We start from the raw sequence: 56,408 nt of genomic DNA on the forward strand, positions 1-56,408 counted from the left end.
CCCGGCGCTGAGGCCGACGTCTTCAACTGCCAGGGTATTGAGCGGAACGACCGCGATCTGCGGTTCGCGAGGGGGTGGCGTGGAGGTGGGACCGGTCATGAGGTGAGCTCATCCTGAGGCAGATTGCGGGCGGGTTTGACGTTTGTGATACCCGTTGAGAGTCCATTGGCAGTAAGGGGCAACACCCCATCAATGAACGGTTTGAGCACACCGTTCTCCAGTGTTGGCAGTACCGGATCGAGCAGCCCCTGTACATCCGTCAACAACGACTCGAGTTCCGGTAGCGCCTGCGTCCACTGCGGCTTTTCAACAATGCTGGGGTCTAACCAACTGCTCGACGGGTCTGGGCCGAACCGCACGCCTCCGGGACCTGCAGACGCTCCCGAAGCACCCATGAACCCCATCTCATCAAGGCATCCCTTCAGCGGTTTACCCATCGCATCGGCCACCTCGAACCCGCCTGCCTTGATGCCTTGAAGGCTGGCATAGCGGTTGAAAAGCTCGAGGCTGCCTGGAGCCGATACGGGCGCCCCAGGGAACGCAGCAACATTGGTTTTGGGGCTGATGAGGGCAAAGTTGCTGGCATGAGCGGCGTACTGGCCGTTGGTGGTATGGGTGATACCCGCAGCGCTATAGGTGGTGGCACTGCCTCCCCCCTGAATCACCAGCTCAGTCTTGGCCTTCAGGGTGATGCGCTCAGCGGTTGCAGTGACATTGAGCTTTGCCAACAGGTTGATGCTGTCCTTCAGGGCTCGTACATCGATATCACCGGAGGCAGCAACCAGGCGCCAACCGAGGCTTTGCACGAACAGGCGCATACCTCGACTGGCACTGACCAGCAGGCGCTTGCCGATCGCCAGACTGGTGTGCTCCGTACTGCTGAGTGCCAGGTGCTCGCCTGCGGCCAAGTGCATGGAGCCCGGTGTGGTCAGCGCGATGCCGGCAGGGCTGGCCAGCACCAGGTGCGGCTCGACAAACTCTGGAAATAGCTCACTGCCCTGAGTGGCTGCACCTCGCCCGGATACGCCTTGGTGCTGCCGCTGCAACGCCTTGGCGACTTCGTCCTGATCGCCATGTTCCTGCGCCTGCACATCGCGGGCTTGATCGGCAAAGCCATCCTGCTGGTCGCTGGCGGTGACCAGGCGCTCTACCGTCTCCGGCAGGTCGTTGTGGTGTTTGCTTTCATGTGGTCGCGGCTCCGTGGTCAGCAACAAGCCTGCGGCGGCGCGGACGGCACCGTGGCGATCAGTACGCAGCTCAAAGCCTTCCCCCCGCGGCTTACCGCCCGAGGGCCGGGGATGGGTGAGGTAGCCCAGGTTCAGCGCACTGGCACCGTGGTCACTGCGCAGCGCAATACTGATTTCTCGGGTAGTGTCATCAATACGCAGCTCGTTGCTGCGGCTCCCCTTGTGCTCCTTGCTCTTGACCGTTGCGACGGTCTTGAAGTCAGGCAGCCGGTAAGGCGGCAGATGAACACCATGAAACAGACAACCGGTAACCAGCGGCCGATCAGGATCCCCCTCCTGGAAGCTGATCAATACTTCCATGCCAATGCGTGGCAACGAGATAGCCCCGAAACTCTGGCTGGCCCAGTTGGAGGCCACACGCATCCAGCAACTGGTGCGCTCGTTGGCCTGGCCTTCACGGTCCCAGAAAAACTGCACCTTCACTCGGCCATAAGCATCGCAATAGATCTCTTCACCTTCGGGACCGGTAACGACTGCGCTCTGCGTACCGAGCAACCTCGGTTTGGGATGTTCAAGCGGTGGACGGAACGGGGCTTCCCAAGGCGTGGCGACGAAGTGATTACGGTAGCCCTGATGAAAACCGTCGGGCTCGGCCTCAAAATCACTGGCGATGGCTTCTTCAAGCACCTGAGGCTGACGGCCTTCATGGGTGACTTCGGTCAACAGCCATAAGTCGTTCCAGGCCGGATTGCCATGCTTAGCCAGGCGCAGAAAGTGCCCGCAGGCCAACGAGGGCTGATCACTGTCGCCGTGCGCTTGCTGGTAATCACTGCGATGACGCTCCAGGGCACGCTTGGCCAACAGGGCGCCCTGCTTGTCCTGGTCGAACCGCCCTGGGTAGCCGTAGTCCTCGAGGTCCGGTCTGGCCTCGCTTTCGGCCTTGCCCCCACGTTCAAGGCGCGGTGTCTTGAAGTCGTAGTCACGCCGTGTGACGCGGCTGGTACGGGTTTCTACCTGCAGGCCAAAGTGTTTGATGACGGGTTCGGCTGCAACCATGCCTGTATCAGGCTGGTAGGCCACAGGTGCAATAACCGGAAATACGGTCTGATCATCACCAAACACCAGCATGTGCGCCTCGACGCTGTGCTGGAAGTGATAGTGCAAGCCAACCTCTTCACTCAAACGCTGGATGAAATGCAGGTCAGACTCGGCGTACTGAACGCAGTACTCGCGCTCGGGGTACACCGCACTCAGGTGAAACCGATAGGTGTTGCTGAAGATACCGTGCTCTTCAAGCACCTGGGCAATGATTTGCGGCACCGTCAGGTGCTGAAAAATGCGTTGGTTGATGCGGTGTGCCAAATAGGACAGTCGCGGTCGGAGGGTGATCTGATAGCGAGTCAGACGCTTGCCAGCATCACCCACGGCAACACGATAGATCTGCCCATGTATGCCATGCCCACTGGGTGAGTACTGCAAAAAGGCAAGTTTGTGCAACAGGCCCTCCAGATCGAGCGAGGGTCGTTCACTGACCAGTTCAAGCTCGAATTGGAAGGGCCGACTGATAGCCTCCTGCCCCTTGAAGGACAGCACCTGAAGGTCATGTTCCAGGCCCTCGATGGTCAGGCGGAAATGCGTTTGATTGGCCGGTGCGAACATCCAATGTTCCTCCGTCAGCGGTATCGGCAGCGCCAGGCAGTGCGCAACGAACGGCCTGGGGGCCGCCCGCTGCGCAGTAAGATCAATCAGCCTTAGCCAGCAACCGGCACGCGCCAATCATCAGAACCGGAGGTACCCGAAACCTCATGCGTCCAAGTGATCTTGCGGTAGGTGAAATGCACGTCTTGCAGATGCGTGAAATGCGCGTTGCCCGGGTCCTGGCAGTTGTGCATGTAGTCCTTGATGTCGACGATGATCGCGTCTTCCAGGGTGGTGGTGTAGTAGTGCTCCTGGGTGCCGGCCGCCGAGGTGCGGTACCACTTGACCTCGACCTTTCTGAGCACTTCGCCGGACGTCAGAGCGGCCAGCAGCAGCGGCGAAGCCTTATCGAACACTTTGGTGACGACCGCCGGCTTGTGCACGCGCTGACCTGTAGGTTGGCCAGATTGCGGGTCACGGGGAATGATCACTTCGTGCTGGAAGCCCTGAACCATGACCTCATGCTCATGACCTTCCTGGTAGGTGTTGCCGACGGAGTCTGCGGTAAAGGCACTGTCAGTGATCAAGCCTTGTTTGGTGCCCACGACGGACATGTATGCAGGAGTAGCCATTGGTATTTTCCTTGCTAAAAAGTCATTAAAACCGGGAGCAAAATCCGCCCCGCGGCGAAATAACTACTGACAAGGATCGTGCCAATTATTTTAAGTTATTCAAAATCAAACACTTACAGCTCAACCAACTAAAAACGATCATTTTTTATACAGGAAAACAGGAAAAAGTGCGCAAGAAGTTGCGCAGTGCTGCGCAACTTCTTGCGCACTCCTCTGTACACCAAGAAATACGTGGCTCATATAAATATATACACAGGGTTATCCACATTTCAGTGCGCAACTTCTTGCGCACAATAGCCTAAAGCCATCACGCAAAAAATGGGATTAACAGGTCGTCATCTATCCGAGAAAAACATCGCCTGATGACCACACGGTTTGCAGCAATCAGGTCGTAGGAATTAACCCCGGCCACGCACGGAACGCGTAAAATGCCCGGCATCTTTGACACCGTGCCAAAGCGTCACCCGTAGGAACCCGCAATGAAAATCGACAAGACCACCGCTATTGCCCGCCGCAACCAGCAATTGGGCACACCGGTGCTGAGCGCCGACAACTGCCTGTTTGCCGTGCTCGATCACAAGCGCAACATCTGGTGGTTTGATGTACCGGTGAAGCGCCTGCACACCGGCCTGGGTGACTGGATCAACCTGTTGCTGCACACCCCGGAAAGCGATCAGCTGCAGCACCTGAAAGTGCCCACCAGCTTCCTGCGCACACGCCTGGAGGAAATGGAGGTGCGCAATGCGCACAAGCGCCGCACGACTATCAGCCTGGCACTGAGCGCGGACCGCGATGCGTGGCTGCAGGATCAGCGTCCGGGCGGCAACAATGTCAGTTTCGCCCGGTTCCTGCAGAGCTGATCAGACCCGTTCGATACGGTCGGCGTGAATCACGATCAGGCCGTCCTTGTACAAGGCACCAATGGCCTTCTTGAAGTTGCCTTTGCTGACCCCGAACAGATCACTGATGAGTTGCGGGTCGCTCTTGTCGCTGACCGGCAACACGCCATTGGCCGCCTTGAGCTTGTCGAGGATCAGGTCGTGCAGGCTGTTAACAGCCTGCTGACCTATTGGCTGCAGGCTGAGGGCGATCTTGCCGTCGCTGCGCAGTTCCTTGATGTAGCCCTTCTCCTGCTTGCCGGAACGCAGGAACTTGAACACTTCGTTCTTGTGGATAAGGCCCCAGTGCTTGTTGTCGATGATCGCCTTGAAGCCCATGGGCGTCTCGCCGGCGACCAACAGATCGACCTGCTGCCCCACCTTGTAGTTGGCCGGCACCTTGTCCAGGTAACGGTCCAGGCGTGAAGTCGCTGTAATACGGCGGGTGCGTTTATCCAAGTAGACATGCACCACGCAGTAATCGCCGGCGCGTAGCGGATGCTTTTCCTCGGAGTACGGCATCAACAGGTCCTTGGGCAGGCCCCAGTCGAGGAAAATGCCAATGCTGTTGATCTCGACCACCTTCAGGCTGGCGAACTCGCCAACCTGTACCTTGGGCTTCTCGGTGGTGGCGATCAGCTTGTCTTCACTGTCCAGATAGACGAAGACGTTGAGCCAATCTTCAACTTCAGTGGGCGTGTCCTTGGGGATGTAGCGATTGGGCAAGAGGATCTCGCCGTCTGCTCCACCGTCCAGGTACAGACCGAAGTCCGTATGCTTTACCACTTGCAAACTGTTGTAACGCCCAACTAAAGCCATGTCCGAAAATCCTCGTTGCGAGGCCGGTATTCTACACCTGAACCAGAGGCTCCGCCCGGTCACTGAAGGCCTCTTTCAACCGTTCGTACCCGCGAGCTCCGCAAGAGGGCCTGCCTGTTCTATAAAGAAATGGCACGCCCTTGCAAGGATCTGCTCATGTACGCCCATTTGTCCAAGTACCTGCGCGCGCTCCTGCTGCCAGTACTCTGTGGTGTGTTGCTGGTAGCCTGCAACCGTATTGATCTGGCCTACCGCAACCTCGATATCCTCGTGCCCTGGTCGCTGAACGACTACCTGGACATGAGCCGTGAACAGAAAGCCTGGCTTAAACAGCGCCTCAAGACTCACTTGAGCTGGCACTGCCGCACTCAGTTGCCGGGTTACCTTGAATGGCTTGATCGAGTAAAGACGATGGTGGCCAGCAATCAGGTGTCCGAGGTGCAATTGCAGGCTCGGACCAATGAAATCAAGCATGCCATCAACGATGTGGCCAAGCAGATTACGCCCTCGGCCGTAGAGTTGCTGCGCGCACTGGATGATGAACAGGTACGCGCCATGCGTGAGACGTTCGCCGAAGATATCCGCGAAAAACAGCAAATCTATGCCAGCACGCCATTCGATAAACAGGTCGCTCAACGGACCCGACGCATGGAAAAGCGCCTGACGCCCTGGCTGGGTGAACTCAACTCACAACAGCAGTTGCGGGTCATGCAGTGGGCGAATTCACTGGGCGCACGAGGTAACGCCTGGATCACCAACCGCGCGCAATGGCAGGCGCAATTCAGTGCAGCCGTGGAACAACGCCGGTCAGCAACCTTTCCAGAGCACCTGGAGCGCTTGCTGATCGACCGGGAAAGCGTCTGGACACCCGAGTACCGCCAGGCCTACCAACAGAACGAAGCCGCGACCCGCAGCCTGTTGGTCGACCTGATGGCTCAAAGCAGCCCCTATCAGCGGCAGCACCTGGAGAAAAAGCTGGCGCAGGTGCAACAGGATTTCAGCCAGCTCAAATGCCTGAAAGCAGGCGCCTGACTCACGCTTCGCGGCATTTGCGGCGGTACGGGAAGACGTCGATCACTTTGCCCGCACGGATCGCTTCCTGCAGGCCTTTCCAGTAATCGGCATCATAGAGTTCGCCATGCAGTTGGCTGAACAGGCGACGCTGGGCACTGTCGGCAAACAGGAACGGCGGAAACTCTTCAGGGAATACATCCAGCGGACCAATGGAATACCAGGGCTCAGAGGCCATCTCATCCTCAGGGAAGCGCGGCGGCGGGATGTAACGGAAATTGACCTCGGTCAGAAAGCAGATTTCATCGTAGTCGTAGAACACCACCCGGCCATGACGCGTCACGCCAAAGTTTTTCAGCAGCATGTCACCCGGAAAAATGTTCGCCGCCGCCAACTGCTTGATGGCCAGACCGTAATCCTCCAACGCTTCACGCACCTGGGCATCGTTGGCATTTTCCAGGTAGAGGTTGAGCGGGGTCATGCGTCGCTCAGTCCAGCAGTGGCGAATCAGTACGGTATCCCCATGCACCTCGACGGTAGACGGCGCCACCTCCAGCAGTTCAGCCAGGCACTCGGGCTCGAATTTACTCAGTGGGAAGCGAAAATCGGCAAACTCCTGGGTGTCGGCCATGCGCCCGACACGATCGACACTCTTCACCAGGCGGTACTTCTCGATCACCGTGGCCCGATCGACACTCTTGGAGGGCGAGAATCGGTCCTTGATGATCTTGAACACCGTATTGAAGCCCGGCAGGGTAAACACGCTCATCACCATGCCACGCACCCCTGGCGCCATGATAAAGCGGTCGTCGGTGCTGGCCAGATGGTTGATCAGTGCCCGGTAGAACTCCGACTTTCCATGCTTGTAAAAGCCAATCGAGGTGTACAACTCAGCGATGTGCTTGCCCGGAAGAATACGTTTGAGAAAGCCCACGAACTCGGCGGGTACCGGTACATCCACCATGAAATATGAACGGGTAAAGGAGAAGATGATCGAAACGTCTGCCTCATCGGTGATCAATGCATCGATCTCGATACCATGACCTTCACGGTGCAGCAGCGGGATCACCAAGGGCCATTGCTCATCCTGGGTAAAAATCCGTCCAACCAGATAAGCGCCCTTGTTGCGGTAGAGCACCGAGGAAAACAGCTCGACCTGAAGCTGCGGGTCCTTGCACACCCAATCCGGCAGGTTTTCACGCAGTTGCGCTTCAAGCCGCGCCAGATCGCCCCCCAGGTCTGCATAGGGCACGTCAAACGAGTACTCGGCAAAGATACGCGCAAGCATGTCCGCCAAATGCCCCTCAGGGCGGTAGATACGCGTTTGCGCTGCCCGCTCGTGACTACGCAGCGACGGTCGGGTGGTATGGATGAACATGCAACCATCGCTGATCAGGTCGTGGCTGAACAAGCTGCAGAAGATCGAGTTGTACCAGGTTTCGGAGAGCTCATCGTCCAATCGTGGGTCAATCAGGTTGATGTAGGCACTTTTGACCAATGGCCAATAGCCGACATCCAGTAGCACCTCATCGGTAAACGCCTGGTGCAGGCGCTGGCTGACCTCACTGACCTTGTCTTCGTAAAGGTTGATCCGTGCCGCCGAAGCGCTTTGCGTTTGCTGCCACTGGGCCTGTTCAAAACGACTGCGGGCACCGTCGGTAATACAACGGAAATGCTCACGGTAGTCGTCGAAACCTTCGAGGATCATCCGGGCAATATCAGCGGCCGGCCATGGCTGGGGCATACAAGAACCTCGGTGTGATGGATAAAGCCTGAGCTTAGGTCAGTCTCCTGCAGGACGAAAAGACTCCTCGCCCCGATACTTCGGCCAAAAGGTAGCAAATAGACCTGAAGCGGTACGCCTGTGTACGGCCTATGCCAACGCATTACCACGTGGCGGACCACGCTACTGCACCCGGCACGCGCGAACGACATGATCCGTTCCGAAATACAGCGCAAGAAACAGAGCGAGACCATTGACCATTTACCGTAAACTCGCGGCCCGCACCAAGGACCGGAGACCCTCGTGAGCCCTATCGCCCTGACCCGCCTGCTGACCCTCGCTGCCGTGTGGGGGGCCAGCTTTCTGTTCATGCGCATTATCGCGCCAGTACTGGGCACTGTGCCCACGGCGTTCCTCCGTGTTTCGATTGCCTGTGCCGGCCTGCTGATGATCCTTGCAGTGCTGCGGGTGGACTGGAACTTTCACGGCAAGTTCAAGGCTTGCCTTGTGTTGGGCATGGTGAACTCAGGCATTCCGGCAACCCTGTACTCCATCGCGGCGCAGGCGCTGCCAGCTGGATATTCGGCCATATTCAATGCCACCACGCCCCTGATGGGCGTATTGATCGGTGCATTGTTCTTTCGCGAGCCCATGACACCGAGCAAACTCGCCGGTATTTTTCTGGGCCTGTTCGGCGTAGGCGTTCTCAGTGGCGCCGGACCGGTAGCCTTCGATCTGAACCTGCTGCAAGGTGCCCTCTCCTGCCTGGCGGCAACCACCTGCTACGGCTTCGCGGGTTTTCTCGCCCGACGCTGGCTCGATCAACAAGGCGGGTTGGACAGCCGCCTTTCAGCGCTGGGCAGCATGCTCGGCGCCACGCTGCTGCTGTTGCCCCTGTTCGGCTACAGCGTCATGACCCAGCCACCGGCCAACTGGGGCGGCTGGGAGGTCTGGTTATCGCTGCTGGGCCTGGGGCTGGTCTGCACCGCCTTTGCCTACATCGTGTACTTCCGCCTGCTCAGCGAGATCGGCCCAGTCAAGTCGTCAACCGTGACCTTCATGATTCCCGCGTTTGGCGTACTCTGGGGAGCCTGGTTACTGGACGAACCATTGTCTGCCGCACACCTGTATGGTGGCGCATTGATTGCGCTGGCCTTGTGGCTGGTGCTCAAGCCCAGCGTGATCAGGTAAAGACCTGTACCCAGTCGTTGAGTGCATTGCCAAGCGCGGCGTACTGCTGCTGCCTGTACGCCGCGCCAAACATCAGTTGCCGCTAGGCCTCTTCAACCCTGCCTGACTGAGGCGCATGGGCCGGTTTGCGGAAGACGAACAGCAAGCCGATAACGATCAGTCCCATGCCCAGTACGCTCAGCAATGCCAGTCGGTTACCAAAGATCAGGTAATCCATGATGGCGGTCACCGCCGGTACCAGATAGAACAAACTGGTGACATTCACCAGATTCCCCCCGGCGATCAACCGGTAGAGCAGCAAGGTGGCAAACACCGAAACCACTAATCCCATCCACAGCACCGACAGCAACAAGTCACTGCCCGGATCGATATGCAGCGGCTGGAAGGGGGCGAACACCGCGCACAGCAGCAACCCCGCCAGGTACTGCAGCGGCAATGTCCCCAATGGATTAGCGGTGATACGTTTTTGCATGATCGTTCCCAAGGTCATGCTCGCCAGCGCCAGCAGCGCAAAACACATGCCGGCAAGCGACACGCCTCCCAGGCCTATGCCCTGATAAACCACCATTACCAGCCCGACCAAGCCCAGGCACAGGCCGAACAGCCGGTTCCAGGAGCGCTGACGCTCCATCAGCACGATGGTGAGAATCGGCTGTACGCCCATGACAGTGGCCATGACACCGGGCGTAACGTGACCGTCCAGGGCCAACAGGTAGAAAATCTGATAAGCGCCAAGCAGCACGCAACCCGTTGCAATCGCCTGCAACCATGCGCGCCGGCCTTGCGGCCAACGTAATTTCAACAAAGGACCAAGCAGCAGTAAGCCTGCCAGGGCGATGACAAAACGGATCAGCAGAAAGGCAAAGGGGCTTGCGTGGGCCAGCCCCCACTTGGAAACAATCGCGCCACTGCTCCAGAGCAGGACGAACAGGCTGGTAGTGGCCGCCGCGGCCACGGATTCTTTCGAGATAACAGACATGAATTGCCACCTGTATTCGGGCAAGTAAGCCGAACGGTGCCGCCGCAAAGGGACAGCTAACCGGTTTCAGTAGTGTTCAGGCGTAATCGGGGATGTCGCAGCACGCGCTGCTCAGCCCACTACGACAACCACGCCTGGAGGTGCTACGAGGCACCCTGGAACGCCACTGACAGGTGGTGGGTAATGACTGATCATGGCCGGCTGCTGCACGCCACGCACGACAACTACCGCGTCGTGCGCGGCAGCGTATGCAATGGCTGGACAAGAAGTGGGCATGATCAGTTCTTCAATAGGGGGATAAAGGAAGACACACGGCCTTACCGGGCCTGACTATAGTCAGCACCCGGTGACCGCGCAAGGGGTCAGAACAACCAGCGGTACAACAGGTAGGCAACGACTACCGCCAGCACCGGGCGCATGACCCGATAGGCTTTTGGATTGGCCCGCTTGAACTGCTTGACCTTGCCGCTGATGACGTTACTGAAACGCTTGCTCCAGGCATAGGCCTGGTTGATACCGCCCACACGCTCGTCATCGGTGTTCTGCGGGGCAGTCGCACGGCCCAGAAACGCGCTGACACTGCGATTGATACGGGTCATCAATGGGCTGCTGAGCGGCCGCTCGATATCACAGAACAGGATCACTCGCGTGGTATCGGTTTCGTTTTTCACCCAGTGCACATAGGTCTCATCGAACATCACGTCTTCACCGTCGCGCCAGGCATATGCCTGACCATCGACGTAGATCCGGCAGTCGTCCGAATTGGGCGTCGACAGGCCCAGGTGATAACGCAGGGAACCGGCAAAGGGGTCACGGTGCGGGTTCAGGTGGCTGCCACCGGGCAGCAGGGCAAACATGGCGCCCTTGACGTTGGGAATGCTGCTGACCAGTTCAACGGTCTTCGGGCACAGTGCATTGGCTGACGGCAGCGGCTTGTCGTACCACTTCAGGTAGAAACGCTTCCAGCCTTTCTTGAAGAACGAGCCGAAACCAGCGTCGTTGTCTTTCTCGGCTGCGCGAATGTACCCCTCGTCGAAGAGGTGCATGGCCTCCTCGCGGATCACTTCCCAGTTGTCCTTGAGCACATCCAGCTCCGGGAAACGGTTGCGGTCCAGGTAGGGCTTGGACGGCACCCCGGAAAACAGGTACATCAAGGCGTTATAAGGGGCGAACAACGCCGAATGGTTAACGAACTGACGCAACAGCGGCAAACGCGCCTTGCCACGCAAATGTACATAGAGCGTGCTGCCGAAAAACAGCAGCAGTACACCTGCCTTGGCAACAAAGGAAAAGGTCATGCAACACTCCTTGGAATTTCGATCAGGCCATCGCTGCCGATTAATCGGCCATGATAAACCGATCCGGCCCTGGTAAAAACAACCAGAGCCGGACAATCACTGTTAAGGATTGTGCAACAAAGCGCGACAGCGAATATTGCCGCGGATCAGGCAAACCGGTACTGACAGCCGTATTACTGCTGGTTTTCCTGATCGGTGAACAGGTCACTGAAGAGCATGCTCGACAGGTAACGCTCACCGGAGTCAGGCAGGATGACTACGATGGTCTTGCCCTGCATTTCCGGCTTTTCGGCCAGGCGCACCGCCGCCGCCATCGCGGCACCACAGGAAATACCGCACAGGATCCCCTCCTCCTGCATCAAGCGCCGGGCCATGGTCTTGGACTCTTCATCACTGACCAGCTCAACCTGGTCGACCATCGACAGATCAAGGTTCTTCGGCACGAAGCCTGCGCCTATACCCTGGATTTTATGCGGGCTGGGCTTGATCTCTTCACCGGCCAGCGCCTGAGTGATGACCGGCGACACGATGGGCTCCACCGCCACCGACAGAATCGCCTTGCCCTTGGTTTTCTTGATGTACCTCGACACGCCGGTGATCGTACCGCCCGTACCGACACCTGCTACCAGGACATCCACGGCGCCATCGGTATCGTTCCAGATCTCCGGACCGGTGGTCTTCTCGTGGATCGCCGGGTTTGCCGGGTTATCGAACTGCTGTGGCATAAAGTACAGGGCAGGATCGCTGGCAACAATTTCGTTGGCCTTCTCAATGGCGCCTTTCATGCCCTTGGCAGGTTCGGTCAACACCAGCTCGGCACCCAATGCCTTAAGCACCTTGCGACGCTCGATGCTCATCGATGCCGGCATGGTCAGCACCAGTTTGTAGCCACGGGCCGCGGCAACAAAGGCCAGGCCGATACCGGTGTTACCGGAGGTCGGCTCTACAATGGTCATGCCTGGCTTGAGCTTTCCGCTGCCTTCAGCATCCCAAATCATGTTCGCGCCAATTCGGCATTTGACCGAATAGCCAGGGTTACGCCCTTCGATCTTGGCCAGAACGGTCACTCCGCGTGGGGCGATGCGATTGATCTGCACCAACGGTGTATTACCGATGGAATGCGCGTTGTCAGCAAAAATGCGGCTCATGGCGGGGTCCTTTTGGCACCGTGCGAAAACTTCAAGGGTAAGCCTGCCCCTGATGGGCGTCCAGCCCCACACACGCCCTGCGCAAGACAAATTCCCCTGGGCAAGTCACCAGCTGACGGAGCATTCAGAGACTGAATGCTCCGTCTGCGTTCCCAGCCACGCGGGCAGCGCGTTATAGTCGGGGATAACCATTTTTCCACCAGGGGCCATGCACCTCTGGGGCTACGTTAGAGGATCGCTACATGAAGTTCGAAGGCACCAGCGCTTATGTCGCCACAGACGACCTGAAACTGGCGGTCAACGCGGCGATTACCCTGGAACGCCCGTTGTTGGTAAAGGGTGAGCCCGGCACCGGCAAGACCATGCTCGCCGAACAACTGGCCCAGTCCTTTGGCGCCAAACTGATCACCTGGCACATCAAGTCCACCACCAAAGCCCATCAGGGGCTGTATGAGTACGATGCGGTCAGCCGTCTGCGCGACTCGCAACTGGGTGTGGACAAGGTCCACGACGTTCGCAACTACCTGAAGAAGGGCAAGCTCTGGGAGGCTTTCGAGTCTGAAGAGCGGGTGATTCTGCTGATCGACGAAATCGACAAGGCTGACATCGAGTTCCCCAACGACCTGTTGCAGGAACTCGACAAGATGGAGTTCTACGTTTACGAGACCGACGAGACGATCAAGGCCAAGCAGCGCCCGATCATCATCATTACCTCGAACAACGAGAAGGAGCTGCCTGATGCCTTCCTGCGTCGCTGCTTCTTCCACTACATCGCCTTCCCTGATCGCGACACCCTGCAACAGATCGTCGATGTGCACTACCCCAACATCAAGAAGGACCTGGTCAGTGAAGCACTCGATGTATTTTTCGACGTGCGCAAGGTACCAGGCCTGAAGAAAAAACCGTCTACGTCTGAACTGGTCGACTGGCTCAAGCTGCTGATGGCCGACAACATCGGTGAAGCGGTGCTGCGCGAGCGCGATCCGACCAAGGCCATTCCGCCGCTGGCAGGCGCCCTGGTCAAGAACGAGCAGGACGTGCAACTGCTGGAGCGCCTGGCGTTCATGAGCCGTCGCGGCAATCGCTGATCTGCCACAGACCAATCAGGGGCGACCGCCATGCTGCTCAACCTGTTCAATGAAATGCGCGCGGCAAAGGTACCGGTATCGGTACGCGAGCTGCTTGATTTGCTCAACGCACTCAAGCAGGGCGTGACCTTTGCCGACATGGACGAGTTCTACTACCTGTCACGGGCGATACTGGTCAAGGATGAACGCCACTTCGACAAGTTCGACCGCGCCTTCTCGGCCTACTTCAAGGGCCTGGAAAACCTCGATCAGCACCTGGAAGCGCTGATTCCGGAAGACTGGCTGCGCAAGGAATTCGAGCGCTCGCTCAGCGACGAAGAACGCGCTCAGATCCAGTCCCTTGGCGGGCTGGACAAGCTGATCGAGGAATTCAAGAAGCGCCTGGAAGAACAGAAGGAACGCCATGCCGGCGGCAACAAATGGATTGGCACAGGCGGCACCAGCCCATTCGGCTCCGGTGGCTTCAACCCCGAAGGCATCCGCATTGGCGACGCAGGCAAACGTCAGGGCAAAGCGGTCAAGGTCTGGGACCAGCGCGAATACAGGAACCTCGACGACCAGGTCGAACTGGGCACGCGCAACATCAAGCTGGCCCTGCGCCGGCTGCGCAAGTTCGCTCGCCAGGGGGCAGCCGACGAACTGGACATCGACGGCACCATCGACCATACCGCTCGTGATGCCGGCCTGCTGAACATCCAGATGCGCCCAGAACGCCGCAACAGCGTAAAACTGCTGTTGCTGTTCGATATTGGCGGCTCCATGGACGCCCATGTGAAGATCTGCGAGGAACTGTTCTCGGCCTGCAAGACCGAGTTCAAACACCTTGAGTATTACTACTTCCACAACTTCATCTACGAATCCGTGTGGAAGAACAACCTGCGCCGTACCTCCGAACGCACTGCCACCATGGACCTGCTGCACAAGTACGGTGCCGACTACAAGGTGGTGTTCGTCGGTGACGCGGCCATGGCTCCTTACGAGATCACCCAGCCCGGTGGCAGCGTCGAGCACTGGAACGAAGAAGCGGGCTACGTCTGGATGCAACGCTTCATGGAAAAGTACAAGAAGCTCATCTGGATCAACCCATACCCCAAGAACACCTGGGGCTATACGGCCTCGACCAACATTGTGCGTGAGTTGATCGAGGACCGCATGTTTCCACTGACCTTGCGCGGGCTTGAGGAAGGGATGCGGTTTCTGTCCAAGTAAGTCAGGGCTGCCCGGCCCCGCACCTGGCGACGGGCATTGACTCGAACTGACGCAGAAACGCCACCTGCTGCTCGTATGCCTGTACCTGCAGCACCGGCCTGAAGGTGACGACGTTTCCCGGCACGCACTGTGCCAGTCGCGCCAACGCCAAGGGCGTCAGCGCCCCCAGGCGCGGATAGCCGCCAATGGTCTGCCGATCATTGAGCAGCACAATGGGCTGACCGTCCGGCGGTACCTGCACCGCGCCCAAGGGAATGCCCTCGGAAATCATTGGTTCGCCCTGGTACTGCAAGGCGGGGCCAAGCAGACGAATGCCCATCCGGTCTGCACGACGGTCAAGAACCCACGCCGCATTGAATGCATCGAACAGGCTCTGGCCACTGAAACTGCCGATCTGTGCGCCCAGCACCATATCCAGCGGTGCATTGCTGCGCAGGTCCGGGCGTTGTTGAACAGAAACTTCCCGCAGGCCTGGCGCCACGCCTGTATAGGTCAGGTACTCGCCCTCGACCAAGGGAGTCCCAAAACCGTCCAGGCCACCCAACCCTTCACGTACCACGCAAGCACAGCTTCCCAACACCAATGGCGCGACAAAGCCGGCTGGTGCTGCCAGGTAAGCCCGCGCCCCCGACAATGGCTGGTTAAAGCGTAAGCGCTGCCCCTTTCTCATCATGAAGCTGCGCCATGGCGTCAGCGGTTGGCCGTCCAGCCGCGCATCCAGGTCAGCCCCCGCCAACGCCAGGCAAGCGTCCTGTTCAGCAATCAGGCTGAACCCACCCAAGGTGATTTCAACCACCGGGGCATCAACGGCATTACCCAGTAGCCAGTTGGCCCAGCGCATCGAGACCCAATCCAGCGCACCGCCCTGAGTGACGCCCAAATGGCGCATGCCAAAGCGCCCGGCATCCTGCAATAGACACAACGGCGTGCTGGCCTCAATGATCAATCGGCTCATACCTGCGCCTCCAATGGCGTGTCGTCACCACCCAGGCGCATGAATGTCCCATGGTCGACAGGCACAAAACGCACCCGATCCCCAGGCTGCAACAGGCTGTAGCCATCGCGATCACGGTCAAACAGCGCGCTTGGCGTACGCCCGATCAGGTTCCAGCCACCTGGCGATACGGCCGGATAGGCCGCAGTCTGGCGCTCGGCGATCCCCACACTGCCGGCGGCCACGCGCTTGCGCGGGGTTGCCAGACGCGGGGCCGCCAGGCACTCATCGACCAACCCCATAAACGCAAAACCCGGTGCAAAGCCCAACGCGAACACCTGATACTCACGCTCGCTGTGAAGGCGAATCACCTCGGCCAGTGACTTGCCACTGCGCTGCGCCAGCAATGCCAACTCCGGACCGACACTGGGGTCATACCACACCGGTATTTCATGGCGCCGACCAGCGCCGCCATTGTCAGGCTGTACATCCGCCAGTGCCTGCTCAATACAGCTACGCGCCTCAGTGGGGGACATTTGCAGCAGGTCAAATTGCACCATCAACGTGGTATAGGACGGCACCAGATCGACAAGACGCCCGCCAAAGGCGGCCTGCAATCGCTGGCGTGCTGCCAGCATCCAGGGCATGTTGGCTTCGTCAATGACATCGAACAACCGCACCATCAGACTGTCGACTGCGACCACTTCGACCCGCAGTTTCATGCCACCACCAGCGCATCGAGGGCCTGACGGATCTGCCGTACGGCCGCCACCGAGCTGTCATTATCCCCATGCACGCAAAGGGTCTGGGCCTTGAGCAGCACCTGGCTGCCATCACTGGCCGTCAGTGCCTCGCCACGCGCCAGGCGCAACGCCTGCTCGACAATCCGCGCAGGATCATGATGCACAGCACCCGGCAAACGCCGCGACACCAGTCGACCGCTTGGGTCGTAAGCCCGGTCAGCAAATGCCTCGAACCACACCGTCACACCACACTCGCGGCCCAACGCCTGGGCCTCGCTGTCATCGGCAGTGGCCATCAGCATCAGGGGCAATTGCCGATCGTAGGCCGCGACAGCCTCCAGCACCGCACGCAACGTCAGCGGATCGGCCATCATGTCGTTGTAGAGCGCCCCATGGGGCTTGACGTAAGCCACCCGGGTGCCCTGCGCCCGGCAAATCCCCTCCAGCGCACCGATCTGGTAGTGCAACAGATCGCGAACTTCCTCGGCACTGCATGCCATAGAGCGGCGACCGAAACCGACCAGATCCGGATACGCCGGGTGGGCACCGATGGTCACGCCATGGGCTACGGCCAAGGCTACAGTCTTGCGCATGATTCCTGGGTCGCCGGCGTGAAAACCACAGGCAATGTTGGCGCAGTCGATAAAGGGCATGACCTCGGCATCCAGGCCCATGGTCCAGCTACCAAAGCTTTCACCCATGTCGCAATTGAGTAACAGGCGGCTCACACGCGTTGCTCCTTCGTCCATCTCTTCTGGCCCCTACCTTGACGCGCTTCAGGCTCTTTGCCGCGCGTTTCTGGCAGGCTCAATGCTGCCAGGATCACTACGCCATGAGACATTGCGGCAAATGCGCGACGGGTGGATGAAGTCATCGCCCTGTGCCGCAACGTACTGGAGCGTTACGCAAGCCACGCCGGAGCGCTGCACACCGTGAGGGTTTAACGCCAGCTTGGCTGCACCGGCTTGCGCCGACCACCCAACAACACCCAGCCGAGCAACAACAGGAAACTCTCCAGCAGCAATGCTGGCAACAACGCGCAACCCAGGCCCCAGGCAATCGCCTCGGGTACCAGCAAGACCTGATAGCTGTAGCCCTTCAGGGTTTCGTCACGTAATTGAGCATCGGCAGCCACCAGCACATGCCAGGTACGGGTCAGCCACGGCCCCTGCAGGATCTGCCATTCGCCCTCAAGCAGGCGGTTGCGACCGAGCAGACTGTCGATACTGTCTGCATCACTGTGGAAAACCGGGTCGTCACTGGCCCGGTAATGCCGCACCAAGGCCTGCAGATCGCCATTGAAGAAACGCTGTGCGGTCTGTTCAAAGCCCTTTAGCCCTTCACGCGACTCCAACAGGTGCGCCTGCACCCGCTGGCTGTAGTCATTGATCAAACCGGGTACCTGTACACCCAGCAGCAAACCACAGGTAAACAACAATAGCCGCAAGTAGCTCCTGAGCATGATGATCCTTATTCCGTCCGGCCTTGAGCGATACATTCTCCACGCCGCCAGAGCCCCCACTGCCCGGGTTCGTAACGGTGCCAGGTTTCATTCTCGGTGAGCGCTTCGGTGGCGATGACCGTAACAACGTCATTGGGCGTCGTTTCAGCCTGAAAATCGACAATCATGTCGACATCTTTCAACCGAGCGGGACCAAAAGGTGCGCGCCGGGTGATGTGCACCAGTTTGGTCGAGCAATAGCAGAACAGCCAGTCACCATCACTGAGCAAGCCATTGAAAACGCCTTTGCTGCGGTACTCGTCGCAGGCGGCCACCAGCACCGGCAGCAGTTGCTCGACCTCGACCGGCTCGGGGAACGCCTCGCGCACGCGGTTCAGCACATCGCAGAACGCCGCCTCGCTGTCAGTATCACCCACCGGGCGGTAGAAGGTGGTCAAGGCCTGGAAACCCGCCAACTGGCCGTTGTGGGCAAAACACCAGTTGCGCCCCCACAACTCACGAACGAACGGGTGGGTATTGGACAGGCAGACCTTACCGACGTTGGCCTGGCGAATATGCCCGATGACCACTTCGCTCTTGATCGGGTAGCGCTGCACGAGGTTGGCCACTTCCGACTCACAACTTGCCGCAGGGTCCTGAAACAGGCGCAAGCCACGCCCCTCGTAAAAGCCGATACCCCAGCCATCGCGGTGAGGGCCAGTGCGGCCACCGCGCTGCATCAGCCCGGTGAAGCTGAAAACGATATCAGTCGGCACATTGGCGCTCATGCCCAACAATTCACACATGCTCGGTTCTCGCTTCTGAGGCAGGCGTTAGAGGCGTGGTTCAACCCGGAGCGGGCCACTGCTGGCAGGTGGGTCGTTGCGGTAACGGCCTGGGTCGGGGCTGGCGAACGGTTCGTCCTGCTCTTCAAGTGCCTTGGCACGCTGCTGGGCAGCCGCTTCGGCAGCTTCACGGCGAGCACGGGCGCTGCGCTCAAGCGGCCAGCGCACCAGTACGAACAGCAGATAGGCGACAAAGGCAAACATGCCGTACATGGCCAGGTCAGACGCGGCGCGCAGCACATTGCTGCCGACCTTGAAAGCCAGGTCCAGGGCACTGATGGCAATTGCCGGGGCGAACAGGTCGCGCCCTGGGTCGACAATGGTCGGGGTGAACAGCAACACCGCGACGACCACCCGCAGTGGCTCGCGCAACCAGCGCCACATCCAGCGGGTCAGGCGAAACCAAACCAACAGGCAGCCCAAGGCAGCGAAGGCATAAAGGCCCCAGGCGAGCAGATAATCGTTCTCGGTCATGGCGTCCGTGGCAAGCTAGGCAAATAGACGCTTATGATAACGATTTTTCCGCGTGCCGGCGCCCCCTGTCTAAACCGGCCTCGCTGCCGATCTGCCAAGAGAACTCCCGATGCCCACCGTTTCCCCTGTTTCCAACGCCCCCGTGGCTCACAAAGCTGTCGGCAGCGACCCTTACGCCTGGCTGCAGGAACGTGACACGCCCGAGGTCATGGCCTACCTGGAAGCCGAGAATACCTACCAGCAAGCACAACTCGCTGACCAGGCTGAACTGCGCGAGCAACTGTTCCTGGAGATCAAGGGCCGGATCAAGGAAACCGATCTGTCGCTGGCCTCACCTTGGGGGCCGTACCTTTACTACACCCGTACCACCGCCGGCGACGAGTACCCACGCCACTATCGCTGCCCACGCCCGGCTGACGACTCGCCGACCGTAGACGAAAGCCGCGAAGAACTCCTGCTCGACCCCAACAGCCTGGCCAATGGCGGCTTCCTGTCACTGGGTGCGTTCAATGTCAGCCCCGACCACCAGCGCCTGGCCTACAGCCTGGATACCAGCGGCGATGAGGTTTATACCCTGTACGTCAAAGAGCTGAGCAATGGCGCAGTCCAGGCGCTGCCGTTCGACGACTGCGACGGCAGCATGACCTGGGCCAACGACAGTCAGACGCTGTTCTTTGCCGAACTGGACGAGACCCACCGCCCCTACAAACTGCTGCGTCATCGCCTGGGCAGCAATCAGGCCGAAACGGTGTTCGAGGAAGCTGACGGGCGCTTCTTTCTGAACTGCTACCGTTCAAGCTCCGAACGCCAACTGGTCCTGCTGCTCAACAGCAAGACCACCAGCGAAGCCTGGGTGCTGGATGCCGAACATCCTGAAGCGAGCTTCACATGCCTGGCGCCACGCGTCGAAAACCATGAGTACTACCCTGACCACGGCCAACTCGACGGCGAATGGCACTGGTTTATCCGCAGTAACCAGCACGGCATCAACTTTGCGTTGTTCCACGCAGCGGCCGACAGCATACCCACACGCGACCAGTGGCAAGTGCTGATCCCTCATCGCGACCACGTGATGCTTGAAGGCTTTACCCTCAATGCCAGCGCCCTCACCCTGAGCCTGCGTGAAGGCGGCCTGCCCATCATCGAAGTACAGCCGCAAGGGCTTGCCACCTACCGCGTCGAATTGCCCGATGCCGCCTACAGCCTGTATGTGCAGGACAGCCTGGAGTTCACCAGCACACGCATCCGCCTGCGCTACGAGGCACTCAATCGGCCGGCACAGGTCAGACAGCTGGAACTGGCAAACGGTGCGCAGCAGGTTCTCAAGCAAACCCCCGTACTGGGCCCGTTCGATGCCGACGACTATGTCAGCCAGCGCCTGTGGGCCACTGCCGCCGACGGCACGCGCGTGCCGATCAGCCTGGTTCAACGCCGCCAGGACGTCGGCAAACCCGTACCGTTGTATCTGTATGGTTATGGCGCCTACGGTGAAAGCCTCGACCCCTGGTTCTCTCACGCTCGCCTGAGCCTGCTTGAACGCGGCGTGGCTTTTGCCATTGCCCATGTACGCGGCGGCGGCGAGTTGGGCGAAGCCTGGTACCGTGCGGGCAAGCAGGAACACAAAGGCAATACGTTCAGTGATTTCATCGCCTGCGCCGAACACCTGATTGCCAGCAACGTCACGCACGCCGAGCAACTGGTCATCAGCGGTGGTAGTGCTGGCGGCCTGCTGATCGGGGCGGTGCTCAACCAGCGCCCGGACCTGTTCAAGGCCGCCATTGCCGAAGTGCCGTTCGTCGATGTGCTCAACACCATGCTTGACCCGGATCTGCCATTGACCGTTACCGAGTACGACGAGTGGGGCAACCCTGAAGACCCCGATGTCTACGCGCGAATCAAGGCCTACGCCCCCTATGAGAACATCAAGGCTCAGGCCTACCCCGCCCTGCTGGTGATTGCCGGCTACAACGACAGTCGCGTGCAGTACTGGGAAGCCGCCAAATGGGTGGCGAAGCTGCGGGCGACCAAGACCGACGACAACCTGCTGCTGCTCAAGACGGAGTTGGGCGCAGGCCATGGCGGCATGAGTGGTCGCTACCAAGGGCTGCGCGATGTAGCGCTGGAGTACGGTTTTGTCTTCAAGGTACTAGGCCTGGCGTAAGGCCGCTTTTACTGACGCCCCCGCGAATAGAGCCGCCCAGGACCTAATCCTGAGGCGGCTTGTCGGCATCCGGCGCTGGGGTCAGCCCCGGTAACGGTTGATCTTTCGGCGGGTTCGGCAATGGCATCGGTGGCAACAAGGGCGAACCGCTACGGCTATCGCCAGCCTTGGGAATACTCGGTGGCGCCACCTGCGGGTACGGGGTCGGCGTGGGCGTTCCCGGCGCCCCCGGAACGGGTGCAATGGGCCGTGGTTGCAGGTCCTGGGCCGAAACTGATCCCAGGGAAGCCAGGACCATTACTGCTGCAATCAGATAGCGCATCTCAGTGCTCCTTCGGGCCGTTTGTCTAAAGGCTACGCCTAAGACAGCAAATGCGCCTGCCCGATTCCCTTGGCAAACAGCTAAACTCAGGGCATAACCGTAACAAGCCCGATAAAAAGGTACCTCCATGAGCTCGGCAACACCCTCCTCCGCCACCGCACGCCTGGACCGCATCCTCGCCGATGCCAAACGCGACCGTGAAATGGGCTATCGCGACAAGGCCCTGAAGATGTACCCGCACGTCTGCGGGCGCTGTGCCCGTGAGTTCTCCGGCAAGCGCTTGAGCGAGCTAACCGTGCATCACCGCGACCATAACCATGACAACAACCCCCAGGACGGCTCGAACTGGGAGCTGCTGTGCCTGTTCTGCCACGACAACGAACACGCACGCTATACCGACCAGCAATACTTCAGCGAGGGCTCGACCAGCAGCCCGACAATCGCCAAGGCGACCCACAACCCGTTCGCCGGGCTTGCGAGCTTGCTGAAAAAAGACTGATCGTCCCCGCCTGTGCCGGCAAGCCCGTATAATCGTGTTTTTTCTCAAGGGCCCCGGCACGTGGCGAACAAACGGTACAGCTGCATAGGACTGTTCAACCCCAAATCCGCAGAGAACGTCGGCTCGGTCATGCGTGCGGCGGGCTGCTATGGCGTCAATTCGGTGTTTTACACCGGCAAGCGCTATGAGCGTGCGCGCGACTTTGTCACTGACACCAAGCGCGTGCATTACGACATTCCACTGATCGGTATCGACGATCTGCAGAAAATCATTCCCCTGGGCTGCACCCCCGTTGCGGTGGAACTGGTCGAAGGTGCGCGCCCGCTGCCGACCTACACCCACCCGGACCGGGCAATCTACATTTTCGGCCCTGAAGACGGCTCGCTCGACCAAAGCGTGCGCGACTGGTGCGAAGAAACCATCTACATACCGACCGAGGGCTGCATGAACCTGGCAGCCACCGTGAACGTGGTGCTTTACGACCGCATGGCCAAAGGCAACAACACCCGTTCCGGGCCGAAATTCAAATAGCCACTATTCCAGCAATTTGGTTTGCAGCACCTTCGACGAGCCGCCCAGTACGCTTTCGCTGAGCTGAACGAACTCCTGGGTGCTGACGCTGTTCAAGCGCATCATGGCTCGGGTCACGTCATCCAGCGAACGCTGGTTGTGGGTTTGCAAACGAATTTCCCGGTCCAGTGCCTGCAACAGCAGCACCGCGCGCGCAATGGTCGGCCCATCGACCTGGGTACCGCGCAGGCTGGTGACCTTGGCTGAGGCCTTGGTCAAGCTGTCCTGCAGCACTTGATAACGGTCATCGGCCACCCCGCCGGAGCGGCGCAGCAATTCAATGCTGTAGTACTCGGCCAGCCCCTCGCCTATCCAGTCACTGTTCTGGGTATCGTTGATCTGCGCAAAGGCTCGCACCAGCTCGCGCAACAAGGGGCTGCTGCCGTTCTCGCCCACCAATGGCCGACTGCTGTGTGTATAGATCGAATCATTTGCCGCTCGCGTACCTCGCCAGAGCTGGTCATGACCACCGACGATCAGCAGTTTTGGCGGATTACGCGGAAACACCGCCTGCAACTGCGGCCACACGAACGTCAGCAACGTCAGGGTATCAAGGCGACGCATACCCTGCCCCTTCGGCGCTGCTACTGTGATCTCAGTGTCTCCAAGACGGCTGCGACGACTACCGATGTTGCCCGCCAGCATCCAACCCGTAGGGCGGTCGAACAACCGGGACACGTTGTCGATGCGGAAGCGATTCTTGCCAATCCGCGGCCAGGCGGTTTCGACACTCTTCCAGCCAGCGGGCAGCTCGAAGGTCAGGCGCGCCACCAATTCGGTACCGTCCTGTTGATCCAGACGCGCGGAAGGCACCAGATCATCGCCACGAAACAGCGCCCAGTTCGGGGTAATTCGACTGTCATACATGCCGCCCTTGAGCCGGTGATCCAACTGCACCTTGTAGGTCAGGCTGGATTTGCCCGCAGCAGGCTGCCACAGGCCGCGCCGGCCGTTATCCTTGAGCTGCCACTGACCGTCGCCCTTGAACTCGCTGTAGTTACCCTGCGTGCCCAGGTCAAAATCCAGGCTACGCACTGCAGCACCATCGGCCAAGCTCAAGCTGACCAGCGCCAGACCACTCTGCGGCAACAACTGCACGTGATAATCCAGATCGACTTTCTTGGCCCAGACGGGCGCACTCGACAGCAACAGAACCACGACCCACAGGTAACGCACACGCATAACGACTCCTTGCAACGACACCATGCCACGCCCCAGCGTTTGTGCGCCTTAACTGGCGCGAAAGATCAGATAGTCTTCCCAATCATCCTCAGCCACCGTCGTTTCGCTGAGCATCCGGCCGGATTGGGAAATGCGCTGCGTGTGCACCTGTTCACGATCACCACACACCAGGTAGTGCCACGACGGCAAGTCCTGGCCCTCACTGACCAAGCGATACGCACAGGTGGGCGGTAACCATCTGAACTGATCAGCCTTGCCCGGTGTGAGTTGAATGCAATCCGGCACGTGCTCAAAGCGATTCGGATAGTCGCGGCACTGGCAGCTCTTCAGGTCCAGCAGTTTGCAGGCAATGCGCGTGTAGTAGACGCTATTGTCGTCTTCATCCTCGAGCTTTTGCAGGCAACACAGGCCACACCCGTCACACAGCGATTCCCACTCCTGCTGATCAAGTTGCTCGAGAGTTTTGCGCATCCAGAAGGGGTCGGCGTTAACAGCCATCGTGTCAGGTTCCTGTTTCAATTCATGTGCAGCGGCGCGGCGGCGCCAGTCTAGGTCGTGTCATCGTTCATTGCCAGACCGCTTGTCAGCGCTGACTCGGCACAGTAGTTTGAGCCAACTTGTCGTTTCTCAATCCCGTCAGGAACTCCACCATGAGCGCCAATCCCCGTGTTGCCGACTACGCCATCAACGATCAGTTCATCCAGCGCTGGTCGCCACGCGCCTTCACCGCCGAGCCAATCAGCGAAGAAACCCTGCTGAGCTTCCTTGAAGCGGCTCGCTGGGCGCCGTCGGCCTACAACTCACAACCCTGGCGGTTCCTTTACGCGCGTCGTGATACGCCAAACTGGGAGCGCTACCTGGGCCTGCTCAACGAATTCAACCGCAGCTGGGCGCAACACGCGTCGGCCTTGGTAATCATTGCCTCCAAGACCACCTTCACCGCCCCTGGCGCCAGCGAAGAAACCCCGGCGCTGTGGCATACCTTCGACACAGGCTCGGCCTGGGGCCACCTGGCACTGCAAGCCAGCTTGAGCGGCTGGTACACCCATGGCATGGCCGGTTTTGACCAGGCCCTGACCCGCAAAGAGCTTAAAATCCCTGAAGGCTATGACCTGCATGCCGCCGTGGCGATCGGCAAGCTGGGCGACAAGGCCAGCCTGGCCGAGGGCCTGCAAGCCCGTGAAGTACCCAGCCCGCGCCGCCCATTGAGCGAGCTGGCTGCCGAAGGCGACTTCAACCTGTAAACACCGCTCTTGCAGGGTGCTGGGTGAGCCTTCGGCCCAGCACCTGCGGGACGATCCGTCAGTAGCCGCGGTTGAAATCCACCTCACCGCGCAACGCATCACCGGCTCGATAAGCCATCAGGTTCTCGACGAACAACCGCACCATTGCTTCAGGTGAAGTAGGCGCCGAGCTGTGCCCTGTCAGCAGCAAACCCAGCGCGGTCCAGAAGGGATGACGTTGCGGCAGTGGCTCCTGGCGACAGACATCAATGACCGCCCCCGCCAGATGCCCATTCTCCAACGCCTTGACCAGATCGGCATCCACCACTGCCACACCACGCCCGGCATTGATGAACAATGCGTCCGGATTGAACCGGGCAAACAACGCGGCATCGTACACGTCATGGGTAGCCGGCGTATCTGGCAACAGGTTGATCACATAGTCAGCCTCACCGACCAGGCGACCAAGATCAGCCAACCCCGCCACCTCGATAAACGGCGCCTGTTCACGTGCCTGGCTGGCGATGCCATACAGCTTGACGCCAAAGGGCGACAGAAACGCCGCAACCTGTTGACCGATATCGCCAGTACCGACGATCAATACCCGCCGACCTTCCAGCGTACGCCCCGGGCGACCATCCCATTTACGCTCTACCTGGCTGACCAGCCGAGCCAACACCTCACGTTCATGGACGAGCATGTAAGTCAGCACATACTCCGCCATGACCTGACCGAAAATCCCGACCGCCCGCGTCAGGCGGTAATGGCGAGGAAGCTCCTTGGCCAACAGCGGCGTGATACCCGCCCAGGTCGACTGCAGCCATTGAGGCCGGTGCCCTTGGCGTAGCAGGCTCGCGAGCAAGTCAGGTTGCCCCAGCCACACGGGGCAATCTGCAGCCTGACAGGCCAGCTCGGCGGAATCACCACTGGTCAGAACCTCCAGGTCCGGGGCCCTCTCGCGCAACAGACGAGCGTAAAGGGCATGATCCTGTTCGGCGATCAGAACGCGCATGTTTTATACAACCTTGCAGAAGCGGTGAATGCGGCCTCGCACGATAGCGCAGGCCGCATTCAGGGGATATTCAGGGGCGTAATCAGACAGGGTCGTTGCGACGCAACAACTCTTCAGGCAGGTGCTCGATGTACTCATCCTCTGCGGGCGGCATTTGCAGGTGATAACCCTGTTGATCGAGGTTCTCCAGCACCTTGGTGATGTCCTCACGGGCCAACTTGCGCTCAGGTGTCAGCACCAGATCGAAGGCATGCAAGGGTGTTCCAAAAAACGGCAACAAGCCTTCAGGCACACGCTCAAGGCCATCAGCCTTGAGTACGTAGAGATACATTTCGTTCTTGCGTGGGCTTTTGTAGATCGAACAGATTCGTTTCATCGTTGTTCTCCGGCGCCAGCAAGGCAGTCAAGCAGCGCCTGGCCCATCCGCTCGCGGCGCCAGCCGCGCAGGGAGTCAGGCAGTTGATAAGGACCATTGGGGAAGCCACTCTTGAGCAGCGCTTCCAGGGTTTTCTTGCGCAACATCAGCTCAGGGGCAATGCCCAAGCGCTCAGCCTCGGCTTGGCCGATGGCACGCAGTTGCTTAAGCACTCCCGAGGCTTCGATCGGCAACGGCTCAGGCAAGACCGGTGGCCAATCGGCGGGCGCAGTGCTCGCAGCCTGCTTGATCAGGCCGAGCAGGAACTCACCATCCTGACGAATGGTCCGGGGGTGCATATCCTCGATTTTCGCCAACGCCGAAAGGTTATCAGGCTGGGTCCGGGCAAGCGGCCACAGAGAGGCCTCGCGCAGAATGCGGTTGCGCGGCAAATCACGCGCTCGCGCCTCACGTTCTCGCCAGGCACACAGCTCACGCATAACCGCCAGTTGCTGGCGGGACAGCTTCCAGGCCAGCTTGGCTTCGCGGTACAACTCGTACGGGTCGGTTTCGCGACGCATCTGCGCAACCAGCTCCGCACCATCGTCCAGGACCCAGGCGTATTTGTCATCCGATAGCCGCGGACGCAGGCGCTCGTAAAGTTCGGCGAGGTGCACGGCATCTTCAGCGGCATAGCTGACCTGGGTTTCCGACAATGGGCGCTGCAGCCAGTCGGAGCGGGTTTCACCCTTGGGCAGGTCAATGCCCAGCACCTCCTGAACCAACCGCGAATAGCCCATGGAGAACCCCAGGTTCAGATAACCTGCAGCCAACTGGGTGTCGAACAAGGGGGCGGGCAGGCTGCCCGTCAGGCGCAGCAACACTTCAAGGTCTTCGCTGCAGGCGTGCAGCACCTTGGTCACCTGCGGGTTCTCAAGCAGGCGAGCCAGTGGTTGCCAGTCACCAATATGCAGGGGGTCGATCAAGAAAGCCCGCGCCCCATCACCAACCTGGATCAAACCGGCTTTGGGATAAAAGGTATCAACCCGCATGAACTCGGTATCGAGTGCCACAAAGGGCAGTTGCTGCCACTGCAGGCAGTGCTCGGCCAGGCTGCGGTCGTCGCAAATCCAGTGAATATCGATGGCCACAAGGCTCTCCCACAAACAATGGCCCGCAGTATATACAACGCGGGCCACCGTCGGGAAACGGTACGACCGTCAGCGGCTCGTCACCTGACGGCAACCGGCAAACAGATCAAGATCAGGCTTGTACACGCCACTTTGAACCTGCAGCAAACCAAGCATCGAATGGAACAGGTTGTCCTGGCTCAGCGGCTGGCTGCTGTTCTTGGCCAGGCATGCGCTATCGACGGCAAAACTCTGTTGATAACCCTCGGAGAACCACGCCAGCATCGGCACATGTTTCTGTTGCTCCGGCGCCAGCATGTAAGGGGTGCCATGCAGGAACAGGTTGTACTCACCCAGCGATTCACCATGATCGGACAGATAAATCATGGCGGTATCCACTTTGTCTGACTTGCTGCGCAGGATATCGATCAGCGACGCCAGGACATGGTCGGTGTAGACCAACGTGTTGTCATAGGCATTGGTGATGCTTTCACGGCTGCAGGTGTTCAGGGCATTGCTCTGGCACACAGGCGTAAAGCGCTCATAGGCCTTTGGATAACGCTTGTAGTACTCAGGACCGTGGCTGCCCATCTGGTGCAGCACCAGTACGGTGTCCTGCTGCAGGTTGTCGAGGGAAGCTTCCAGCCCCTTGAGCAGGATCTCGTCATGGCATTCGCTGTCGGCACACAACGCCGGGTCCTGGAAGTTGCTGACATCCTCGAACACCACCCGATCACAGGTGCCTTTACACCCTGACTGGTTGTCACGCCAGTGCACGGCAAGCCCGGCACGCTGAAGCACATCCAGCAGCCCTTCACGGCTCTTGGCCTCACTGGCCGAGTAATCCTTGCGGGTCATTCCCGAGAACATGCAGGGCACCGACACCGCGGTCTCGGTACCACAAGAGGTTACATTGTTGAATGCAATCAGGCCGGCCTCACGGCTCAACTGCGGGGTAGTGTCGCGCCCATAGCCCAAAAGACCGAAGTCTTCTGCTCGCGCACTCTCCCCCACCACCAGTACGGTCAACGACTTGCGTGGATGCTGCTGCCAGGACGATGCCAGATGCGCATCTTCACCATACTTCTGGAATGGCTTGACCGCAGAACCGGCGCGCTCACTCAGCAAACCGACCGACGCCCCCACGTAATTGCTGGGCACAATCATCAGGCGCAGCTCATGGTGATTTCGGAACAGCGAGGCAAGGCCCTGATAATTGAGCAACGCAACACCACCCAGCGCGGCAACACAGCCCACACTGACGACCAGCTTGCTGAGTAGCTCACGGTGCCAGGCACGGTACTGAATCGGCGTCTTGAGCAGCAGGAAGGACGGTACTCCACCCAACAGCAGGACATACGCAAGCCACTTCAGCGACAGCAGATCGCGCACCTCTGTTGCATTGGTCTCAACGGCATTGCGCAGCATGCCCACGTCGATCAGCACGCCGTACTGATTCATGAAGTAAGCAACGCTGGCGCTGATCATGAACAAGGTGATCAGCACAGGCTTCAACACGGCCTTGAAGGCCAGAAACGTCAGGATCAGGTTGAACGCACACAGCAGCATCAATGCGAAGGCCATGCGCAACAGCATGCCTTGTCCGCCGCCCTGAATGATCGTGAACAAATGCTGCCAGAGGGTAAAGTTGAATCCACACAGCAGATACAAACTAGCGATCAGTGTGACCCATTCTGGACGCAGCGGCTTTACCTTAAACATTAGACTTCGCTTGAAAAATAATTCGGAGGGAGATTTGGCACAGCATGAAAATTGCCGGAACTTTAGGCGTCGCCACATAAAACTTTTGTGAAAACGATGGTAACAATGGTCTTGATGCCGCTTTGCCACCCTGCATGCGGTGCGCTGCCCCCCTGCCAAGACAGCACATTACGGGGCTCCAGCATTGCGAACGGTAGCGACAGACCACCCCAGCCACAGAACCTGGCAAAGACGACTATCCTCATAGCTCAAGCCCTTACTCAGTAGCCCGCAGAGGTGGAGACATGCCGGTTAAGCACGATTTGCTCGCAGACCTTAATCTGACCAAGGAAGCGTTCGAAGCCCTCAAGAAAACCGACTCACAGCTCGGCCTGCTGCATGAAAGGTACAATGCCAAGGACGCCGAAGTCGTCGTGGCGGAGGGCAATGGCGCCTCGGATGACCAGGTTACCAAGCTTCGCAAGGAGCGCCTGAAACTCAAGGACGACATTGTCGCCCACGTGCACAGAGGCAAATCCAGCTGAGCGCACAAACACGGCTGACTGCACGCCAGAACAACAGAAAGCCCCACTGCCGAACGGTGGGGCTTTCTATTGGATCAGGTCCAACGCCCCCGGACCACCAGGCCCAACAACTCCCGATGCCCACTGACACCCACTTTCCGATAGAGCCGCTTGAGGTAGGTCGCTGCGCTTGAAACCTGAATCCCCATCAGCGGCGCGATGTCTTCAGCGCGCAAGCCACTCAATACATGCCGGAGCAATTCACGGTCGCGGCGCGTCAGCTCCGGGTAGAGTTGCTCAACGCGCTGGCTCAACAAGACCGCCATCTGGTTGGCTTCGATGAAAGCACGGTAATGCAATCGCGTCACTTGGATCAGCAAGGGGGCAATTGACTCAATGAATGCGATCTCCTCTCGATTGAAATCGCCATGTTCACGACCTCGATAGAAATTGATCGACAGCCAGCCACCCCCTTCGTGCTGATGGTTGAGTAACGCCATGCGCTGCGAAATCTGTGGCTGTTCATAGCAGATTCGCCGGTAATCGCGGTGAGTGATGTCTCCAGCCGACTGCAGTTGCGCCAGGGTTCGCGCGCCGCCCTGTTTTGGCTTATGACCAAGCATCACCTGGCGGTTGCCATCCAGACTGTAAAAACGCTCGATGTAATCCCGGGAGATACGCGATATCTGCACCAGCCGAGACTGATCGGAGCACGACAGCACGTGCGGCCCCTGATCGTCGGGGTAAGCAAAAATGGTGCACTGGGCCAATGGCATGGCACCCCGTACCAGCGTCAGTAACTCGGTGGCCAGCCAGGTACGGCAATCCTCGCCAACCCGTGCCAACAGATGGGCAATCTGCCCGGTTGTCACGGGTGGCTGTCCATGCGGGGTGTTCAGCGGCCAATAGTTCATAACGGAATCAGCTCGCACGAAGAAGACCTGAGAGTAACGGGCTGGCGCAAGGTTTTACAGATCCTGCAAGGCACACTCGATCAGTTCATCGAAGCGCCCGCTATCATTCAGTGCGTCAGCTGCCAACAGCGCCAGCTTGACCAGGAACAACTGACTTCGCTCAGGACCGCAGGCGTCTATTGCCTCAGCAAGTCGATCATAGGCCTGTTCCAGATCGGCCACGTTTATCGTCTGATTCATGCGTCATGACTCCCGTTATACCCACAGGCTCGATTCAACCCTGCGCGCAGGCGCAAGGCACTCAGGTGCAGCCAGCGAGCGCAGACGTGTTGATCCGGGCGCGCCAGATAGGCCGCGCCTGCCTGCGGTACGCCATAACGCGCACTGAACAGGCCATCGACATCGGTCAAGGTCAGGTCTGCCCCGACCACTTGATCGGCGCCCGGCAGGGCAACCGCAATCACCTGGACCGGCAGTCCTTGGCTACGCACGGCCTGAACCTCGTCAAGAAGAGCGGCATCCAGCCCACCGACACCGGTAAAGCAGATCAAGTGATAGGCCGCCTCAAGATCGTCGAACAGGTAATGCTGTGCCGCCAGGCGAACATTGAGCAGAGGCGCACCGTTACTCGGCCCCGTGTGGAACAGCATGTTGTCGTCATCCTCTGCGTTAAGGCACGAGTCGGCGTAGTTGTGAGGCCTTGAGGTTCGCCAGTGATACAACGGGCGCACGAACGCCTGGCTCAATGACAATGACAGTACGGCATCGCGCAGCAGGCGATAGCCACGACTGGGTGGCGCCATGAAGCGGGTACTCTTGCCCGCCTCCTCGATGATTTCCCAGGCTGCCTTGACCCGTTCTTCACTGTAACTGGCCAACACCTTCTCACCCACAACGCCCTTGAGGTGCAGTGCCAGCTTCCAGCCCAAATCATGACAGTCCTGAAAGCCCGTATTAGCACCACGCACACCGAAAATTGGCAGTAGATGTGCGGCATCACCGGCAAAGATCACCCGACCGTGAACATACTCCGCCAAGGTCAGTGCCCGCGCCGAGTACACCGAACTCCAATCCAGCTCCCAGGTCAGGTGTTCGAGCCCCAGCATCGCCAGTTGCGCATCGATACGCGGGTACAGTGAATCCGGGTGCAACGCCTGTTCAGGTGTCTCATGGGCAGGCAACTGATAGTCGATACGCCAGATATCACCGGGTTCGCGGTGCATCAACACGGTGTTCCCCGGATTCCACGGTGGATCGAAAAATGCCAGGCGCTCTGTTGGCAAGTCGAGCGTGATACGGATGTCGGCAATGACAAACTTCCCCTCATAGGAGGCCCCATCCAGCTTTAGCCCAAGCATTGAGCGCAGCCCCGAACGGGCGCCATCGGCAGCGACCACCCAATCAGCCTCAAGGGCATAGGGCCCGACCGGGGTATCGACCTGCAAACAGGCACCCTCGACGCCCTGCTCAATGTCGATGACCTTGTTCCCCCAACGCAGCTCGATCAATGGCTGCGCCTGTGCGGCCTCAACCAGATACTGCTCGAGAAACTGTTGCTGCAGGTTGGTCATCGGCGCAAAACGGTCGTGCTCATCGACCGGTGCCTCCATGCGAAAAACGCGCTGACCGCGGTAATACGAATTGCCGAAACGCCACGGCAAGCCCCGCTCGGTCACCGCATCGGACACCCCGACCTGCTGGAGTATCTCCATGGAGCGGCGCGTGAACACAATCGCACGACTGCCTTCACACACCTGTTGCTGCGACGCCAGAACAGTACTTCTGACGCCGTAACGCGCCAACTCAAGGGCCAGCGTCAGGCCAATCGGGCCGGCGCCAACGATAACGACAGGCGAACGCGTGAGCGCCGCCGAAGAAGGCAGGTACGCCGGATAAACCTGATAAGGGAAGTACAACGATCGATGAGGAACAGCGAGGGCTTGATGCATGGTCCGGTGGCTCCCGGTTTATTGTTATCGGGTTGAACCACTCTAAGGCCATGCGCGGTCAGCGATGTCCCCTGACGGGGACATCTTGCGAGCGCATGGTGGACACTACTGACAATGAACAGGCACCCTGAACCCTCTTAACTACAGAGGTGCTGCAGCACCACCTCCAAAGGATGTCGCAGGGTACGATCGGCCATGCGTTTGACCTGGCTCCGGCAGGAATAGCCCGTCGCCAACGCCTCACCCTGCTTGTCCAGCTTACCGGCCCAGGACTGCTCAAAGATGGTTCGTGACGTTTCCTGGTTACGTGCTTCGTGTCCGTAAGTACCCGACATGCCGCAGCAACCCGTCGCCTCGGTAACCAGCTTCAGCCCCAGACGAGCAAACACCTGCTCCCACTGCCGGGTACTGGCCGGAACGTTGGTCTTTTCAGTGCAGTGAGCCATCAAGCGGAAAGTCTCTGGGTTGGAAACGGCACGTTCGGGCAGCACGTCAATCAACCATTCCTGTGGCAGCGCAACTTTCGGGCATTCACTCAAGCCCGGTACTTTCTGATATTCCTGCCGATAAACCAGCGTCATGGCCGGGTCCAGACCGATCAAAGGCACGCCGCAGTCGGCCAGAACCTTGAGTTGGCTGGCATTGCGAATCGCCGCCTTGGCGAACGCGCCGAGAAAGCCCTGGACGTGCAATGGCTTGCCATTGGCACTGTAAGGAGCCAGGAATACCCGGTAACCCAGCCGATGAGCCAGCTCGATGAACGACGCCAGCAACGGCGTTTCAAAGTAACGGGTGAAGGCATCCTGCACCAGGACGATGCTGCGCTCACGTTGTGCCGGCGTCAGCTCGCGCAGCGCCGGAACGCTGGCCGACTGGACATTGCAGCGGGTCAATGTCGACTGCAGGTTGTAGCGGCTGATCAGCGGGCTGTCGAGCATGCCGACATGACGTTCCAACAGGCGGCTGACCCACTGCGAACCCATCACCCGGTTGTACAGCCCCGGCGCATAGGCCATGTACGGAATCGTGAACTCCAATGAGCCAATCAGATAATCACGCAGTGGCCGCTGGTAGCGACCATGGTAAAGCTCAAGGAAACGCGAGCGAAACTCTGGCACGTTGACCTTGACCGGGCACTGCCCCGCGCAGGATTTGCACGCCAGGCAACCGGCCATGGCGTCGTAGACCTCATGAGAGAAGTCCGCCTCGCCTCGCTGGCGCGCCCGGTTGTTGCGCAGCCGTGCGGGCAGCGCCTTGAGCCAGGAGGTTTTTTCTTTCGCCGCCGCCAACACATCGATGTTGGCCGCGCCCTGCAGGCGCAACCACTCACGGATCAGCGAAGCACGGCCCTTGGGCGAGTGCTGACGCTCGCGAGTGGCCTTCCAGGACGGGCACATGGCGTCGTTGGGGTCAAAGTTGTAGCAGGCGCCATTGCCGTTGCAGTGCATGGCGCTGTCGAAGCTCTGCCAGACCCGTTCGTCAATCTGTCGATCCAGGTCACCGCGCAGCGTCACCTCGTTGACCTTGAGCAAGCCCTCATCGCTGTCAGGCGGCGTGCAGATCTTGCCGGGGTTGAGTTGGTTGTAAGGGTCAAATGCGCCTTTGAGCGCCTGAAGCGCCGGGTACAACTCGCCAAAGAAGCTCGGCACGTACTCCGAGCGCAAGCCCTTGCCGTGCTCTCCCCAAAGCAAGCCGCCATAACGCTGGGTCAGCGCCGCCACGGCATCGGAAATCGGCTTGACCAACGCTGCCTGAGCGGGGTCTTTCATGTCCAGCGCCGGTCGAACGTGCAGCACGCCAGCATCGACATGCCCGAACATGCCATAGGCCAGACCGTAGCTGTCCAGCAAGGCACGGAACTCGGCGATGTAATCGGCCAATTGCTCTGGCGGCACTGCGGTGTCTTCGACAAACGGCTGCGGGCGGACTTCGCCTTCAACGTTGCCCAGCAAGCCCACTGAGCGCTTGCGCATGGTGTAGACACGGGTCACCGCTTCGGCACCTTCAGCCAGGGTATGACCCAAACGCTCGATACCGGTGTCAGCCTGCAGATGTTTGACGAATGCCTGCACCCTGGCGTTCACTTCGGCCGGTTCATCGCCACTGAACTCCACCAGGTTGATCCCCAGCGTCGGGCGCTCAGGGTCAGCAGGAAAGTACTCGGCAACGCTGTGCCAGACGATATCTTTCATCGCCAACAGCAACACCTTCGAGTCAACCGTCTCGATGGACAACGGTTTGTGGCTCAGCAACGCATTAGCGTCGCGCAAGGCGTCCATGAAGCTGCTGTAACGCACGTTGACCAACACCGAATACTTGGGAATCGGCAACACGTTCAGCTTGGCCTCGACCACGTAGCCCAAGGAGCCTTCGGCGCCGCAGAGCACGCTGTTGAGGTTGAAACGTCCCTGCTCGTCGCGCAGGTGCGCCAGGTCGTAGCCCGTCAGGCAACGATTGAGCTTGGGGAAGATCGACTCGATCAGTTCAGCCTGGGTTTCTTGGATCTGTCGGGCCATACGGTAAACCTCACCGCTGCGCCCGGCCTGCGCACAGGCCTGATCCAACGCCTCATCATCAATGGGCCTGGTGTGCAAGGGCTCGCCGCCCAATAGCACGCTGTGCAGCTCAAGCACGTGATCGCGGGTCTTGCCATAGGTACAACTGCCCTGCCCGCTGGCATCCGTGTTGATCATGCCGCCAACGGTGGCGCGGTTGGAGGTGGACAGCTCTGGCGCGAAAAACAGCCCGTGTGGCTTCAGGGCGGCATTGAGCTGGTCCTTGACCACACCGGCCTGAACCCGCACCCAACGCTCCTCGACATTGATTTCGAGAATGTTGTTCATATGCCGCGATACGTCGACAACGATGCCGTCGGTCAGCGACTGGCCGTTGGTGCCGGTGCCACCACCGCGTGGCGTCAGCTTGACCTGCCGAAAGCGCGACTCGGCCATCAACGCAGCGATGCGCGTCACGTCCTCGGCATCCTGCGGGAACACCGCCGCCTGGGGCAGACGCTGATAGATCGAGTTGTCGGTTGCCAGTACCGTACGGGTGGCGTAGTCCGCACTGATCTGGCCACGGAAGCCGGCAGCGCGCAACGCATCAAGGAAATCGGTATACAGAGTGGCCGGCGTGACACCAGTCAATTGGGCGATCATTGGGGATGGCCTCATTTATATCGGTTTAATCATGAATACCTGCTAAAACGGTATGGCTGGCACACCATCAGGTAGGGGATGATGACCATGATCCCTGAGCTTTGGGCCAGGCACAAACAGATACTCACGCAGCCTTCGATGACTTTTACGAATGAATTACCGCAACCTCACCCCTTCCATGTCCTTGCTGCTGGCCTTTGAGGCTGCTGCACGGCATGAGAGCTACACCCGCGCAGCCGCAGAACTGTCCCTGACCCAGAGTGCCGTCAGCCGTCAGGTCCAGATCCTGGAACGTCAACTGGGGGTGACGCTGTTCCGTCGAGAGGGCCGCGCCGTCCAACTCACCGATGTCGGACGCCTGTACCAGCGAGAGATCAGCGAAGCATTGGGCCGCGTGCGCAGCGCCACCTTGCACGCCATTGCCCATCAGGCAGGCGGCGGCAGCCTGCGCCTGGCGACCCTGCCGACCTTTGGCTCCAAATGGCTGCTTCCGCGCCTGCATGAGTTCTACCGCAGCCACCCCGAGGTACTGGTGCACATCAATTCACGGATCGAACCGATCGACTTCGCGACCAGCGGCATCGACGCCGCCATCGTAGTCGCGGCCAGCGACCTGCCGGGGCTGATCTGCCACCGCCTGCATGCCGAAGAGCTGATGGTCATCCTTTCACCAAGCCTGGCCGCCTCACGGCCCTGCTGGACGCCCGAGGACATCAGCAAACAGGTGCTGCTCAGCGTCGCAAACAATCTCAACGCCTGGGGCGAATGGTTCATCCACCACGGCCTGACCCACCAGGCCATGCGCCTGGGACCGAGCTTCGAACTGACCTCGCACCTTATCCAGGCCGTGCGGGCCGACATCGGTATTGGCCTGGTACCCAGGATCCTGATCACCGACGAACTGGCCCGTGGCGAGCTGAGCAGCCCTGCCCTGCCCTATGCCAGTCCGCGCAGCTACTACCTGGTATACCCACCCCGCAACAAGGCCTTGCCAGCACTGCAGGCATTTCGGGATTGGTTGCTGGATAACGCTGACATGCAGGTTCAATAGAGCGCGGGCAACTCGTCACCCAGAGCCTTGTTAGCTTCAGCTATTTGGACACTCATCGCCTGCAACGGGTGACTCGGGCGTATATCAACCTGTCCCAAGAACAGCAGTAGATTGACCATTGCTGACGAATGAGGACGCGAAGGGCGCGAGGCTCAGGTGAACGAGCAGATCCTGACACAAACACTGGCCACCTTCGTCATCGGCATCATCGAAAGCGCCAAGAACAATTCCAATATGGCTTGAACGACATGCACCCGCAAAGAAAGACCCTGCACAATGAGTTGCACGCCCGCCCCTCCCTGTATTTCGACGCGCCGGCGAATGTCTATCACTTGGCATTCCTCACCCACGAGGTTCCGTGCAACACCCTCCTGAGCAGCTTCTGCCACGACCCCATCGATCCCGATACCGTTCAGGGCATCACCCAGCTGGATGGCCACGCATTGAAATGGGAGCGGCATGCAGAGTTCCTGACCCTTACCGTGGTGGTCACGTCGTCCAACCCCGAGCCTGGCTGGAGCCCACCTCCAAAAGCCCTCATGGACCGGGTTGCGCCTTATTTGCAGCACATGATCAACGCCGTACAGATTGTGGTACGCGCCGATACGTCCTTTAACGGCGACCTTTCCAGCTTCGGATTCAAAGACCCCTGCGGCTCTTGCATAGGTGGAGGCGATGCGGTGGTGTGGAGCGATTTCCGCTTGAGCGAAGACGGCACCAATCGCTTTCTATTCGTAAACAAGCGCCTGAATGCCTACCGCCAAGGACGCATGATCCGGCGCCTGCTGGAAATCGAAACCTACCGCATGATGGCCTCGCTTTCGCTCACCACCGCGAAAACCTTGAGCACTCAGCTCAATACCTTCGACAGAACGCTGGTCAACCTCTCGGAGCGCAACGCCGGCGCCGAGACCGGCGATGCCAAGGCACTACTGGCCGACATCGCCAACCTGTCGGCACAAGTGGTCAGCAGTACCGCGAAAACCCGACACCGCTTCAGCGCGACACAAGCCTATGCCCAACTGGTATTTGAACGCCTGAGCGAACTACGGGAAAGCCACGTCGGGGACTGCCAGCGGCTCGGTATTTTCATCGAAAGACGATTCAAGCCCACCGTCAGGTATTGCGCCGTCACCGAACAACGCCTGGATCAGTTGGCCAAAAGCGTAGCCAACCTTGGCGACCTGCTGCAGGCACGCGTACAAGTCGAAATGGAGGAACAGAACGCGGAAATCCTCAAGAGCCTGAGCAATCGGGCTGATACCCAAATAAAAATCCAACGCGCAGTAGAAGGCCTGTCGATTATCGCCATTACCTACTACCTGCTGAATCTGCTCAAGCTGCTCTACTCAGGCGCACACACCCTGGGGCTGGAGATGTCGCCGAAAGAAGCAATGCTGGCCATGAGCCCGCTGGCCATCAGCATTCTCATGCTTATCCTGATCAGGATAAAAAGAGCGAAGAGCGAGCATTGAAACCGCAGAAGGCCGCTGCACTGTAGCGGCCTGAAAAGCCAACACCCCAAAGCACAAAACCCCTGAAAGCGTTAACACTTTCAGGGGTTTCGCGTACTTCATGTATGGCGGAGAGATAGGGATTTGAACCCTAGGTACTGTTGCCAGTACAACGGATTTCGAATCCGTCCCGTTCGGCCACTCCGGCATCTCTCCAGTGGCGCGCATGATACCAGCAGATTGCCAAAAGGCAAAGCGCCTTGCGAAAAAAATTCGCGTGGTATCAGGCGCTTGCGTTAAAACGCCAGCTTACAGCGGTACGCCCAGGCGCTTGGCCACTTCTTCGTAGGCTTCGATGACGTCACCGAGGCCCTGACGGAAGCGGTCCTTGTCCATCTTCTTGCGGGTTTCCTTGTCCCACAGGCGGCAACCATCCGGGCTGAACTCGTCGCCCAGCACGATTTCGCCGTGGAATACACCGAACTCCAGCTTGAAGTCCACCAGCAGCAGGCCAGCGTCGTCGAAGAGCTTGGTCAGCACTTCATTGACCTTCAGCGACAGCGCTTTCATCTTCGCCAGTTGCTCGGAAGTACCCCAGCCGAACGCAACAACGTGGGATTCGTTGATGAACGGATCGCCCTTCTCGTCGTTTTTCAGGAACAGTTCGAAGGTCGAAGGCTCCAGCTTGATGCCTTCCTCAACGCCCAGACGCTTGACCAGGCTGCCAGCAGCATAGTTGCGCACGACGCACTCGACCGGAATCATGTCGAGCTTCTTGACCAGGCACTCGTTGTCACCCAGCAGTTTGTCGAATTGAGTCGGGATGCCCGCCTCTTCGAGTTTCTGCATGATGAAGGCGTTGAACTTGTTGTTCACCATGCCTTTGCGGTCGAGCTGTTCGATACGCTTGCCGTCGAACGCCGAAGTGTCGTTGCGAAACAGCAGGATCAAGCGGTCAGCGTCATCGGTCTTGTAAACCGACTTGGCTTTGCCGCGGTAGAGTTCTTCACGTTTTTCCATGATGGGCTCCGCTTGCTAAGTTAGATGGGCCGGGCGATTTCGCGCCAGTCGAGCCCTGAATCCTGATTGGCCACCTGTAGCCAGCCCGGGTCGCACCCCAAGGCGTCGACAAAACACTGCCGGGCCAGCTGTGGCTGGTTGTTCTTGCTACTGAGGTGGGCCAGCACCAGATGCTGCAGCTTGTGCCAACCCAACTCGGCCACCAGGCGCGCGGCCTGATGGTTGTTCAAATGTCCTAGATCACCCCCCACCCGCTGCTTGAGGAAATAGGGGTAATGCCCTCTCGCCAGCAGATCACGGCAGTGATTGGCCTCGATCAACAAGGCGTCCAGATCCTGATAGTGAGCCAACAGCCGATCATCATACGAACCCAGGTCGGTCAGTACACCCAACCGCCGATGACCGTCACTGAACACATACTGCAGCGGCTCCTGCGCATCGTGCGCAACAGCAACCGCGGTAATACTCAAGCTTCCCACCTGCAACCGTTCGTCACCTGCCAGGAAGCCTGCGGCCTCGACAGGCTTGCGCATCCCGCGCAGCGTCCCGCGACTGAGGTAGACCGGTAGATTGTAGCGCCGCGCCAGCAAACCAACCCCATGAACATGATCCGCATGCTCATGGGTAACGACGATGGCGTTCAATTGACCTGGCGCTACACCAAGCAGCGCCAGGCGCCGCTCGGTTTCCCGCAGGGAAAAGCCACAATCGACCAGCACACAGGTATCGTCACTGGCGATCAGCGTACCATTGCCCTGGCTACCGCTTCCTAGTACGGCGAAGCGCACTTAACCCAGGTTGTCCTGAATGACACTCAACACACGGCGAGCGACATCGGCTGGCGCGACGGTGTTGATGTTTTTCTCGACCGTTACCTGGACACTGTCACCCACCTTGCTCAGGCGAACCTGATAACGCTCGGCACGGGCTTCGCGCTCTTCCTTGCTCGGTTCACTGCCGAACAGCTTGCCGAAGAAGCCAGGCTCCTGGTCATGCTTTTCAGCCTTCTCGGCCAGGTTGATGTAGTAAAGACCCAGGCTGCGGTTGATGTCCTCGACACGCCACTCGCCGTGCTCCAAGGCACGACCTACGCTGGACCAGGCGCGATCGAGATCGGCACCCAGGTTCAACACCGGGTTGCCGCTGCCATCTTCGCTCAGGCTGACACGGCTAGGTGCATCGAAGTCACGAGCAGCAAGCAACGAGACGGAACCGCCCTTCTCGGCGCTACGGGTCATGCTGGCGAGCATTTCATCGACCAGCAGGGCATCGGCGGCGGTATTGACGGAACGCGCCGGGAAATCAACCTCGGCGGTGCTGCCGGCCGGACGCTCAGCAGTCACCACATAGACTTCACTGGTGCCCCGCTGTACACCCGGCTCGATGCGGACACGCGCACGCATTTCACTGTCACTGCTGGTGGCGGTGCTTGCCAGGCGCTTGGCCATTGAGGCCGACAGCTCGTCGGAACGCTGCCAGGTGGTCGTGAACTCACCGGTTTGCGGACGCTCTTCGGCAATACGGAAACCGTTGTCTTCAAAGAACTGACGAGCCACTGGCCAGACTTCAGCCGGTGCACGCTGGGCCAGTACCCAACGCGAGTTGCCACTCTTCTGCAGGCTGAAATCGCTGGCTTCACCCGCCGTCGACAACGGCAGCGGACGCGGCACTTCGAACTCGCCCTTGGCACTGCCGTCCGCGACATTACGCGGGATCGGCAGCAGCGGGTCGAGACGCTTGGCACTGCTGATATCCGGTGGCAGTTGCATCGGCGGCTTCTGGGTAGCCTCCAGATAATCGCTGCCACGGTCACGGAAGTAACCGTCTTCGCCCCACAGCCAGCCGCACCCGCTGGTACTGGAGATAATCAAGGCAAGGGCGGAAAGACCAGCCAATCGCTTCATGCGGTGTACTTCCTCAGTTAAACCAGTACGCCGGACTGGCGCATGGCCTGCCGCAGCGTTTCATGACAAGGTTCGCTCAGCCAGGTCAGCGGCAGGCGAATGCCTTTGTGCATCAGGCCCATTTCCACCAACGCCCACTTCACCGGGATCGGGTTGGCTTCGATGAACAGGTCTCTGTGCAGCGGCATCAGTTTTTCGTTGATGGCACGGGCCGTTTCGGCATCGCCTTTGAGGGCGGCTTCACACAGGTCGGCCATTTCGCGCGGTGCAACGTTGGCGGTTACCGAAATATTGCCTTTGCCGCCCATCAGGATCAGCTCAACGGCCGTTGGATCATCGCCGGACAGGACGATGAAGTCCTTGCTGACGCCATCCAGGATGGCCTTGGCGCGCTTCAGGTCGCCTGTGGCTTCCTTGATGCCGATGATGTTCGGTACGGTCGACAGGCGAATGACGGTCTCGGCCTGCATGTCGCAGGACGTGCGGCCTGGCACGTTGTAGAGAATCTGCGGGATGTCTACGGCTTCAGCGATATGCTTGAAGTGCTGGTACAAGCCTTCCTGGGTCGGCTTGTTGTAGTACGGCACCACCAGCAGGCAGGCATCAGCGCCTGCGTTCTTGGCGTTGCGTGTCAGCTCGACCGCTTCACGCGTCGAGTTGGCGCCGGTGCCAGCGATCACCGGGATACGCCCGTTGACCTGTTTGACCACAGCCTCAATCACTTTGATGTGTTCTTCGACATCAAGGGTCGCAGACTCGCCGGTGGTACCGACGGCAACGATGGCATGAGTACCGTTTTTCAGGTGAAAGTCCACGAGTTTGCTGAGGCTGTCCCAGTCAAGACGCCCTTGTGCATCCATGGGTGTGACCAATGCCACCATACTGCCCGCAATCATGAAACTGCTCCTGCCGGAAAAAGAGAGCGGTAATGGTACTGGCGCCATCGGGCTTGCACAAGCGAAGCAGGTAGGCGGAGCATTCCCCTCGGCAGCAGTTTTCGCTACCCTTCCCTCTTTGATCGGTACGCAGCAGCCCCCTGGCTTGCTGATGATGCACCTCGGCTGCGCCCTGACCCTCGATTCTGAGCGGTGGAACTGTAATAAAGCACAGCCTCTTGCCACGTCACGTACCGACCGCTCATCGCTTTAGGAATGCTGCATGTCCACCCCCACTGTTCGCGAACAATTCCTTGTCATCAGCGCCCTGGGCCCAAATCCCATGGAACTGACCAACATCCTGTGCCGTACCAGCAACGACAACCGTTGCTCCGTCGTAACCTCGCGCCTGACACGCCACGGGGAATGCAGCGCACTGGTGCTCCAGGTATCGGGCAGCTGGGACGCGCTGGCGCGACTCGAGGCTGCACTTCCAAGCCTGGCCAAGAAGCACAGCTTCACGGTCAATGTCGTGCGCAGCGCGGGCCTGGAGGTTCGTCCACTGTCCCTGCCGTATGTCGCCTACATCAGTGCCGCCTATCGCCCCGATATCATCAATGAGCTGTGCCAGTTCTTCATCGACCACCGGGTCGAACTGGAGAACCTGACCTGCGATACCTATCAGGCACCGCAAACCGGCGGCACCATGCTCAACGCCACGTTCACCGTGACGCTGCCTGCCGGTACACAGATCAGCTGGCTGCGCGATCAGTTCCTGGACTTCGCCGACGCACTCAACCTGGATGCGCTGATCGAACCCTGGCGCCCACAAAACCCCATGTAAGGAATGCACCATGGCTGTTGAACTCGATCAATCGGTCCCCGCTTTCCAGGCCGAGGCCACCAGCGGCAAGCAGATCAGCCTGGAAGCCCTCAAAGGCCGCCAGGTCGTGCTGTACTTCTACCCCAAGGACAGCACCCCTGGCTGCACCACCGAAGGCCAGGGTTTTCGGGATCACTATGCGGCCTTCCAGGCGACCGACACCGAGGTGTTTGGCGTTTCCCGCGACAGCTTGAAATCGCACGAGAACTTCAAGTGCAAGCAGGCGTTCCCGTTTGAGCTGATCAGCGACAAGGACGAGGCGTTGTGCCAACTGTTCGACGTGATCAAGCTGAAAAAGCTCTATGGCAAGGAATACCTGGGCGTAGACCGCAGTACCTTCCTGATCGACAAGGACGGTGTACTGCGCCAGGCGTGGCGTGGCGTGAAAGTACCGGGCCACGTTGAAGCCGTGTTGGCCCAAGCGCAGGCGTTGAGCAAGGCCTGACCGCTATCGTCGGCAAGGGCGGCTCCTGGTGGAGCTCGCCTTGCCGGTGATCACCCCGCCGGACGCTACAGCAATGGCGCCACAGGCGGTTCCCGACGAGGCCAGGCATCCAGTACTGCCTTGAACAGGGTCGCCAACGGAATGGCAAAGAAGATCCCCCAGAACCCCCACAGGCCACCGAACAGCAGCACGGCGCAGATGATTGCCACCGGGTGCAGGCTGACCGCTTCGGAGAACAGCAACGGCACCAACACGTTGCCGTCCAGCGCCTGAATGATCGCGTACACCGCCATCAGGTAAATGAACTGGTCTCCCCAGCCCCACTGGAACAAGGCGATCAAGGTCACCGGTACGGTTACCACCACCGCCCCGACATAGGGCACTACCACCGATAGACCGACCAGCAGCGCCAACAGCGCCGCATAGTTCAGCCCAAGGGCGACAAACGCGATGTAGGTCGCGACACCACAAATCAGGATCTCGATACCTTTACCGCGAATGTAGTTGGCGATCTGCCGATTCATGTCCTCCGCCACCCGAGTCATCAGGGCGCGCTCACGCGGCAGGTAGCCACTGACCCAGCGCGCAATCAGCTCACGGTCCTTGAGGAAAAAGAACACCAGGATTGGCACCAGCACCAGGTAGATCATGATATTGACCAGCAACGGCAGGCTGGACAACGAGAAGGTCAGCGCCCACTGACCGAACTTGCCGATCTCGCCACGCATGACTTCAATGGCCTGCAGCACCTGCTCGTCCGAGACCAGGTGCGGATAACGCTCTGGCAGCAGCAGCAACAACGACTGCCATTTGCCAAGCATGCCGGGCAGTTCGTTGAACAAGGTGATCAACTGATGCCACAGCAACGGCACCAGCACCAGCAGGAACACCGCCAGCGCCCCCATGAACAACGTAAACACCAGCGCCACGGCAATCTTGCTGGGGACCTTGAAGCGCTCCAGGGCATTGACCAGGCCCTGCATGAGAAACGCCAGGACCATGCCAGCCAACACGGGCGCGAGCATCCCGCCAAGGGTCAATATCGCGGCAAACGCCAGGAACAGCAGCACCGCCAGCACCACTGCCTCCTCATCGGAGAAATAGCGCTGCATCCAGTCGCGAAGCACTTTGAACATCGACAATCCTTAAATACGGGGAAAACTCAGGCTTTCTTCAACCAGTAGCTGAAAACCCCGGCCTCGGCCTTTTCGAGTAGCAGTGTGTGACCCGCCAATTGCGCAAAAGTGCGAAAATCACGTTGCGACCCCGCATCGGTGGCAATCACCTTGAGTACTTCGCCACTGGCCAGCCGATTCAGCTCCAGCTTGGCCTTGAGCAGCGGCAGCGGGCAGTTCAGGCCGCTGGCATCGAGCTCGGCATCACAGGGCAGGCTATCGGTCATCGGTTCTCTCCAGGCGGGTGCCCGGCAAAGGGCAACGATACAAACAAGCCCGGTAGAATACCGCCTCTGGTCGCAGACGTGCGAGCGGGCTACAGTAAGGTCTTTGTCGACCAGAGCTTAGTGCATGAATTTTTTGCGCCCTACCTTGCTGACGTTGGCCTGCCTGTTGGCGCTGCCGAGCCATGCTGACGACCTTCCGTCACTCGGCGACGCCAGCTCGGCCATCGTCTCACCGCAACAGGAACACCAACTGGGCCGCGCCTGGCTCAGCCTGCTGCGAGGCAATGTCGGCCAACTGTCCGACCCTCAGCTCAAGGACTACGTCGAAACCAGCGTCTACCGACTAGCCGAAACCAGCCAACTGCAGGACCGGCGCCTGGAGTTCATCCTGATCGACAGCAAGGAACTGAACGCCTTTGCTGCACCCGGCGGCATTGTCGGGGTCAACGGAGGCTTGTTCCTCAACGCCCAGAACGAAGGCGAATATGCCTCGGTACTTGCCCACGAACTGGCGCACTTGTCGCAGCGCCACTTTGCCCGTGGTGTTGAAGCCCAACAACGCATGCAACTGCCCATGATGGCCGCACTGCTGGCCGGGATCGTGGTTGCCGCTTCCGGTGCCGGGGACGCCGGTATTGCCGCCATCGCCGGTTCCCAGGCCGCAGCGATCCAGGAGCAGCGGCGCTTCTCCCGGCAGAACGAGCAAGAAGCTGACCGTATCGGCATCATCAACCTGGAAAAGGCTGGTTACGACCCACGGAACATGCCGAGCATGTTCGAGCGCCTGATGCGCCAGTACCGTTTCGACGCCAAGCCACCCGAGTTCCTGCTGACTCACCCGGTGACCGAGTCGCGTATTGCCGACACCCGAAACCGTGCCGAACAGGCACCTGCCGGCGGTACCGAGGACAGCCTGCGCTACCAACTGATGCGTTCCCGGGTGCAACTGACCTACGAGGGCACCCCAGGCCTTGCCGCCAAGCGCTTTCGCGCCATGCTTGAGGAAAACCCCAAGCTCGATGCCGCACGCTATGGCCTGGCCATCGCCCAGACCAAGGGTGGCCAACTGAACGAAGCCCGAGAAAACCTCAAGCCTCTGCTGGCCAAGGCGCCAAACGACATCACCTATAACCTGGCGCAAATCGACCTGGACATCACCAACAACCGACTGGCCGATGCAGAACAACGGGTGACGAAAATGCTCACCCTCTACCCTGGCAGCTACCCACTGCAGCAGGCACGGGCCGATGTACTGCTCAAGCTGAATCGTCCTGCCGACGCGGAAAAAGCGCTGGATGGCTTGCTGAAGAACCGTCCGGACGACCCGGATGTCTGGTATGAAGTGGCTGAAGCTCGGGGCCTGTCAGGCAACACGATTGGCCTGCACCAGGCCCGCGCAGAGTACTTTGCCCTGGTCGGTGACTACGACCAGGCTATCCAGCAGCTGGATTACGCCAAACGCCGTGCCGGCAATAACTTCCAGCTGGCATCGCGCCTCGATGCCCGGCAACGGGAAATGCTTGAGCAGCAACGGATGGTCAAGGAAATGATGCGCTAACCCGTGCTCGCCAGTAACAGGCGCCTACACCAGGTAGGCGCCGAGGTTACTGGCGATCAGCTCAAGCGCGTATCAGGCGTTGCCGGACAGTTTCATCCGTGCCGCCTGGGTGAAGTCCAGCATGCGCTTGAGCGGGCGAATGGCCTGCGGTATCAACGCGGCATCGACAAAAACCTCGTTAGTACCCTCACGCAAACACTGCAAGGTACGCTCCAGTGTGTTCATGGCCATCCATGGGCAGTGAGCGCAACTACGGCATGCCGCGCCATTACCGGCAGTAGGCGCCTCGATAAAGACCTTGTCCGGGCACAACTGCTGCATCTTGTAGAAGATGCCGCGATCGGTGGCGACGATAAAGGTTTTATTCGGCATGGACTGCGCGGCGGCGATCAGTTGGCTGGTGGAGCCAACTGCATCGGCGAGCTCGATCACAGCCTCAGGGGATTCAGGGTGAACCAGAATCGCTGCATCGGGGTACAGCGCTTTCATGTCCGCCAGTTGCCGCGACTTGAACTCTTCGTGAACGATGCAGGCACCGTCCCAGAGCAACATGTCGGCGCCGGTTTGCTTCTGGATGTAACGGCCTAGATGCTTGTCCGGGCCCCAGATGATGGTCTCGCCGTTATCCATGAGGCTTTCGACGATTTCCAGCGCACAACTGGACGTCACCACCCAGTCGGCCCGCGCCTTGACCGCAGCCGACGTATTGGCATAAACCACTACGGTACGTTCAGGGTGCTTGTCACAGAAGGCCGAGAACTCATCCACCGGGCAACCCAGATCAAGCGAACAGGTCGCTTCGAGGGTTGGCATCAGCACACGTTTCTCAGGGTTGAGAATCTTGGCCGTTTCGCCCATGAAGCGAACACCGGCAACGACGACCGTCTTGGCCGGGTGCTTGGTACCAAAGCGGGCCATTTCCAGCGAGTCAGAGACACAACCGCCCGTTTCTTCGGCGAGCGCCTGGATGACCGGGTCACAGTAGTAGTGAGCGACCAGGACCGCATCCTGTGCCTTGAGCTCAGCAGCGATGGCTGCACGGTAATGGGCTTCTTCTTCAGGTGTCAGTGGCTTGGATTGCTTGGCATCCAAGTGAGCTTGAACCAGAAGGCGTTCGGATATTTGCGTCATGTTCGGCAAGACCTGCAGGCGCTGATACGCGTAAGTCGAGTGTATCACCGAGCCCTGGCAAATCGGCTAAGGTTCCGTCAGCAAGTGCCCGAACGGCAGTTGCGGCAGGACCGGAGAGCCTCTGCGGCCTCGGCTTTATAGGATGCCGAAGGCTACAGATAATCGGATGAATTCTAAAGGTTTTTTTGGCCGCTAAAGGCCAAGGGCAGGCAGCCATAGCGTTGGCTACCCGCCCCTTGCATCACATCAACCGCCGATTTGCCCCATCGCACCGAGGTTGGCCATGACCAGCCCGGCGAACTCTTCGAGGGTCATTTTCTGCCCATTGAACTCCACCTGGCCATCGACATAGTTCAGGTTGGCAACAACATCACTGCCCTGGAGCTTGGCCAACTGCGTCTGCAGCGCCATCTGCCCGACCATTTCACTGGTCATCGACGCCTGCTGGGCAATCGCCTGGGTGTCGGTTTCACCCTGGAAAGCTGCCTGCAGAACAGCCAGATCAGCAATCATGGGCTTGGACACAGTCAGATTGCTCTTGAGCTGGGAGACCAATTGGCGACCCAACTGATCTGGTGGCAGTTCCAACGAGGTCGGCTTGTTCAACTCAACCGCCAGGCTGAAACGGCTCTCACCGTTAGCGGTCTTGAACGACAGGTCTTCCAACGCAACCTGTGGCTTGGCCGCGAGCATCTTCAGAACATCCTCGCGTACCTTCGCTTCTTCTTCAGGGCTCATCGCCAACTGAGGCATGGACTGCCCCTCGGCAGCGGCCTGCTGAATCTCAGGCAGATGGCTTTCATACCAGCTCATCAGCGACTGCAGCGCAGGAATGTCCAGGCTCTTCACACTCATGACCATCTGAGCACTGCCGACCGACTTGCCTTCGTAGCTGATGTCACCCACCTTGTAGGTCAGTCGGCCGGACATTTTGTCGCCTTCAGCGCGGTAATCGTTGCGCTGCTCAAGTGCCTTGAGCAACAACGTCGACTGCTGATCGCCGAACACGAACTGACTGCTGGCCAGCCCGAAGTCAACCTGGCCGACATAGAAGCCATAGGTGGTCTTGGTCAGGTCGCCCGTAATGTTCATGCCATTGAGGTCGATCTTGACCGGTGCAGTGTCGGGCGACACCAGCGTCATGGCGAGGCTGCCCATGGTGCCATTGACCTTGACCTTCTCGGCATCGGCACTGCTGTCGACATCCAGGTTAAAGCCAGAGAATTTCACCACCGAGCCGTCGTCACCGGTAACGTCCAGTGGCAACAGCTTCATGCTGCCCTGAACCGAACGGTCATAACCCAGGCTGACCTGGCCCTGCAGCGGCGCGACATCCTTGGCCGCAGCAAACCATTTGGCCGTACCTTCAGTTTTCTCCAGCGCATAGTTGCTGGTTGCCATGACCGGCATCAGTTTGAAGGCTTTCAAACGCGACCATGGCAGCGGACCGTGCTCGATGCGATCAACGAAATTCAACTCAAGGCTCACCGACTCGTCGCCGGCATCCAGGTTTGCAACCTTCACACGGTAACGGGCGGTACTGGTGTAAAAGTGCTGCTCCAACGAAACCAACTCGATGCTGGCACTGGCGCCAGTGCCAAGCAATGCCTTCTGGGCCTGCTCGTTACTTTGCGCAATAGAGGCCTTCAAGGCGTCAGGCAACTGCTTGCCGGTGTACCAGGTACCTGCGCTAGTCAAGGCCGCGAGTACCGCAAGACCGGAAAGTACGCCTACTGATTTCTTCATGAACTGACCCGAACGATATCCATAATTGGGGAGGTATGACTGTTCAGCCAAACCCGCGTGTCGCAATGACACGCGTTGACCGAAGGTGCGAAGAATATCACTTCGCTCGCCCTTTCCCCCAGTACTTCACCCGGCGCATGAAGCGCTTCACACTATTCGGGGTTCGTACTGTTCAAGACGCCCTTGCGGCCATCCGGGCTTTCCACAAGCCACTGCTCAAGTAAACCGCTCAGGTTCATGCCGTTGCCCTCGGCCTGATGAGTGATGTAGTTGAAACCACTGTCAATCCATCCCTGCAGCTGGCTCACATAGGTATCGGGGTACTGCGCCTGCTCAATAGCCGGTAGTCCCTCATAATGCTCAAGGACGTCCATGAAAAACCCGGTAAGTTTGCCGGTGCTGTTGTACTCAACATCCGATTTTGCCAGCACCATCCGGCGCCAAGCTTCCTCCTGCTCATGAGCCTCATAAAATGCGGCAAGCCGCTCATTGACCGTGAAAGCACCACTGTCGTCATAGGTAATCAAAGCCAACTGATCTCGTGACATGCCCGCAAAAGGATTGGTGCCGGTACGGGAACCATATATCCGCCCATTGACGAAGTCAGTCGCATCTTTGGCCCGCGTCAGTAACTCCGGGTCGTCACTGCCTGGCAGCTCCGCGTCATGCTTCGCCTTGTTAAAGAGATAACTGTCACCCAAAATTTCATTCAACCGCGTTTTCGCGACCTCGCCTAGCGCCTTGCGATCAAGTTCGGCATCACGCGCCTCGGCACGAGCAGCCGCCTCGCTGAGCTGCCGAGCCAGAGTAGACACCGTACTTGCATCACTCGCTGCTGGGATGACCGCAGCCGAGCAGGTTATGTCGTCGGTGCTAATAGGCAGGCTTGGACTGGCCCGGGCAAGCACACTTGTACCGAAAAAGGATGTATACCCTGTAACGCCGACCATGACGGTCCTCCCTTGACTGACAAATAGGTCTTGCAAGAAAAATGGCCCGCTAATACAGCACCGGCCATGGAGATGACTACTTCATTGCAAACTCTACCGACCACTCATGACTTGTGAAATTGGTAGAGGTGATAGTCGCAGTACACGTGGCGCCACCACTGGGGGTGGACGTTTTATTCCAGGACGGCACCTTGATACCGCTTGAGTTGTACGTATTTACATACGTCGTGGTAAACGCACAGGTCTTACCGCCAATTTTGTAGCGGACAGCAGCGAAATTTGTATCAGGAGAAATATTGCTTTGAACCGTATAACTGCTAGCCCCTCCGGCAGGCACTATAGCGATCGGTTTTGGTGATGCATTTACATTGGTACTGGCTTCATTTGAAGTCTCGATAGTGTATGAGGCATTAGCAGTCGCGTTATTTTTAAAGGTCACCATGACCTTAGGCCCAGCATGCGCCGAACCTGCGGCGAACAGTGCAACAACAGAACACAGGACAAGCAGTGTTTTATGTATAGTCATAACTTACGTCTTCCATGGGATTGAACAGGCATAATTAAATTGCAGCAACACCCCTTGGATGCACTCCAAATAGCAATGCAGGGCTTACGGTTTTTCGATAAACCTGACTGACGGCGCCTGATTGCGCTGTGCACTCAACTGCGTTTGCTCGCAGCCTCATCACCCGCTCTAGCGGACAGGTAATCCGTTGCATCATTTTGTTGTGAGGACGCGGAAGTCATCCATTCGTCGAGCAACCCGACCAAGGTCGTGCCCTTGCCCTCCGCCTGGTGAGTGATGTAGTTGAAACCGCTGTCAATCCATCCCTGCAGCTGGCTCACATAATTGCCAGGGTATTGTGCCTGCTCGATAGCCGGCAGCCCTTCATAGTGCTCAAGTACCTCCGTGAAAAAATCGGTGAGCTTGCCGGTACTGTTATATTCAGCGTCACCTTTTGCCAGCACCATCCGGCGCCATTCGTACTCCTGCTCCTGGGTTTCGTACAGTGCTGCGCGTCGCTCATTGACCGTGAAAGCACCGCTATCGTCATAGGCAATCAGAGCCAGTTGATCTCGTGACATGCCCTCGAAAGGATTCTTGCCAACGATGTTGGAGCCTGGGTAACGACTGTTGACGAAATCGGTTGCCTGCCTGGCCCGTTCCAGCAGTTCTGGGTCATCACTGTTCGGCAGTTCCGCATCGTGCCGAGCCTTGTTGAGTGTGTAGCTCACACCCGATATTTGATTCAACAGTACTTTCGCCGCCTCACCCAGTGCCTTGTAATCAAGCCCAGCATCGCGCGCCTCGGCACGAACAGCCGCCTCGCTGAGCTGCCGAGCCAGAGTAGACACCGTACTTGCATCACTGGCGGCCGGGATGACCGCAACGGAACGGGTTGTGTCGTCGGTGCCAACGGGCTGGCTCGGGCTCGCCCGGTTCAGCACACTGGTACTGGAAAAAGATGTATACCCTGTAACGCCAACCATGGCGGCCCTCCATGCGTATTTATTTAACGCGAAGCGATCCATCGACACAGACATGCCATCGGTTTATCACACGTGCACACGCACAATAAGCCTTGAAATAAACCAACCACATTCAAACGCTGCTTTATGGCGCCATTCACAGCCGTGAAGAACCTTGTCGCACCTGCTATTTTCGGTGTAACCGACGGCAATTCTTAGTCGGCACGACAAATAACGTCAACCCTTTTTCACGAACAACACCCGTCCATACCCAAAGCAAATTTTCGAACATCAGAATATTCATACAAACAACAAGGTGCACAATAAACACCGAACACCCAGCAAAATCGAGACACCACATATAAGCAGTTAAAACCGTGCTAACTTTTGAACAACTCCAATCACCACCCTTCAACACTTCGTTTATTGCCTGCCCCCTAAGAGCCATAGAAAAATAGGCTCACTCGATGGAGCTGGCCGTGCCAAACACAGGAAACAACCACACAACCGCCTTGCCTGGGGATAACCTTCTACAACTGGAAGGTATCAGCCACACCTACCCCACAACGGTGGGGAGCCGATCCACGCTTCACAACGTGTCGCTGTCCGTCATGCGAGGACAAAGCTGCGCAATTGTCGGCGCTTCCGGTTCAGGGAAAAGCACACTGCTCAATATCATTGGCCTGCTTGACCAACCAACGTCCGGTCGCCTTTTACTCGACGGCCAGGACATGACCCGCGCCACGGCGCACATCCGTGCCCAAACACGCAACCAGCGCATCGGGTTTGTGTTCCAGAGCTTCAACCTGCTCCCGCGCCTCAGCGCACTGGAAAACGTGGCACTGCCCCTGCTCTATCGGGGGTATGGGCACACAGAGGCACAGCGTCTCGCCTTACAGGAAGTCACGCGTGTCGGCCTGGTCAATCGCGCCCATCATCGCCCGGCCGAACTGTCCGGCGGACAACGCCAGCGTATAGCGATCGCTCGGGCCTTGGTCGGCCACCCCGATCTGATTCTGGCCGACGAACCCACTGGCAACCTCGACAGCAACACCGCCGGGGAAGTGCTCGCGCTGTTACAGGCCTTGAATCGAGAACAGGGCGTCACCCTCGTGATCGTCACCCACGACGAATCACTGGCCCAGACACTGCAGCGCTGCCTACTGGTCAAAGACGGGCATCTGCTTGAACGGTATCCGAACCCAGTACATGCCTGACGCACAGCCACACCGCTACGGGCCATCACTGCGCCAAACACTGAGCGACCCCCTGAGCAGCCTGCGCCTGCTTGGGCGTCGCGCACTGCTGGCCCTGCTAGGGATCGCGGCAGGTTGCGCCGCCGTCGTCGCGCTGCTGAACATAGGCCACAACGCGGCCCACGAAGCCATCCGCACATTCAAGGGCCTGGGTAGCGAGGTAATGGTAGGCAGCTTCACCGCCACACCTGGTACGGTCACGCGTCCTGCACCTGCCACATTGGACACCCAGCACGTAAAACAAGCCGTCCCGGGCCTTCGTGAAATCGCGCCAGCCATCCTCTACTCGGCGACTGTCCGCGCAGCCGGCCAAGCCTATCCCTTGAGCGTCATCGGAACCTCCCACGAACTGGAAGGTGTATTAGGCCTCCGGCTCCGTCACGGCAGATTCCTCTCCCCTTACGATCAGCAGAGCACCTACGCGGTCCTGGGCGCACAGGCAGCCAGAGCCCTGAACGTAGGCAGCGTGAGCAATCAGGGTCCCGTAGCGATTGAGGGCTACCTGTTTGAGATCATCGGCATCCTGGCCGACCATGGGCACAACCCACTGATCCCCATTCCCGTGGACGAGGCGATCCTACTGCCTATCGAGGGGATGAGACGGATCACTCCAACGCCCGAGATCACCAGCATCATCGCCAGGGGGCGGCAGAGTGAGCGCCTGGCTGAAGATGCCGAGACGCTGCGTGATTACCTGGCGCCCAAGGCGCCAGGCCACACCGTACAAGTGCAAATTCCCCAGCAGTTGCTGGACGGGCTGGAGCGCCAAGCCCGGACGTTTTCCTACCTGCTCCTCGGGCTGGCCAGCATTTCACTACTAGTCGGTGGTGTGGGCATCATGAACGTGATGGTCATGAACGTGTCCGAACGGCGGCAAGAGATCGGCATACGCATGGCAATCGGCGCCCGACCACGCGATATCGCCAGCCTCTTCCTACTGGAGGCCATGGCATTGGCCGTGGTCGGCGCGTTGGCTGGCGCCCTGCTCGGCGTGGCCGCAGCCTGGATGTTTGTGAGGCTATCGGGGTGGTCGTTTTCGCTCTCAATGACCTCGCTGCCGCTGGGCATCGCCAGCTCGCTATTGAGCACACTGTTCTTCGGCCTCCATCCAGCACGGAGTGCGGCCAACCTGCAACCGGTGACGGCGCTGCGTGATGACTGATCCATGCGCACGTCCCAACGCTGCGACCCGTTATCTGTTGATTGGCATGATCTACCTGCTGCTGGTCACGACAAACGCGTGCGCCGAACGCCTGACACCCGCCCAGGCCAGCCGCCCCGGCAAGAGCCTGTTTGCGAATGAACACACGGTAGCGCTGGCCTTGAGCGATGCGGTGCTGCTAGGTCTGCGTAACAATCACGCCATCCGTAGCGCGTACTTCGAGCGCATCGTGCAGAAATTCGACTTGCGCGTGGAAAAAGACCGCTTCACGCCAAAACTGGTGCTAAGCAGCCGCCACCTGGCCACGCGCAACCAGGATGACCACTACCGGCAAAACGAAGTCACCCCGTCAACCACAATGCTTGGCGAATATGGGACACAGTTCAGCCTGTCATGGCGTCATCACCTTACCCAGGCGAACCATGCTGGCCGCACACACAACGATGGCGCAACGCTCAGCGTCATCCAGCCCCTGCTCCGCGGCGCAGGGCGCGACGTAGCAACCGCCCCCATACGCTTGGCCGAACTGGCCGAGCAGGTCAATCGCCTCAACCTGAAAGCAACCGTCTCAAGCACAGTCACCCAGATCATCACCGCTTACCGCGAACTGCTGCGTGCACAAGAACAGTTGCGCATCGCCCGCGAAGCACTGGCGCGCTCACGCCAGCTACTGGATGCCAACAAGGTCATGATCGCCGCCGGGCGCATGGCCGAATTCGAACTCGTGCAGACCGAAGCGGATGTGGCGACACAGGAACTCGCGGTCGAAGAAGCCTCCAACCAACTCGACTCAAGCCGCCTTGAATTACTGCACCTGCTTGCGCTCGATCTGCAAACACCGGTACAGGCCATTGAACGCCTTGACGTGACACGCACGGAATTCGGGCTGGCCGACGCACTCGCGGTTGCACAGAACCGACAACCCGCCTACCTCGTCCAACGGATTGCAATCGAGCAAGCAGCTATCAACCTCACGGTGGCCCGAAACGAACGACGATGGGACCTATCGCTCATTGGTGCCGCCACCCAGGCCCGTAGCCACTACCCAGGAGAGCACGGCCATGAATCCCACCATACCTGGGAGGGCTATGCCGGTCTCCAGATCGAGATCCCCATTGGGGACCTGAGCCGACGCCAAGCTGAAATGCGTGCCCGAGTCAACGTCGAGACCCAGGACATTCGCCTCAGCGAGACGCGCCAGTTGCTCGAACGCGATGTCGGTGACGCCGTGCGCAACCTCGGCACCCGCTGGCGCCAGTATGAAATTGCCCAACGTGCGCGTGAGCTGTCACGCCGGAAACTCGACATCGAACGAGAGAAGCTGCAAGCCGGTCGCTCCAGTAATTTTCAGGTATTGAGTTTTGAAGCGGATCTGCGGACAGCAGAAAGCACACGCCTCAATGCCCTGATCGCCTATCTCAACACACAGGCCCAACTGGATCAGACATTGGGCACAACCTTGGAGAGCTGGGAAATTGCCCTCAATGACTAAGCACGCCCTGGTTCCCCGCACACATCAGACGCGGTACTGGCTGATCAGCGTATTGACCCTGCTCGCGCTGGCAGTCATGTTCGTGTACCCGGCCCGCCCCACAAGCACATCGCCTACACATGACTGGCTGCACGTTGAGCCAGGCACGCTCGAAAACCGACTCGGCCTTGTCGGGCGCCTGGAAGCTGCGACGACGTCGACACTTGCCGCGCCCTTTGATGGGTTAGTAAAAACAGTTTCCGTTACCGACGGCCAGCGTGTCGAATACAACCAGCGCCTGCTGACCCTCGACAGCTCACAACTGGACATTCAGTTACGCGAAGCGCTTGCCGCACAGCTCAAGGCTCAGCGCGCTCTCGAAGAGATACAGCATTGGCCACACAGCGGAGAAGTGGCCCGCGCTCAACGAACCGTGACCAATGCCCAATTGAGCCTGAACGACACACAGAACAAGCTCACCGATACCCGCCGCCTGTTCGATCGGGGCATTGTGGCCCGGATGGAAGTGGAAGCCCTCGAGCAACAAGCGCGCATGCAAACGCTCGACCTGGCAGCGTCACAGGCTGAACTGCGCGCCACACTCGAAAAGGGTAAAGGCGAACATCGACAGATCGCCGAAATGGAATGTGCCAACGCCCGATCACGCTATCAGGCGCTGGTTGCACTGCACG

General features: G+C 59.1%; 55 protein-coding genes, 1 tRNA gene and 1 pseudogene (1 of these 57 running past the window's edge). 19 read left to right on the top strand and 38 right to left on the bottom strand.

What is annotated here, in order from left to right; translation table 11 throughout:
- Positions 1–95 precede the first annotated feature (95 nt).
- Entirely contained in the window at positions 96–2,846 is a 2,751-nt protein-coding gene (locus IE038_RS20400) for a type VI secretion system Vgr family protein (RefSeq protein WP_189396191.1), read from the bottom strand.
- A gap of 92 nt (positions 2,847–2,938) precedes the next feature.
- Complete coding sequence (locus IE038_RS20405) at positions 2,939–3,457, bottom strand: Hcp family type VI secretion system effector (protein WP_189396192.1); 519 nt, start codon at positions 3,455–3,457, stop codon at positions 2,939–2,941.
- Between the two features lie 479 nt (positions 3,458–3,936).
- On the opposite strand from IE038_RS20405, the gene IE038_RS20410 reads away from it, so the two are divergent.
- Positions 3,937–4,317: a hypothetical protein gene (locus tag IE038_RS20410; RefSeq protein ID WP_189396193.1), complete on the top strand. Its 381-nt coding sequence runs from the start codon at positions 3,937–3,939 to the stop codon at positions 4,315–4,317.
- Here IE038_RS20410 and IE038_RS20415 read toward each other — a convergent pair whose 3' ends face one another.
- The gene (locus tag IE038_RS20415; protein ID WP_065761668.1) at positions 4,318–5,154 is read right to left on the bottom strand and encodes a CvfB family protein; all 837 of its coding nucleotides are present in this window, start codon (positions 5,152–5,154) and stop codon (positions 4,318–4,320) included. It abuts the gene before it with no gap.
- A 156-nt stretch (positions 5,155–5,310) separates the two neighbouring features.
- Here IE038_RS20415 and IE038_RS20420 point away from each other — a divergent pair, with 156 nt between their 5' ends.
- Positions 5,311–6,186 (top strand): DUF6279 family lipoprotein, encoded by an 876-nt coding sequence (locus IE038_RS20420; RefSeq protein WP_229775706.1) that lies wholly within the window; start codon positions 5,311–5,313, stop codon positions 6,184–6,186.
- 1 nt (position 6,187) lies between these two features.
- Here IE038_RS20420 and aceK read toward each other — a convergent pair whose 3' ends face one another.
- Positions 6,188–7,909 (bottom strand): bifunctional isocitrate dehydrogenase kinase/phosphatase, encoded by a 1,722-nt coding sequence (aceK, locus tag IE038_RS20425; RefSeq protein ID WP_163932859.1) that lies wholly within the window; start codon positions 7,907–7,909, stop codon positions 6,188–6,190.
- Positions 7,910–8,191: 282 nt separating this feature from the next.
- On the opposite strand from aceK, the gene IE038_RS20430 reads away from it, so the two are divergent.
- Positions 8,192–9,079, top strand: a complete 888-nt coding sequence (locus IE038_RS20430; protein ID WP_163932862.1) for a DMT family transporter — start codon at positions 8,192–8,194, stop codon at positions 9,077–9,079.
- An 82-nt stretch (positions 9,080–9,161) separates the two neighbouring features.
- On the opposite strand, the gene IE038_RS20435 is transcribed toward IE038_RS20430, so the two are convergent.
- The 4 genes from IE038_RS20435 to cysK all read right to left on the bottom strand — a co-directional run bounded on the left by IE038_RS20435 (position 9,162) and on the right by cysK (position 12,504).
- The gene (locus IE038_RS20435; protein ID WP_189396194.1) at positions 9,162–10,058 is read right to left on the bottom strand and encodes a DMT family transporter; all 897 of its coding nucleotides are present in this window, start codon (positions 10,056–10,058) and stop codon (positions 9,162–9,164) included.
- A gap of 111 nt (positions 10,059–10,169) precedes the next feature.
- Positions 10,170–10,334, bottom strand: a complete 165-nt coding sequence (locus IE038_RS20440) for a hypothetical protein (protein ID WP_189396195.1) — start codon at positions 10,332–10,334, stop codon at positions 10,170–10,172.
- 86 nt (positions 10,335–10,420) lie between these two features.
- Entirely contained in the window at positions 10,421–11,356 is a 936-nt protein-coding gene (locus tag IE038_RS20445; protein WP_189396196.1) for an aspartyl/asparaginyl beta-hydroxylase domain-containing protein, read from the bottom strand.
- A 173-nt stretch (positions 11,357–11,529) separates the two neighbouring features.
- The gene (gene cysK / locus IE038_RS20450) at positions 11,530–12,504 is read right to left on the bottom strand and encodes a cysteine synthase A (protein ID WP_163932865.1); all 975 of its coding nucleotides are present in this window, start codon (positions 12,502–12,504) and stop codon (positions 11,530–11,532) included.
- Between the two features lie 242 nt (positions 12,505–12,746).
- Between cysK and IE038_RS20455 the strand changes: the two genes are divergently transcribed.
- Positions 12,747–13,592 carry an AAA family ATPase gene (locus tag IE038_RS20455; RefSeq protein ID WP_065761662.1) on the top strand — a complete coding sequence of 282 codons (846 nt, stop codon included), beginning with the start codon at positions 12,747–12,749 and terminating at the stop codon, positions 13,590–13,592.
- A 30-nt stretch (positions 13,593–13,622) separates the two neighbouring features.
- Entirely contained in the window at positions 13,623–14,801 is a 1,179-nt protein-coding gene (locus IE038_RS20460) for a vWA domain-containing protein (protein WP_189396197.1), read from the top strand.
- Position 14,802: 1 nt separating this feature from the next.
- On the opposite strand, the gene IE038_RS20465 is transcribed toward IE038_RS20460, so the two are convergent.
- The 7 genes and pseudogenes from IE038_RS20465 to IE038_RS20490 form a co-directional block, all read right to left on the bottom strand.
- The gene (locus IE038_RS20465) at positions 14,803–15,756 is read right to left on the bottom strand and encodes a 5-oxoprolinase subunit C family protein (protein WP_163932867.1); all 954 of its coding nucleotides are present in this window, start codon (positions 15,754–15,756) and stop codon (positions 14,803–14,805) included.
- Positions 15,753–16,457: a 5-oxoprolinase subunit PxpB gene (pxpB, locus tag IE038_RS20470; RefSeq protein ID WP_163932883.1), complete on the bottom strand. Its 705-nt coding sequence runs from the start codon at positions 16,455–16,457 to the stop codon at positions 15,753–15,755. The genes IE038_RS20465 and pxpB overlap by 4 nt, the downstream gene beginning before the upstream one ends.
- Entirely contained in the window at positions 16,454–17,227 is a 774-nt protein-coding gene (locus IE038_RS20475; RefSeq protein WP_163932886.1) for a 5-oxoprolinase subunit PxpA, read from the bottom strand. Before IE038_RS20475 ends, pxpB begins: the two co-directional genes overlap by 4 nt.
- Positions 17,203–17,331, bottom strand: a pseudogene (locus IE038_RS24565) (hypothetical protein); the annotation flags it as partial. The gene IE038_RS20475 and the pseudogene IE038_RS24565, both read right to left, overlap by 25 nt.
- An 87-nt stretch (positions 17,332–17,418) precedes the next feature.
- Positions 17,419–17,940 carry a DUF2937 family protein gene (locus tag IE038_RS20480; protein WP_163932888.1) on the bottom strand — a complete coding sequence of 174 codons (522 nt, stop codon included), beginning with the start codon at positions 17,938–17,940 and terminating at the stop codon, positions 17,419–17,421.
- 8 nt (positions 17,941–17,948) lie between these two features.
- A complete protein-coding gene (locus tag IE038_RS20485; protein ID WP_163932891.1) occupies positions 17,949–18,725 on the bottom strand; it encodes a class II glutamine amidotransferase in 777 nt (258 codons plus the stop codon).
- Positions 18,726–18,752: 27 nt separating this feature from the next.
- Entirely contained in the window at positions 18,753–19,238 is a 486-nt protein-coding gene (locus IE038_RS20490; RefSeq protein ID WP_189396198.1) for an MFS transporter, read from the bottom strand.
- A 109-nt stretch (positions 19,239–19,347) separates the two neighbouring features.
- Here IE038_RS20490 and IE038_RS20495 point away from each other — a divergent pair, with 109 nt between their 5' ends.
- Positions 19,348–21,399, top strand: coding sequence for a S9 family peptidase (locus tag IE038_RS20495; RefSeq protein WP_189396199.1), 2,052 nt, complete (start codon positions 19,348–19,350; stop codon positions 21,397–21,399).
- A 43-nt stretch (positions 21,400–21,442) separates the two neighbouring features.
- On the opposite strand, the gene IE038_RS20500 is transcribed toward IE038_RS20495, so the two are convergent.
- Positions 21,443–21,721 carry a hypothetical protein gene (locus IE038_RS20500; RefSeq protein ID WP_189396200.1) on the bottom strand — a complete coding sequence of 93 codons (279 nt, stop codon included), beginning with the start codon at positions 21,719–21,721 and terminating at the stop codon, positions 21,443–21,445.
- 127 nt (positions 21,722–21,848) lie between these two features.
- On the opposite strand from IE038_RS20500, the gene IE038_RS20505 reads away from it, so the two are divergent.
- Positions 21,849–22,220: a YajD family HNH nuclease gene (locus tag IE038_RS20505; RefSeq protein WP_065759259.1), complete on the top strand. Its 372-nt coding sequence runs from the start codon at positions 21,849–21,851 to the stop codon at positions 22,218–22,220.
- Positions 22,221–22,280: 60 nt separating this feature from the next.
- Entirely contained in the window at positions 22,281–22,751 is a 471-nt protein-coding gene (locus IE038_RS20510) for an RNA methyltransferase (RefSeq protein ID WP_065759258.1), read from the top strand.
- Between the two features lie 3 nt (positions 22,752–22,754).
- Here IE038_RS20510 and IE038_RS20515 read toward each other — a convergent pair whose 3' ends face one another.
- Both IE038_RS20515 and IE038_RS20520 read right to left on the bottom strand, forming a co-directional pair.
- Positions 22,755–23,972, bottom strand: coding sequence for a hypothetical protein (locus IE038_RS20515; RefSeq protein WP_163936849.1), 1,218 nt, complete (start codon positions 23,970–23,972; stop codon positions 22,755–22,757).
- Positions 23,973–24,020: 48 nt separating this feature from the next.
- Positions 24,021–24,470: a YcgN family cysteine cluster protein gene (locus IE038_RS20520; RefSeq protein WP_163936851.1), complete on the bottom strand. Its 450-nt coding sequence runs from the start codon at positions 24,468–24,470 to the stop codon at positions 24,021–24,023.
- 152 nt (positions 24,471–24,622) lie between these two features.
- Between IE038_RS20520 and IE038_RS20525 the strand changes: the two genes are divergently transcribed.
- Positions 24,623–25,216, top strand: coding sequence for a nitroreductase family protein (locus IE038_RS20525; RefSeq protein WP_163936855.1), 594 nt, complete (start codon positions 24,623–24,625; stop codon positions 25,214–25,216).
- Between the two features lie 58 nt (positions 25,217–25,274).
- On the opposite strand, the gene IE038_RS20530 is transcribed toward IE038_RS20525, so the two are convergent.
- The 4 genes from IE038_RS20530 to IE038_RS20545 form a co-directional block, all read right to left on the bottom strand.
- Positions 25,275–26,207: a D-2-hydroxyacid dehydrogenase gene (locus tag IE038_RS20530; RefSeq protein WP_163936858.1), complete on the bottom strand. Its 933-nt coding sequence runs from the start codon at positions 26,205–26,207 to the stop codon at positions 25,275–25,277.
- An 82-nt stretch (positions 26,208–26,289) separates the two neighbouring features.
- Positions 26,290–26,583, bottom strand: coding sequence for a YcgL domain-containing protein (locus IE038_RS20535; protein ID WP_163936861.1), 294 nt, complete (start codon positions 26,581–26,583; stop codon positions 26,290–26,292).
- Positions 26,580–27,713, bottom strand: coding sequence for a ribonuclease D (rnd, locus tag IE038_RS20540; RefSeq protein WP_189396201.1), 1,134 nt, complete (start codon positions 27,711–27,713; stop codon positions 26,580–26,582). Before rnd ends, IE038_RS20535 begins: the two co-directional genes overlap by 4 nt.
- A gap of 69 nt (positions 27,714–27,782) precedes the next feature.
- A complete protein-coding gene (locus IE038_RS20545; RefSeq protein WP_163936865.1) occupies positions 27,783–29,414 on the bottom strand; it encodes a phosphoethanolamine transferase in 1,632 nt (543 codons plus the stop codon).
- A 284-nt stretch (positions 29,415–29,698) separates the two neighbouring features.
- Here IE038_RS20545 and IE038_RS20550 point away from each other — a divergent pair, with 284 nt between their 5' ends.
- Positions 29,699–29,938, top strand: coding sequence for an HP1242/YdcH family protein (locus tag IE038_RS20550; protein WP_163936872.1), 240 nt, complete (start codon positions 29,699–29,701; stop codon positions 29,936–29,938).
- Between the two features lie 74 nt (positions 29,939–30,012).
- On the opposite strand, the gene IE038_RS20555 is transcribed toward IE038_RS20550, so the two are convergent.
- The 4 genes from IE038_RS20555 to ydiJ form a co-directional block, all read right to left on the bottom strand.
- On the bottom strand, positions 30,013–30,831 hold the full coding sequence (locus IE038_RS20555; protein ID WP_163936875.1) for a helix-turn-helix transcriptional regulator: 819 nt from the start codon (positions 30,829–30,831) through the stop codon (positions 30,013–30,015).
- A gap of 54 nt (positions 30,832–30,885) precedes the next feature.
- Positions 30,886–31,071 carry a DUF2783 domain-containing protein gene (locus IE038_RS20560; protein ID WP_163936880.1) on the bottom strand — a complete coding sequence of 62 codons (186 nt, stop codon included), beginning with the start codon at positions 31,069–31,071 and terminating at the stop codon, positions 30,886–30,888.
- A complete protein-coding gene (locus IE038_RS20565; protein ID WP_163936882.1) occupies positions 31,068–32,780 on the bottom strand; it encodes an FAD-dependent monooxygenase in 1,713 nt (570 codons plus the stop codon). The genes IE038_RS20560 and IE038_RS20565 overlap by 4 nt, the downstream gene beginning before the upstream one ends.
- Positions 32,781–32,917: 137 nt before the next feature.
- Positions 32,918–35,938 carry a D-2-hydroxyglutarate dehydrogenase YdiJ gene (gene ydiJ / locus IE038_RS20570; RefSeq protein ID WP_163936885.1) on the bottom strand — a complete coding sequence of 1,007 codons (3,021 nt, stop codon included), beginning with the start codon at positions 35,936–35,938 and terminating at the stop codon, positions 32,918–32,920.
- A gap of 151 nt (positions 35,939–36,089) precedes the next feature.
- On the opposite strand from ydiJ, the gene IE038_RS20575 reads away from it, so the two are divergent.
- Complete coding sequence (locus IE038_RS20575) at positions 36,090–36,989, top strand: LysR substrate-binding domain-containing protein (protein WP_189396202.1); 900 nt, start codon at positions 36,090–36,092, stop codon at positions 36,987–36,989.
- Positions 36,990–37,237: 248 nt separating this feature from the next.
- Entirely contained in the window at positions 37,238–38,464 is a 1,227-nt protein-coding gene (locus tag IE038_RS20580; RefSeq protein WP_163936888.1) for a DUF3422 domain-containing protein, read from the top strand.
- A gap of 105 nt (positions 38,465–38,569) precedes the next feature.
- Here IE038_RS20580 and IE038_RS20585 read toward each other — a convergent pair.
- The 5 genes from IE038_RS20585 to dapA form a co-directional block, all read right to left on the bottom strand.
- A tRNA-Ser gene (locus IE038_RS20585) sits at positions 38,570–38,659 on the bottom strand.
- Positions 38,660–38,752: 93 nt separating this feature from the next.
- On the bottom strand, positions 38,753–39,463 hold the full coding sequence (purC, locus tag IE038_RS20590; protein ID WP_163936890.1) for a phosphoribosylaminoimidazolesuccinocarboxamide synthase: 711 nt from the start codon (positions 39,461–39,463) through the stop codon (positions 38,753–38,755).
- 20 nt (positions 39,464–39,483) lie between these two features.
- Positions 39,484–40,251 (bottom strand): MBL fold metallo-hydrolase, encoded by a 768-nt coding sequence (locus IE038_RS20595; protein ID WP_163936893.1) that lies wholly within the window; start codon positions 40,249–40,251, stop codon positions 39,484–39,486.
- A complete protein-coding gene (bamC, locus tag IE038_RS20600) occupies positions 40,252–41,367 on the bottom strand; it encodes an NlpB/DapX family lipoprotein (RefSeq protein ID WP_163936896.1) in 1,116 nt (371 codons plus the stop codon).
- 17 nt (positions 41,368–41,384) lie between these two features.
- On the bottom strand, positions 41,385–42,263 hold the full coding sequence (gene dapA / locus IE038_RS20605; RefSeq protein ID WP_065759616.1) for a 4-hydroxy-tetrahydrodipicolinate synthase: 879 nt from the start codon (positions 42,261–42,263) through the stop codon (positions 41,385–41,387).
- A 262-nt stretch (positions 42,264–42,525) separates the two neighbouring features.
- Here dapA and IE038_RS20610 point away from each other — a divergent pair, with 262 nt between their 5' ends.
- Positions 42,526–43,086 carry a glycine cleavage system transcriptional repressor gene (locus IE038_RS20610; protein WP_163936899.1) on the top strand — a complete coding sequence of 187 codons (561 nt, stop codon included), beginning with the start codon at positions 42,526–42,528 and terminating at the stop codon, positions 43,084–43,086.
- A gap of 10 nt (positions 43,087–43,096) precedes the next feature.
- A complete protein-coding gene (locus IE038_RS20615) occupies positions 43,097–43,570 on the top strand; it encodes a peroxiredoxin (protein WP_163936901.1) in 474 nt (157 codons plus the stop codon).
- A gap of 65 nt (positions 43,571–43,635) precedes the next feature.
- Here IE038_RS20615 and IE038_RS20620 read toward each other — a convergent pair whose 3' ends face one another.
- Both IE038_RS20620 and IE038_RS20625 read right to left on the bottom strand, forming a co-directional pair.
- A complete protein-coding gene (locus IE038_RS20620) occupies positions 43,636–44,706 on the bottom strand; it encodes an AI-2E family transporter (protein WP_163936904.1) in 1,071 nt (356 codons plus the stop codon).
- Positions 44,707–44,732: 26 nt separating this feature from the next.
- Complete coding sequence (locus IE038_RS20625) at positions 44,733–44,972, bottom strand: sulfurtransferase TusA family protein (protein WP_163936907.1); 240 nt, start codon at positions 44,970–44,972, stop codon at positions 44,733–44,735.
- A gap of 124 nt (positions 44,973–45,096) precedes the next feature.
- On the opposite strand from IE038_RS20625, the gene IE038_RS20630 reads away from it, so the two are divergent.
- Complete coding sequence (locus IE038_RS20630; RefSeq protein ID WP_189396203.1) at positions 45,097–46,530, top strand: M48 family metalloprotease; 1,434 nt, start codon at positions 45,097–45,099, stop codon at positions 46,528–46,530.
- Positions 46,531–46,602: 72 nt separating this feature from the next.
- Here IE038_RS20630 and nadA read toward each other — a convergent pair whose 3' ends face one another.
- The 5 genes from nadA to IE038_RS20655 all read right to left on the bottom strand — a co-directional run bounded on the left by nadA (position 46,603) and on the right by IE038_RS20655 (position 51,848).
- Positions 46,603–47,661 carry a quinolinate synthase NadA gene (gene nadA / locus IE038_RS20635; RefSeq protein ID WP_163936910.1) on the bottom strand — a complete coding sequence of 353 codons (1,059 nt, stop codon included), beginning with the start codon at positions 47,659–47,661 and terminating at the stop codon, positions 46,603–46,605.
- A 246-nt stretch (positions 47,662–47,907) separates the two neighbouring features.
- Positions 47,908–49,407, bottom strand: a complete 1,500-nt coding sequence (locus IE038_RS20640; RefSeq protein ID WP_189396204.1) for a YdgA family protein — start codon at positions 49,405–49,407, stop codon at positions 47,908–47,910.
- Positions 49,408–49,559: 152 nt separating this feature from the next.
- Positions 49,560–50,357, bottom strand: a complete 798-nt coding sequence (locus IE038_RS20645) for a hypothetical protein (protein ID WP_229775707.1) — start codon at positions 50,355–50,357, stop codon at positions 49,560–49,562.
- A 76-nt stretch (positions 50,358–50,433) separates the two neighbouring features.
- A complete protein-coding gene (locus tag IE038_RS20650; protein WP_163937383.1) occupies positions 50,434–50,883 on the bottom strand; it encodes a hypothetical protein in 450 nt (149 codons plus the stop codon).
- A gap of 134 nt (positions 50,884–51,017) precedes the next feature.
- Positions 51,018–51,848 carry a hypothetical protein gene (locus IE038_RS20655; protein WP_229775708.1) on the bottom strand — a complete coding sequence of 277 codons (831 nt, stop codon included), beginning with the start codon at positions 51,846–51,848 and terminating at the stop codon, positions 51,018–51,020.
- 458 nt (positions 51,849–52,306) lie between these two features.
- Here IE038_RS20655 and IE038_RS20660 point away from each other — a divergent pair, with 458 nt between their 5' ends.
- The 4 genes in view from IE038_RS20660 to IE038_RS20675 are tightly spaced (each overlapping or abutting the next) and all read left to right on the top strand, a layout consistent with a single transcriptional unit that may run on beyond the window.
- Entirely contained in the window at positions 52,307–53,044 is a 738-nt protein-coding gene (locus IE038_RS20660; RefSeq protein ID WP_308425309.1) for an ABC transporter ATP-binding protein, read from the top strand.
- Entirely contained in the window at positions 53,037–54,245 is a 1,209-nt protein-coding gene (locus IE038_RS20665) for an ABC transporter permease (RefSeq protein ID WP_163937392.1), read from the top strand. Before IE038_RS20660 ends, IE038_RS20665 begins: the two co-directional genes overlap by 8 nt.
- Complete coding sequence (locus tag IE038_RS20670; protein WP_163937386.1) at positions 54,238–55,737, top strand: TolC family protein; 1,500 nt, start codon at positions 54,238–54,240, stop codon at positions 55,735–55,737. Before IE038_RS20665 ends, IE038_RS20670 begins: the two co-directional genes overlap by 8 nt.
- Positions 55,730–56,408, top strand: partial view of an efflux RND transporter periplasmic adaptor subunit gene (locus IE038_RS20675; protein WP_163937389.1) — the 5' portion only. It continues 608 nt past the right edge of the window; 679 of the gene's 1,287 nt are visible here — the first part of the coding sequence; its start codon is at positions 55,730–55,732; the stop codon falls past the right edge of the window. Before IE038_RS20670 ends, IE038_RS20675 begins: the two co-directional genes overlap by 8 nt.

This window comes from Pseudomonas laurentiana, from assembly GCF_014648275.1.
Taxonomy (GTDB): domain Bacteria; phylum Pseudomonadota; class Gammaproteobacteria; order Pseudomonadales; family Pseudomonadaceae; genus Aquipseudomonas; species Aquipseudomonas laurentiana.

What these genes read in the sequence shown, in the direction of transcription:
- IE038_RS20655 (WP_229775708.1), bottom strand. Translation starts at nt 51,848, where the DNA reads ATGGTTGGCGTTACAGGGTATACATCTTTTTCCAGTACCAGTGTGCTG.
- IE038_RS20490 (WP_189396198.1), bottom strand. Translation starts at nt 19,238, where the DNA reads ATGACCGAGAACGATTATCTGCTCGCCTGGGGCCTTTATGCCTTCGCT.
- dapA (WP_065759616.1), bottom strand. Translation starts at nt 42,263, where the DNA reads ATGATTGCGGGCAGTATGGTGGCATTGGTCACACCCATGGATGCACAA.
- purC (WP_163936890.1), bottom strand. Translation starts at nt 39,463, where the DNA reads ATGGAAAAACGTGAAGAACTCTACCGCGGCAAAGCCAAGTCGGTTTAC.
- IE038_RS20475 (WP_163932886.1), bottom strand. Translation starts at nt 17,227, where the DNA reads ATGGACGAAGGAGCAACGCGTGTGAGCCGCCTGTTACTCAATTGCGAC.
- IE038_RS20485 (WP_163932891.1), bottom strand. Translation starts at nt 18,725, where the DNA reads ATGTGTGAATTGTTGGGCATGAGCGCCAATGTGCCGACTGATATCGTT.
- IE038_RS20465 (WP_163932867.1), bottom strand. Translation starts at nt 15,756, where the DNA reads ATGAGCCGATTGATCATTGAGGCCAGCACGCCGTTGTGTCTATTGCAG.
- IE038_RS20550 (WP_163936872.1), top strand. Translation starts at nt 29,699, where the DNA reads ATGCCGGTTAAGCACGATTTGCTCGCAGACCTTAATCTGACCAAGGAA.
- IE038_RS20460 (WP_189396197.1), top strand. Translation starts at nt 13,623, where the DNA reads ATGCTGCTCAACCTGTTCAATGAAATGCGCGCGGCAAAGGTACCGGTA.
- IE038_RS20495 (WP_189396199.1), top strand. Translation starts at nt 19,348, where the DNA reads ATGCCCACCGTTTCCCCTGTTTCCAACGCCCCCGTGGCTCACAAAGCT.
- IE038_RS20415 (WP_065761668.1), bottom strand. Translation starts at nt 5,154, where the DNA reads ATGGCTTTAGTTGGGCGTTACAACAGTTTGCAAGTGGTAAAGCATACG.
- IE038_RS20480 (WP_163932888.1), bottom strand. Translation starts at nt 17,940, where the DNA reads ATGCTCAGGAGCTACTTGCGGCTATTGTTGTTTACCTGTGGTTTGCTG.
- cysK (WP_163932865.1), bottom strand. Translation starts at nt 12,504, where the DNA reads ATGAGCCGCATTTTTGCTGACAACGCGCATTCCATCGGTAATACACCG.
- IE038_RS20565 (WP_163936882.1), bottom strand. Translation starts at nt 32,780, where the DNA reads ATGCATCAAGCCCTCGCTGTTCCTCATCGATCGTTGTACTTCCCTTAT.
- nadA (WP_163936910.1), bottom strand. Translation starts at nt 47,661, where the DNA reads ATGACGCAAATATCCGAACGCCTTCTGGTTCAAGCTCACTTGGATGCC.
- IE038_RS20525 (WP_163936855.1), top strand. Translation starts at nt 24,623, where the DNA reads ATGAGCGCCAATCCCCGTGTTGCCGACTACGCCATCAACGATCAGTTC.
- IE038_RS20420 (WP_229775706.1), top strand. Translation starts at nt 5,311, where the DNA reads ATGTACGCCCATTTGTCCAAGTACCTGCGCGCGCTCCTGCTGCCAGTA.
- IE038_RS20630 (WP_189396203.1), top strand. Translation starts at nt 45,097, where the DNA reads ATGAATTTTTTGCGCCCTACCTTGCTGACGTTGGCCTGCCTGTTGGCG.
- IE038_RS20445 (WP_189396196.1), bottom strand. Translation starts at nt 11,356, where the DNA reads ATGACCTTTTCCTTTGTTGCCAAGGCAGGTGTACTGCTGCTGTTTTTC.
- IE038_RS20440 (WP_189396195.1), bottom strand. Translation starts at nt 10,334, where the DNA reads ATGCCCACTTCTTGTCCAGCCATTGCATACGCTGCCGCGCACGACGCG.
- IE038_RS20500 (WP_189396200.1), bottom strand. Translation starts at nt 21,721, where the DNA reads ATGCGCTATCTGATTGCAGCAGTAATGGTCCTGGCTTCCCTGGGATCA.
- IE038_RS20665 (WP_163937392.1), top strand. Translation starts at nt 53,037, where the DNA reads ATGCCTGACGCACAGCCACACCGCTACGGGCCATCACTGCGCCAAACA.
- aceK (WP_163932859.1), bottom strand. Translation starts at nt 7,909, where the DNA reads ATGCCCCAGCCATGGCCGGCCGCTGATATTGCCCGGATGATCCTCGAA.
- IE038_RS20575 (WP_189396202.1), top strand. Translation starts at nt 36,090, where the DNA reads ATGAATTACCGCAACCTCACCCCTTCCATGTCCTTGCTGCTGGCCTTT.
- IE038_RS20455 (WP_065761662.1), top strand. Translation starts at nt 12,747, where the DNA reads ATGAAGTTCGAAGGCACCAGCGCTTATGTCGCCACAGACGACCTGAAA.
- IE038_RS20645 (WP_229775707.1), bottom strand. Translation starts at nt 50,357, where the DNA reads ATGGTCGGCGTTACAGGGTATACATCCTTTTTCGGTACAAGTGTGCTT.
- IE038_RS20505 (WP_065759259.1), top strand. Translation starts at nt 21,849, where the DNA reads ATGAGCTCGGCAACACCCTCCTCCGCCACCGCACGCCTGGACCGCATC.
- IE038_RS20535 (WP_163936861.1), bottom strand. Translation starts at nt 26,583, where the DNA reads ATGAAACGAATCTGTTCGATCTACAAAAGCCCACGCAAGAACGAAATG.
- IE038_RS20520 (WP_163936851.1), bottom strand. Translation starts at nt 24,470, where the DNA reads ATGGCTGTTAACGCCGACCCCTTCTGGATGCGCAAAACTCTCGAGCAA.
- IE038_RS20650 (WP_163937383.1), bottom strand. Translation starts at nt 50,883, where the DNA reads ATGACTATACATAAAACACTGCTTGTCCTGTGTTCTGTTGTTGCACTG.
- IE038_RS20620 (WP_163936904.1), bottom strand. Translation starts at nt 44,706, where the DNA reads ATGTTCAAAGTGCTTCGCGACTGGATGCAGCGCTATTTCTCCGATGAG.
- IE038_RS20580 (WP_163936888.1), top strand. Translation starts at nt 37,238, where the DNA reads ATGCACCCGCAAAGAAAGACCCTGCACAATGAGTTGCACGCCCGCCCC.
- IE038_RS20610 (WP_163936899.1), top strand. Translation starts at nt 42,526, where the DNA reads ATGTCCACCCCCACTGTTCGCGAACAATTCCTTGTCATCAGCGCCCTG.
- bamC (WP_163936896.1), bottom strand. Translation starts at nt 41,367, where the DNA reads ATGAAGCGATTGGCTGGTCTTTCCGCCCTTGCCTTGATTATCTCCAGT.
- IE038_RS20560 (WP_163936880.1), bottom strand. Translation starts at nt 31,071, where the DNA reads ATGAATCAGACGATAAACGTGGCCGATCTGGAACAGGCCTATGATCGA.
- IE038_RS20400 (WP_189396191.1), bottom strand. Translation starts at nt 2,846, where the DNA reads ATGTTCGCACCGGCCAATCAAACGCATTTCCGCCTGACCATCGAGGGC.
- IE038_RS20405 (WP_189396192.1), bottom strand. Translation starts at nt 3,457, where the DNA reads ATGGCTACTCCTGCATACATGTCCGTCGTGGGCACCAAACAAGGCTTG.
- IE038_RS20640 (WP_189396204.1), bottom strand. Translation starts at nt 49,407, where the DNA reads ATGAAGAAATCAGTAGGCGTACTTTCCGGTCTTGCGGTACTCGCGGCC.
- IE038_RS20670 (WP_163937386.1), top strand. Translation starts at nt 54,238, where the DNA reads ATGACTGATCCATGCGCACGTCCCAACGCTGCGACCCGTTATCTGTTG.
- IE038_RS20530 (WP_163936858.1), bottom strand. Translation starts at nt 26,207, where the DNA reads ATGCGCGTTCTGATCGCCGAACAGGATCATGCCCTTTACGCTCGTCTG.
- IE038_RS20555 (WP_163936875.1), bottom strand. Translation starts at nt 30,831, where the DNA reads ATGAACTATTGGCCGCTGAACACCCCGCATGGACAGCCACCCGTGACA.
- IE038_RS20545 (WP_163936865.1), bottom strand. Translation starts at nt 29,414, where the DNA reads ATGTTTAAGGTAAAGCCGCTGCGTCCAGAATGGGTCACACTGATCGCT.
- pxpB (WP_163932883.1), bottom strand. Translation starts at nt 16,457, where the DNA reads ATGAAACTGCGGGTCGAAGTGGTCGCAGTCGACAGTCTGATGGTGCGG.
- IE038_RS20410 (WP_189396193.1), top strand. Translation starts at nt 3,937, where the DNA reads ATGAAAATCGACAAGACCACCGCTATTGCCCGCCGCAACCAGCAATTG.
- IE038_RS20625 (WP_163936907.1), bottom strand. Translation starts at nt 44,972, where the DNA reads ATGACCGATAGCCTGCCCTGTGATGCCGAGCTCGATGCCAGCGGCCTG.
- IE038_RS20435 (WP_189396194.1), bottom strand. Translation starts at nt 10,058, where the DNA reads ATGTCTGTTATCTCGAAAGAATCCGTGGCCGCGGCGGCCACTACCAGC.
- IE038_RS20615 (WP_163936901.1), top strand. Translation starts at nt 43,097, where the DNA reads ATGGCTGTTGAACTCGATCAATCGGTCCCCGCTTTCCAGGCCGAGGCC.
- ydiJ (WP_163936885.1), bottom strand. Translation starts at nt 35,938, where the DNA reads ATGATCGCCCAATTGACTGGTGTCACGCCGGCCACTCTGTATACCGAT.
- IE038_RS20515 (WP_163936849.1), bottom strand. Translation starts at nt 23,972, where the DNA reads ATGCGTGTGCGTTACCTGTGGGTCGTGGTTCTGTTGCTGTCGAGTGCG.